Raw genomic sequence first — 57,671 nt, 5'->3', positions numbered from 1 at the left:
TTTCCCGCTGTTTAGGACCTGATAAAAAACATAATACTGATTACAGCCATGTCGCTTCAGCGTGAGTCCACAACCGTTTGGCCAGATCCCGGCCTATGAAGACGGCGACATATCATTGTTCGAATCCGGCGCAATTGTCCTCCACATTGCCGAGCGACATGGAAGCCTGCTTCCAACGAACGAAATTGCGCGTGCAAAGGCCTTAAGTTGGATATTTGCGGCCCTCAACACGGTAGAACCACCAATCGTGGAACGCGAATATGTGAAATACCTTGAAGCAGAGAAGAGCTGGCAGACAGAGCGGTTCGCGACTGTTGATAAGCGGATCAGAACCTAACTCGACCAATTCGCAGCCAACTTCGGGGACCGTAAATGGCTTCTGGGTAGGTTTGTGCAGCGGACATTCCAATGGTTCATGCCATTCGCAGACTGGAAGGCACAGGAATACTCAAAGACTATCCCGTGTTCATGGATTATATCAACAGAGCGGCGGAACGACCCGCTTACAAGCGTGCGTTTGAGGCGCAGTACAAAGCTTTTTGCGACATTGCGAATAGCTGAAACTGCACGCACTATTTCCCTGCATTAACAACATACCGACTAAACGCGATTTTTCCTTACTTGCAGTCACCCGCAGCCCAGGCGCGCAGGTTCAGTTTGAACTCCCCGCCAAACGGATGCTGTTTGGAAACCGCATGGTCATCGGCCGCAGCGACATAGGTCTTGCCCTGGGTACACAGCGCCTCTTTGGTCCACTGGTGACAATTCGAACAGGTTTGACCCTTCCAAAGCTCCTCCGGGATGCCTTCAATCGGGGCAAAGATCGGTGAGGTCTGCACCAGTTCTTCGATACTCTTGCCCTTGATCGCGGCATTCCCGCCGGTAAATGGCATCACGAAGGTCAGCTCTGGGCCCATCGGGACTGCTGCCGCACGCGACGCGGTGACAATCTGCGCCTCTGACTGCTCCTGCGTGGCGAGGCGTTCCGCCTTTTCCGCAAGAATTTTCAGTTCAAAAGTAGCGAACTCTGCGTAAATGCCATCAGGATAGGCCCGTAAATAGGCCTCATAATCTTGCGCCGCACCCGAAGACTGCGCTGCAGCGATCATGCGTTCCTGTTCCGCTGTGTCGTCGACTGGTTCCACCGTCGCAACCGCCGGGGCACGTTCTGCATCGACGATCCTGTTCAACAAGGCACGGGCCTCGTCGATATGAACACTGTCAGGATAGCTGCGCATGAACAGGACCACCGGCACGGGATCGGTGCTGTTCTTGACGGTTTGCCACAATTGAACATCTTCGCCGACAGGCTGTCCGGCAGCGAAAAAAAAGTCATCCGTCAACGACGACGTATCCCATGGGGTTTGCTGCCCGTTGGTTTGTTCGATCACTTCGACGCGCACATTCTTGAACATCTGTTCGATCGGCACTCCCGCAACGGGGATCTGGCCTGCCAGTGCTTTGGTAAAGGGGCTGTTGCCACCGACCCCATCCAGCGCCACCGCACCCGGAGCTGTCGAATAGGCCAGAAAGGTGCCCGTGGGCGATTTCATTTCCGCAAGACCATTGTCATTCAAATCGGGGATCGCCTCGAACGGGTTGTTCCGGCAGGCATCCAGTATCACGATATTGGTCCGGTTCTTTGCGGAAAACATCTGTCGCAACACCGCCTGGGCGGGCACCCCGACAAGGCTGAGGTCAGCGGCATTGTTCAGGCTGGCATCCGTCGGCAACAGATAGTTCGCCCCAAAAGATTGCACCGCATGACCAGCATAATAAAACAGCCCCGTCGCATCCTTGCCACCTGTGCGCAAGTCACGGCCGAACTGCGAAATCGCGCGGTTCAAGGTCACTTGGTCGGCATCCAGCAACATTGTCACCTCGAAACCATGTGCCTCAAGTGTCCGTGCCATCAGTTCTGCGTCAGGCACCGGATTGTCCAACGGCGCTACGGATCCGTAGCTGCCATTCCCAACGATAAGGGCAATGCGTGGATCGGTATCCTGCGCCGCGGCAATCCCCGCAAGGCACAGCCCGAGCAAGACGACCATACGGCCAATAAAACTGGTCATTTTCATACGCTCTTTTGGCATTAGTTGCTCAACACCTTGAATTCGATCCGCCGGTTGGCCCAACGTCCCTTCCTGGTCTCGTTGGTGGCAATCGGGCTGCTTTCGCCATAACCCTTGCTAACCAGAACAGTCGGGTCCAGATCGCGTGAAATCAAATACCGTTTCACCGATTCCGCACGCTTTTCAGACAGGCTCTGGTTTGTGGCTTCACTGCCGACTGAATCGGTATGTCCGCCCACTTCGATAACCATATTGGGACAACGTGCGATGATCCCGGCAAGACTGTTGAGCAGTGGTTCGCTTTTGGCATCATGACGGGCACTCCCCGAGGGAAAGTATATATTTCCGGTGCGCGACAGGATTTCGAACCGACCCTTGCAAGCCTCACGGTCAAAATCCCCTTCAACCTCAAGCGCAACAGATTCGGGTTTGGCCGCCGGCGCCGGCGTTGCGGAGGCCAGCGTGCTGTTGCGGGCAAATACAAAATCGAACGACACTGTAGCCGACGGGATGATCGTGACGTTTGCCGCATCCTGCAGCTTGCCCAGCCCTTCCAACAAATCAAAATCACTCACGCTCACCGAAATCGGTGTTGTGCTGGCCACCGAAACAAGGTCTTCGCTCAGCAGGGTCACCGCGACCTCGGCGTCAAATGATTTTGTCACGCCATGCAGCTCCATCGTGTAACGCACCGGCACCGTCTTGCGCCGTTTGTCGCGCAGATCATTCAAAAGGCCTGCATCCATCTCTGTCGTGATGGTTGCCGAGGGAAACTTGAACGTTTCGAAAAAGAGGAACCGCATGCGGACGTTGCGCAGGTCGATCTTGGTATCAACCGAATCCAGCAAGACCGACACTTTGGTTGTACCATCCTCTGCGATCGTTCCTTCAAGCGTGGCAAAGCTACTGTTCTCAACCACAGTCTGTTTTTTGACGGATTGGAAATTCAACGCCGACATGGCAGGCTGCAATGTCCAACCACCGGCAAAGGGATTTTGCTGCGCTTCCGCCCGCAGGGTCAATGTGGCGAGGGTCAGCACAGCCGCCAACAGAACAGCGGTGGCCTTGCTATAAAAAGATGTCAAATAATTCATCGCGGTCTCCTGATTGCTTAATAATTCGCGCAGGGGTGTAACGTCGTAAATAGGCCCATAGTGTTACACGTCATTAGGTCGCAAACCACATATTTTTACCGAAACAGTTCCCAGAGCGCTCAACAGGGCTTCCCACGATCATTTTCACGGCATATGCGCGAAAAACGCACAGGCTAACGACCTGATGCAACAAACCTTTCAGCCCGCGCCAAATCCTGCGGTGTGGTGATCTTGAAATTCGCGGGATCGCCGGTGACAATTTTGACGGCGATGCCCATCGCACGGGCAATTTCAACATCATCCGCAGCCTCACCGTCATAATCAAGATGCGCCCGCCGCAATACCTCGAACCGGAACCCCTGTGGCGTCTGTGCCCGCCACAACCCGCTCCTTGCCACAGGTGTCAGGGCCTGATCACCCTCACCCCGCCAAAGCGCATCAACCACCGGCAATGCCGCGAAAGCCGCGTCGCCCTGATCAAGCGCCGCCAGAACATCAATTACAATTTCCCGTGTCACAAAAGCACGGGCGGCATCATGTACCAAAACAACATCGGGCGCTTGATCCGTCAGCGCGTCAAGTCCGTTCATCACCGATTGAACCCGCGTGTTCCCACCAAAGGTAGGAGGACAAAGCCTATCATCATCCAAACCGGCCAAAACCGTTGCATAGCGGTCCTTGTCATCAGGATGGATGACGGTTTGAATTGCAGCGATCTCTGGCATCCCCAGAAATGTCTCTAAACAACGGCGAAATGCGCAGAGTCCATCAATCGGCACATATTGCTTTGGCACCTCGCTGCCAAAACGCCGGCCGCGTCCAGCCGCGACAATCAACACCGCTGCACGTGTTTTAGGGTTTGTGGATGACTCGCTCATGATGTGCGCAATCTACCGCGGTTCCAAAAATAAGACACCCTATGTCTCAAACGAAACTACGTACGGTATCAAGCGCACCATCCAGCGCCTTGCCCTCAGGGTCCTGCAAGGCCGCCTCGCGCAGGCGGCGCATCCAGTCCGCCGCATCCCGACGCCCGCGCAACATTTCAACAGCACCTGACACCTTGGCAAACTTGCTCAGTCCTCTTGCATGCGTATCGGAATACCCTTTGATCAACCGCCGATTTTTCAGCATCTCGACCGCCAACCCGTAATCTTCCTTTGTTAGCGCCAGACTGTCAGTCAGCCAGCGTTCCAGATGCGCCAGTTCGACGGCGTGTCGTCGCGTTTTCATGCGAAAGCCTTTTAGGCTGCTCAGAAAATACAGGACCAGAAAGGAAGGCAAGGTATGGCTGCGCAACCGACGACCCTTTTTAAACATCCGGTTCAACAGGGCCATACGCTTGGGCGATGCTTCCCACCGGGCACCCATTCGGGCTGGCATCAGACTGGCAATCTCTTCCGCGCGCGGATGGAAAAATTCAGTCAATTCGACGAGGTTCGTGTCTTTTGCTCCCATCTCTTCGCGAATACGCTTCAGACGCGGCGCGCGGGTCTTGAGGTCCGCAACGCGTATGATGTCATCATAGGTCATCGCGCGGGCAATATATTTTGCGCCGGCAATACCCAGGGACCAATTCTGCGTTGCTGTGTCCCTTGCGACCACCTTTTCCAACCGCTCCAGGTATTGCGCACCATAGGCGCAATCCTGAAAATCAACCACTTTGACCAATCCCGGCAGGGCCATCTGCTGAACCGGTTCAGGCAATTCTTTCACCCGCATCTGCAAAGCAGTCCAAAGCGTCATTTGCGCCTGTGGACCCACAATCACCTGCGCCGGTGCTTCCGGAGCGGTGTCAGTCTCTGTTCCGCCCATTTCCGCCACATCATACCCAGCCGCAAAGGCCCGAAGTGAAGCCTCGACTCCTTTCCCGCCAGAACGGATCGCCTCCTCGAAAGCCCCACGGGAAAAGGGTAAGCCCCCCGAACCGGCAAGCGCCCCAAACAGGCTCGCCGAAATCACCGATCCATGAGCCGTCGCCAGACGATCCATATCTGCCAGAATGAAACGTTGGGCTGCGATCTCGGCTGCGGCGACCACTTCACCAGCATCGGCAATGCCATCGCCCGGAGCCGCCTTTTCAGAAACCGCCAGCGCGCGATGGCTCGACCCGATCAAAAGGGTACGATCCGGCGTTACAAATCCCCGCATGATGGCACGGCCGACTTCCATCATTTCGGCAGCGATCAGAATATCAACATCACCTGCCGACGGGGCCAAGGCAAATACCGGCTGTTTTTCCGCCGCCGCCATCATTTCGATGTAATAGATTGTCGCACCCGTGCGTTGTGAAACACCTGCCACACTGGTCGCCTGGCAGACAAAGCCCTGCGCCCGCGCCAGACTTTCAATCCAACCGATGAGCACGCCACCGCCCTGCCCGCCCACAGCCATGATGGCCAGTTTGATGATCTGCCGGTCGCGCAGTTCCGGTCCATTCCGTGACAAAGGGCAGTTCACGGCACCACATCCTCGAACTGCAGGCATCTGGCGCTACGTCTTGCCTGTAACCAAGTGATGATCCGGCTGCGCAATCCGGCCCGCCACGACTCAAAAGCACTGGGGTTATGTACCACATCCGCCCGATAGAACGACGGGCAGAGGACCGCCGCATCCGCGACCTCGCCACAGTTACCGCACCCAACACAAGTCTGGTCGATATAAGCGACCGGATCATCCCTCAGGGGATCATCAAGCCGTTTCAGCGACAGGGACGGGCATCCCGAAAGCCGGATACAGGCATGATCACCCGTACAAATGTCGGCATCTACCCCAAAGCGCGGGACATCCACCCGGCGCCCTTCCTTGATCATCTGTGTGCGGACCGGTTTTTCCCGACGTTGTTTGTTCAACATACATTCCGAAGAGGCGACAATCACTTTCGGTCCCTTGAACTCCGTTGTTAGAGCCTCATTCAAAGTATCGCGCACCTTGCTCACATCGTAAGTGTGGTCGATCTGGCGGATCCACTCCACGCCAACACCCTTCAATGCGGCCGAAATCGGGTTGCCCGTTGATTTGGTGCCATTTTCAGCCCGGCTCGAAAGAACATCCTGCCCGCCCGTCGCCGCCGAATAATAATTGTCGACAATCACCACCACGTTGTCGGATTTGTTAAACACCATATTCCCGATCGAAGAACTCAATCCATTGTGCCAGAAACCGCCATCCCCCAGCATCGAAATTGCCCGGCGGTCGCCACCACCGTCAAAGGCGGCATTGGCAGCTGGACCCAGCCCATAACCCATCGTGGCACCGCCAATCTCAAAAGGTGGCAAAGCTCCGAAAAGATGGCACCCGATGTCTCCTGTGATCTGATGTTTGCCCAACTCCTGCTCGACCAGCTTCATCCCGGCAAAGATCGGCCTTTCAGGGCAACCTGTGCAAAATCCCGGTGGCCTGACCGGCACGGTCTTGCTCAGGTCCGGGATTTGTGAGGCCTCTCTGTTCGGCGCACGGACCTGCCCGGGCAACAGATCCGGTGCCGCCTGTTTCAAAAACGCCGTGACCCCATCCAGCATCACCTGGCCAGTATATTCACCCGCCATCGGCAATACGTCCTTACCATACAGCGTCAACTGGCGGCCCGCCTTGAACAGAAAGGCACCCAACTGCTGTTCGATATGATCCGGCTGACCTTCTTCGACGACCATGACGTGGTCCTTGCCCTCGCAAAACCGGTCAAATTCGTCCCTAATAATGGGATATGTCACGTTCAAACAATAGATCGGCACTTCTGTCTCGCCAAAGTCATCAGCCAACCCAAGACGTTGCAGGGCACGGATCAGGCCATTGTACATCCCTCCTTGCACGACGATGCCCAACTTGGCCTTTTCTGGTCCGAAGATCTCGTTCAGACTGTTTTCTACAATGAACTTCTCGGCCGCGGGCCAACGGTTCTTCACCTTGTCCTGCTCGTGCACATAGCTCATCGGCGGCAAAACCACACGATTGAAATCCGATTCCGGATTCGCGATCGCATCTTTTACCGTCAAAGGCGGGACCAGATTATCCCGGGTCGTAAAACTCCCCGTCACATGGCACGACCGAATGCGTACCATCAGCATCACAGGTGTATTACTCGCTTCACTCAACTCAAAACCATCCTGCACGGCTTTGGTTATGCTCGGCAGGTTGGGGCGCGGATCAAGCAACCAGAATTGCGATTTCATCGCAAATGCATGACTACGCTCCTGCATAATCGATGAACCTTCACCATAGTCTTCACCGACGATGATCAAGGCTCCACCCTTTACCCCGCTTGAACACAGGTTGGCCAAAGCATCCGACGCCACATTGACCCCGACCGGCCCTTTGAAGGTAACTGCACCGCGAATTGGATAATGAACCGAAGCCGCTAACATCGCTGCCGCCGCTGCTTCGGAGGCATTCGCCTCAAAGCGGACGCCCAACTCAGCCATCAATTCCTCAGCGTCCGAAAGCACATCCATCAAATGCGAAATCGGGGCACCCTGATAGCCACCAACATAGCCGACACCGTTTTCCAGCAACGCCTTGGTAATCGCGAGGATCCCTTCACCGGTAAAGACATCACCCGCACCTTTGCGCAGATGCTCTACCTCAGCCTTGAATGAACGTTCGGCCATCTCAATCCTTCAAAAATTATGCTTGCGAATATTGCGCAGCATCTTTTGTAACGTAGCGACAAATACCTGTTTTTCGGACTCACCAACGCCCTTGAACATAGCCTCATAGGCGGCTGACATATGCGGCCATAGCCTGTCATAGGTTTCGCGTCCCGCCTCTGTAATAAAAACCCGCGTTGCACGACTGTCTTGTAAATCATTCTCGCGCCGCACCATGTCATTCTGTTCAAGCGTGTCCAACGCCCGACTTAGGGTCGATTGCTGCACCACCGCATAGACAGCCAAATCGCGGATCATGATGCCGTCTGTCACCGACAGGATCGCAAGGGACCGCATCTGGGATGTGGTCAGCCCAAGACCGAGCATCTCAGCCTGCAAAGCCTTGTTATAACGCCCGATGATCCGGTTCATCAGATAGGGCGCAAAATTGTCCAACCCCATCTCTTTCAGGTGTTCAGCACTTTTTAAGGTCATATCCCCTGTCCATTCTTGCGCGCTGCCCTGCCCCTGTCGCGAAAGAACCTGCCTGCACAAACGGGCTTCCCGGCTAAGGCTATGCTAAGGGAAACTACATGCATTTGCAACTATTTTGCATTTTTGCACCGCGCAGCAAATCAAAGGGATAGATCAAATGCGCGTTTTTCGACCTGCACACAACCTGCGCGCCATCGTGCTGTTGCATAACTAGCGCAAACTCGGTTCAACAACTTAAATAACGGTGCCACCACTGTAACGGCTGCACCGCGTTCCGCTATGGTGTCCAAAAATACAGGAATCCTCGGTTAGTCATGCGTCGTCATACATCAGCCTTTTTCATTTTCGCCTTTGGCACCGCCTCAGCCTTGGCACTGACCAACGCATCGGCGCAATCAGACCGCACCACCCTGTCGACCTATGGCACACCTGGTTTGATCGAAACACCGACAGCCCGCAGCCTGAATGACGGTGAACTCGCTTTCACCTCCAGTCTGGTTGGACCGACCATGCGCAATACGGTCACTTTCCAGATTCTGCCGGGCGTATCCGGTAGTTTTCGCTACACCCGAATTGATGGTGGCCAGGCCGATGGCTCGGCAAATTTCGATCGTAGCTTCGACATCAGTTTCCAACTCCTTGATGAAACCGATCTGCGCCCTGCCGTAGCGCTCGGTCTCAGAGATTTCCTTGGCACTGGTCTTTACAGCGGTGAATACCTTGTAGCGACGAAACAGATAGGGTCAAAACTTGAAGTCACCGGCGGGATAGGTTGGGGTCGCTTTGCCGGGCGCGACAGCTTTACCAATCCGCTTGGAATAATAGACGACCGATTTGAAACACGACCAACCGGAACGGGTGGACGCGGCGGCAAAGTCGAAGCCGGGGAATGGTTTCGCGGACCTGCCTCGATTTTTGGCGGTCTCGCTTACCACCTCAATGATCAAACAACACTTTTTGCCGAATATTCAACCGACACCTATGATCGTGAAAGCAATCAGGGCCTTATCGATATTTCATCTCCTCTGAATGTGGGCGTTCAGTACCGCTTCAAAAACGGTGTGGACCTCAAGGCATTTGTCGTAGGCGGCAATGAGATCGGGGCGCAGGTGACCTATGTGCTCGACCCCGCCAAACGTGCAAACCCGGGAGGCCGTGAAACCGCGCCCCGCCCGATTGGATCTCGCCGTGATCTGGCGCTTGCCGATTGGAACAATTCAGCCCGTGGTGGCGGCAAGGACGCTGCGCAAAAGGTTCTTGATGCCCGCCTCGCCGAAGACGGGCTGATCTTGCAGGGTTTTGAACTGTCGCGCACCCGCGCAACCGTCCGTATCGAAAACACGCGCTTCGGAGCAGGGGCTCAGGCGGCTGGACGCGCCGCGCGCGCCATGGCGACAACTTTGCCCCCCGACGTCGAAGAACTCACCGTTATTTTCCAGAACAAGGGCGTCCCGATCAGCCGCATTGTCACCAAACGCTCTGATTTGGAGGACCTGCAATACGATTATGACGGATCCTGGCGGTCCTACTCCCGCGCCAGCATCGAAGACGCCTTCGATGCTGATCGATCCGGCGAGGTTGTCGACCTCTATCCTGTTTTTGACTATGGCCTTTCTCCCTATGCATCGTTTTCATACTTTGACCCTGACGAACCCGTTCGCGTCGAAGCTGGTGCACAGTTCAAGGCATTCTATCGGCCAATGCCCGGTCTGACCTTTGCCGGCCAATTGCGTTACCCTCTCGCAGGTAACGTCGAAGACAGCGACCGGGTCTCGGATTCACTGATCGAACCTGTGCGTACCAACGCCGTGCGATATGCACGCGAGTCCGATCTCGAAATCAACAAACTGACGGCGGAATACCAATTCCGACCAGGCAAAGACCTGTTCGGCCGCGTCACTGCTGGTTATCTTGAAAACATGTTTGGCGGCGTTTCAGCAGAACTGCTGTGGTATCCCACCGGCAGCCGTCTGGCCCTGGGTGCCGAGATCAACTATGCAAAGCAGCGCGACTTTGACATGCTCTTCGGCTTTCAGGACTATGATGTCGTGACCGGTCATGCCTCTGCCTATTATGACTTTGGAAATGGCTTTTTGGGTCAGATCGACGCCGGTCGTTATCTTGCCGGTGATTGGGGCGCAACTGTCGCCCTTGACCGTGAATTCAACAATGGGTTCCGCGTTGGTGCCTTCTTTACCCTGACCGACGTGTCCTCTACGGATTTTGGCGAAGGGTCATTTGACAAGGGCATCCGCTTTGAAGTGCCCCTCAGTTTCCTGACAGGCAAACCGTCCAAAACGATATTGAACCAGACAATTCGCCCTGTTCAACGTGATGGTGGTGCGCGTCTGAATGTGGACAACCGTTTGCACAGGCAGGTCCGCGATGCACGTGGCAAGGAACTGCGTGATGGATGGGGGCGTTACCTGCGATGAAGTGGAAATTTGGCATATTGGCGGGCGCCGCTTTTTCGCTTGCAGCCTGCGGAAATCAAAGTTTTCAGGACCGCGCCATCGGTCTGATGCTTGAGGAACCGAATTTAGCACACGCCGCGGGGCAGTTTCCGCGCTTTGCACCACTCCTGGCCGCCAAGCGCGGCCCCGCCCTGGACGTTCAGATCGTCCAGAGCGGTCTGCGCGGTGGTTTCCTGCGCGAATCCACCCAGGGCACGATCGAAAGCTGGCTCGGCAATGATGGTGTCGCGCTGATTTTTGATCGTGGTGTTTTACATGGCACACGCGGTTTGGGTGCTGGCATGTTGGCTTCTGACGTTTCTGCCTCGGCCAATGCGATCCTCGCTGGCCGCTCAGGTGAGGTTGATCGCATTCATACCTTCCTGAACGGAAACGACATTGCCGTGATCCGAGCCTATAAATGCACCATCGTCAACGAAGGATCAGAGACAATCCAACTCGACAGCGGTGCAACGTCGACCCGCCGTATGGTCGAGACCTGTTTCAGCCTCGATCAATCGTTCAAGAATATATATTGGGTAGACACCAGCCGCGGCCGCATTGTGCAGTCACGTCAATGGAGCGGTGAATTCGTCGGCCAATTGGCAATTCAAACGGTCTATAACTTCTAACACCTGACCTGGTTTTAACTGTGTTAGCGCCCTGCACCGGCAGTGGGCTGACCCTGCCTGTGCATCCTTTCATGCGCCGGGATGCGAACCACCCTACTCAAACACCAAACGCAGGCAGGGTCCCCCCCGCAAGCGTCGTTTTGTTTTATCCTGGCGCGCCAGGATCAGTTTGTCGCAGCATTGGCTGTGCTGATGATCGATGGGAAGATCTGTTTTAATGCGCGATTCCAGCGGGTGATCGGCTGTTCTGCGATAAACACGATGTCGTTCGGCTGCATCTTGAAACGTGTCGCCAACGAAAGATTGGCTGCGTTTTTGGTATCCAGATGCCAGGCAGTCACAGCCCCAAGGTCCGCAGGGTTCGATGATCCACGCAAGACGTAAATCTGGCTCGGGTTGCCTGTCTCGCTAGAAAAGCCACCCTCGGAATAAAGCGCATCCGCCAAAGTTGCCTGTCGCCCGAATGGCATGGTAAACCGGCCTGGTTTGCTGACTTCACCGGTCAGATAGACAAAATCGCGGTCCACAGCGTCAAATTCAACACGGTCGCGGAAGTTTGTCCGCGCTTCGGTCAAGGAGGCGCGACGCAGGTTCACCTCTGCGTTCAGTTCGGCCAATGCCTGAACCCGACCCTGCTGGCGGAATTGTGCCAGTGTGATCTGCTCCTGGAAATAGGCCTGGGCTTTGTCCAACTCAAACTCAGTATCGACAAAAACACTGTCGCCATCAACCAGCCGCACCTTTTGAAGATCGCCACGGCGCAGATATTCCTCCAACGGGATCTGGTACAACGTGCCATCGCGATAGATTCGGATCGATGCAAAATCCAGATCGCTTGAGGCAACACCGCCTGCGGCGGCCAACGCCTCATCCAGATACAATGGTGTGAGTCGGATCGGTGCTACCGTCGGGTTTGCAACGGCACCACCCAGCGATACGCGCTTGGAATTGAATTCAGCAATCTCAAGGCTGAAGGTCGGGTCGATCTGCGCCTGGACGAGGCTCTGGAACAATTGCGCTTCGGCTTCTTCCAATGTCAGCCCGTTCAATTGAACGCGGCCCACTCCGGGAACCGCAATCGCACCATCATCCTGAACAGTGTATCCTTGGCGTGAATTCTGCGCCGCCAGCAAGCCGCTCAGTTCTTCGACGGTAGTGCCGCCGGATTTTGTCGCCAGCAACAGAACATCACCCACACCTATACGATATGGACCTGGATTGGCATTTGGTGGCACCCGCAATGTCATCGCTGCGGGGCGCCGCTGTTCATTCAGGCTTGTCGTGGGTGCCAAACCCGCCCCGCGTGCGGCCCCTGCCCCGCCTGCGTTCTGAAAAAAGACAGCCGGCAATTGTTTGGGATTATACTTCGCACGGTTTGCGACCAGCACAGTTTCAGCATTCACTGGCAACACACGTACCTTTCCGTCACGGGCATCTACCTTGGGCGACACATAGACAGTTCCGCAACTCGCAAGGAAAAGGACCAGCGCGGCCGTGAATGGAAATTTCAGCATGGATGACCCCTTGAACATATTTGTGCTGCTTGTTTCGCAAAAAGCCCCCCATTTCAAGTTTCAGTTGCTCAAATTTTTGATAAGCAAGTGATTGTCGCAGGATTGCCGCAGGTTGTTTCCAATTTGTAACCAATCCACCGGTACAAACTGCAATCAGAAAAATGTGCAAACCCCCGGTTCTATCAATGCCAGCGTCAATTTACCCGAATGATAAGCGCCGGTATCAATTGAAATCCGCGATTTGCTGATCCGTGGTTCCTTGACGATCGTATGACCATGAACAACCCAAAGATCGTCATCACGCGGTGTCGTCATAAATTCATTGTGGCCCCACATCAGAGTTTGGGTGGATTGATCTTCGGGGGACAGATGCGGGTCCATTGCCGCATGGGCAACACAAACATTGCCGCTTTTGAATTTCTTGGGCAATTGACGCAGCCATTCCAACTGCCCTTCGGGCATCGCCGCTTCCAGTTTCATGCTTGCCTCGGTCAACTCCTCTACGTTGGAACGTTCACGCACACCACCGATCTTGTAACTGGCCAATGTCTGCAAACCGCCATTTCGCAACCATCTCGCGCCCCGGCCCGCAGGATCATCCAGAAAATCCAACATCATCCGTTCATGATTACCCATCAGACATTCAACATCATAGGGCAGGCTCTTTTGAAGATTGTGAAGCCAGTTCAGGGTTTGCGCTGATTGTTCGCCACGATCTACATAATCCCCGACGAAAACCAGTTTGGAGCGTAGATCATCCCAATCTTCGACAGTCTCGATATGGGCTTCCAGCCGTTTGATCGTATCCAGCAAGAGGTTCAGGCATCCATGGACATCGCCCACAACCAACAACCTTTGGTCCGGAGCGATCTGTGCCAGATCAACTGCCCTTTCAACCTTGCCCGTTGAACTTTTGGACAGCAGTGACTTCAATTGGTTGAACAAGATTTACCAGCCTTACATCGATCATTACACCGCAAGGACGTATAGTCAGCAGCAGAAAATGTCGACTGACAACTTCTGGCAGGTCAGTCTCTGGTGCGACCAGAGAAAATCACCGCCCCATCCCCGGTCGTTACTCGGCAGGAACTTCTTCACTCTGAACATGGAAACCTTCGACGCGGGCCATGATCAGCTTGCGCAACCGGTCGGCGTCACTTGCAACGATTGCGGCCTGTAATTCACGCAGCATCGCAGCCACTTCGATCTGACTGAGCATCCCTTCTTGAGCGCGCAGAATTTTCGGGTGAGGTGTCGGCAACAAGTTGTCATCATCAATCAGCAGTTCTTCATACAATTTTTCGCCGGGCCGGAGGCCTGTGATCTCGATTGCAATGTCGCCAACACCGGTTTCGCTGTCCTTGACCTTGCGACCTGAGAGCGCAACCATCTGATGAGCAATATCAATTATCTTTTTGGGTGTCCCCATATCAAGAACGAAGACATCACCATCCTTGGCAAATGCACCCGCCAGCAATACCAATCGCGCCGCTTCGGGAATGGTCATGAAAAAGCGCGTGACATCCTTGTGGGTCACCGTGATCGGCCCGCCCTTCGCAATCTGCGACTGAAACAACGGAATCACAGACCCCGAAGACCCCAACACATTGCCGAAACGCACCATCGAGAACTTGGTCGCGGTGCTGCGCGTCTGCAGGTCCTGAATAACCAGTTCGGCCATGCGTTTGGTGGCACCCATGATGTTTGTAGGGCGCACAGCCTTGTCAGTCGAAACAAGAATGAAACGTTCAACCTTCGCTTCGGCAGCAGCCGTGGCAACGATTTGCGTACCCATCACATTGTTGCGAGCACCTTCAAGTTCGTTTTCCTCGACCAAAGGTACATGTTTGTACGCCGCCGCGTGCAAAATGATTTCGACGCCTTCACGTGCGATCACCCCCGACACGCGTGCCTTGTTGGTGACCGAACCCAAACGCGCAGTCACCTCGATACCGGCCGTGTTCGCAAGGGTCTTGAGTTCCTGATCAATGGTATAAAGCTGGTATTCGCTTTGTTCAAAAAGGATAATCCGGGTGGGGTTACAACTGAGCAATTGGCGACAAAGCTCTGATCCGATGGACCCCCCTGCCCCGGTAACCATTACCACCCTGCCCGCATAAGCCTTTGCAATCTCGGGTGTATCAAGCGCGACGTTCTCTCGTCCCAGCAATTGGTCCGGCGAGACCGGACGCAGACTGTCGGCAAATGCATTACCGGTCATCAATTCAATATAGGACGGCAACACCTTGACTTCGGCATCATAGGTTTTGAGTTTCTCGATTATCTCGGTCCGGCGACTCTTGCTCAGGGATGGCACCGCCAACAGGATCTGCGAAATATCCTGCCTGCTCAGCTGCGCTTCCAGAACGCTGGGGCTATAGACCTGCAAGCCTGAAATCATCAGTCCGTTCAAGCTGGGGTTGTCATCGACAAAGAACATCGGGCGCGCTTCCTGGGCCTGACGCAAGGCAGAAGCAAGTTGTATGCCAGCCGCCCCTGCCCCATAGATGGCCACGCGTTTTTGATTAACATCGCGGTGAGCCGCCCACCTGAGCACCGACAAAGCCGCAAGCCGCGTTACAACCGCCAGACAAAAGAAAATGATCCCAAAAATCAGCGGGACAGAACGCGGCCCATCCAACCCAAGCAAATAGCTGAAAATAATTGCACTGACTGAAAGCACCACAGATGCCACACCGATGCGCGAAACAGCGTTTGTTTCAAAGGCATGCAACTTGATCCGGTCCAATTTGAGCACATAAGCCGCGACAACACCGATCCCCGTCATCAACGGGAAAAGCAACAGGCTGGACGACAGGAACTCCCACGGTCTTGCAGAGCCATAGCGCAATGCGAAACCAGCATAGAGGCTGATCGGAACCAACAGACAGTCCATCAACAAGAAAACGATCCGTTTTTCGCGCCGAGACAACCGTTCTGGCTCTAACAAAATCATTGCGACTGAATTCCTGTCAATTTTTCACTTCACTATCAGCAACTACGACTTGCATGCAATAACATGCATTTATTGCAAGGGTTGCGCAGTTCGCTTTGGCAACTTTCCGCCAGACTGTCGAAGGCAGGGAAACAATATGGCAGTTATTATTGCAACATTGCCTTTATTTGCAACCTGTGGGAAGCAGGCGCCGACAGTTTTAGCTAATGAGTAAACTTGTGAACCCTGTAAATCCGACGAATCAAGCGATGATCCCAAATATACACTCAACTGATAACGATGAAATTGATCTCAACCAGTTAGCGCGTACGGTCTGGCGCGGTAAATTCTGGATCATGCTGACAGCATTAATCGGTGTCTTGATCGGTGGGTGGTACGCCTATGTCATGGCGGTCCCGGTATACACCTCAAAATCAACAGTCACTCTGGAAAGCAGACAAGATCAAACGGTCGACATTGAAAGCGTTGTCACTGGGCTTTCCGGCGATCAAGCAACGATCAACACGGAGGTCGAAGTGATACGATCTCGAGGGTTGCTTGAGAAACTGGTCTATCGGCTGAATTTACTCGAAGACCCTGAGTTCAATGGAAGATTACGTCCTAAACCAAAGGTCTCGGTCTCATCCCTTGTGGCGTTTATCAAATCAAAAATCCTGACCGATCAGCTTCCACAAAGCCCGCCCTCAGATCGCAAGGTGCTCGATTCTGTAATCGATGCCGTGTTTTCCTCGATAAGCGTCTCAAATATAAGACAAAGTTATGTTTTCACAATTACCGTGACAACCCAGCAAGCTGAAAAATCCGCCGCAATGGCAAATGCCCTCGCGGAACTCTACATCCTTGAACAACTCGAAACAAAGTTCAACGCCACTGAACAGGCCACAACATGGCTGACCCAACGGGTATCAGAGCTACAGGTCCAGCTTGAAGAGGCCGAAGCCAAGGTTAAAGACTTTAATGCAAGCGCCCAATTGGTCAGCCCCGAAGCCCTGGTCGGGCTGAACCGTCAGATCAAAGAGCTTCGAGATCGTCTGAAAGAGACCATAACAAACAAGGCAGTGTCTGTTACGCGCCTTCAAGAGCTGGAGCAAGCAAAGGCATCCAATGATCTTGCTGAAATGGCCCGAGTTGTAAACGATCCAACACTCAATCGCGTCTTGCAAATCATGCAAGACAGTGGCGATGCCAACCCCGATACAACCGCTTTTGAAGCTCGCTTCGACCAAATTCTTACGCGTGCGCAGGTTGACGTTTCTCGCGCCGATCAACAGATCGAAGCGTTGGAAGCCACTGTAAAAGGACAGGAGCAACAAATCAGCGATCAGTCCTCCGATCTTGTCCAGTTGCAGCAACTTCAGCGCGAAGCTGAGGCAAGCCGCTTGATCTATGAGTTCTTCCTGGGCCGCCTGAAGGAAACCAGCGTCCAGCAAGGCATTCAACAGGCCGACAGCCGCATGCTTTCTCGCGCAGTTGTGCCCCATAGCCCTTCGGCCCCGCGCAAATCAAGGATCCTCGCACTGTCCCTCGTTTTGGGCGCAATGCTAGGTGCCGGCCTCGTCCTTGGCAAAGAGCTTGCGCAGACAACCTTCCGGGATGTTGCTGAACTTGAAAACCATACCGGGTATACGGTTATCGGCCAGATCCCTGCCATTCCGGCACGCCGTCGCAAGAACGTGCTGAAATATCTCACGGACAAACCAACCTCTGCAGCGGCAGAAGCAATCCGCAACATGCGCACTTCGATCCTATTATCCAATCTTGATCACCCGCCGCAAATCATCATGTCCACTTCTTCCATTCCTCAGGAAGGCAAGACAACACAATCGCTTGCTCTGACACAGAACCTTACCGGCCTGGGCAAACGTGTCCTGCTGATCGAAGGCGATATCCGGCGGCGCGTGTTCGGTCAGTATTTTGATGTAACGGATCAACCCGGCCTTCTCTCTGTCCTGTCGGGAGATCTTTCCCTGGCCGATGCAACGATCGAAATCCCTGAACTCGGGGCGGATATTCTTGTCGGTGAAAAGGCCACAACCAATGCCGCTGATATTTTCTCATCCCGGCGTTTTGCCAATCTACTTGACGAAGCACGCTTGCAATATGATTACATCATCGTTGACACACCACCGGTACTCGCCGTGCCGGATGCGCGGATCATTGGACAGGTTGTCGATGCCATCATTTATACCGTCAAATGGGACAGCACCTCACACCGTCAGGTCCGTGAAGGGCTGAAATCACTAGAAGATGTCAACATCAAGGTCTCCGGACTGGTACTTAGTCAGATCAATGCACGCCAGATGAAGCGGTATGGCTATGGCGACAGCTATGCGGCATATAGTGCCTATTACGACAATTAGAGCCTGTTTGAACACGCGATCATTCTGACAACAGGTCTGCTATCTGGGCCGCGAGCCACTTCTGATCCACCTCTTTGCCGGTCTTTACCGCGACAGACAGCCCGCCACTGGCGGGTTTGATTGTCACTTTCAATCCCGCACGGTTCACCTCAACCACTTCTGGTTTGGACTTTGGTTTGGATGCCGGTTTCTTTTCCTTTGCCCGCAACTGCGGAATGATCTTGCGAAACTCTCGTTTGGGGGTCGTGGCAATGTCCACTTCCGCCACAATCCGGTCATGCATCTCGGCGCAGGCCCGGCCAAGCGACACATCACCCTGGGCGACTCCCAGACGTGCTGCGACCTCTTCCTGGGTCAGATCTGTCAAAGCGTCAGCCAGCACCCCGATCGAAAGCAATTCCTCAAACCCGCTGAGATTCTTGCGCATCGTGTTTTCGTGAAAACGTTCCTCAAGGTCGGCAAGCGCACGATCACCGCTTTCCGTAGCGACCACGGCCTTGACCTTGATCCCCAATGCCTCACAGGCCGCCAATCGACGGCGCCCCGATTGGATCACAAAGGTATCAGCAGACTGCAACGGGTAATCCAGTTGCGGTTTCCAGTCCTTCTTGAGCGGGCGCACACGGATCGGCTGCACCTGCCCGCGTCGTTTGATATTCTCAACCAAAGCCAGAAACTCGGCGTCCTTTTTCCAGTCTCCCAATCGATCGGTACCTGCATGGTCAAGGATCTGTCGGGTCTTCAACTCAAGCGCCAAAGTACCGTTCACCACACCCTTGGCAATGCTCTCGCGGGTATCGGACAGACGTTGTTTGAGCATGTTCATGGCTGAACCGCCCCACATGCCACCCATCGCGGGGGCGTCCGCCTGAGGCGGCTCAACAGCAGGTGTTACCGCGGCTCCTTCCAGTTTACGTTTGCGTGCCATCAGTTCCACCTTTCATCAATAAATGTCTGCGCAAACCCCCGTGGCGGCAAATGCGGCAGGCATCGTGTGACCAACATATCGTTCACGGCATTGGCATTTGTCATAAAGGCCTTGGCGCTGGTCCGTCGGCTGCGCGGAGGCAGATACTCATAAATGCTTTTGTATTCCTCGGCCGCATTTGCAATCGCGTCTGACCGGCTGTACCAAACCTGGCTGATCTCACGCGGGGAACGTTTGTACAGATCGAGTATTTGGTCCGTATCCTGATTATTTTGTTCCTGTACAATGGTCGGCAAAACAATGTGTTCCCCTGCGCCAACCTCCAGATCACTTTCGAAACTCATGATAAAGTCCAGATATTCACCGATATTCCCGACATAAGTTGCCAACGTCGCCAGATCAAAACCCTTCATCGTTTGTGGAATGACCACAGAATCCGCCGCGACCAATCCATTCAATTGCATCAGTGTAAGAGAAGGTTGTTGATCAATCACGATCACATCGAGCGTTTCGTTAAGAGCGCTGTCAAACTTAGCGGCATCAAAGGCCCCGTCTGCATCCCGCAGGTCAGCAGCGCGAAGGGACGGGGGATTGGCATCAACCCAGCGTGCAATTGCATCGCGCAGTACCCGATAGACCGGCACGCGCGCCCCTTGCGACAAGAAGAACAGACTGATGTCACCATTCTGGATATTCGCACCACCTGGAATCAACCGCGTGCCGGGCCACGGGGTAGGGCGCCAGATCGCGTCAATCTCGGCGTCGGAACGCTGGCTCAATTCTGTGCTGCCCGGATCATCCACACCCATGAACTCGGCCAAGGTCGCGGTGTCCGGTGAGAACAGCGGCAATTCGGCATCAGCAAAGTAGAGGCTGGCGGTCGCCTGGGGGTCCGCATCGATTATACCCACCCGCAAACCGTAAAAAAGCGAAAGGTATTGGGCGAAATGTGCCGCAGTCAACGACTTGCCGGTTCCGCCCTTCTGTGCACCAAAGGTGATTACCTTTATCGGATCCCCTGCCTGACGCCAGTATAGATGCTCTCGCCGCGCGCCTGGACGGCTGGCAAGGATCCCCCTGATCTGCATGATTTCCGACGGGGAAAAGCTGCGCTCGCGTCCGGACCGCTTTCCTTCGGGGAACGAGGGTTCGTCCTTGTCGATGCGGGTGAGATAGGTTGCATCAACAGCCAGAAACTCCGCCACTTCCGTCATCGAAAAACGGCGGGAAACGCGGCTACGCATCGTCAAATCACGCTGCAGCTTTGTGTTTACCTGGCTCATTACGCGGCCAAGATTGCGGATAAACTGTTCGAATTGCCCGTATGCCATCAGATTAATACGCCATGTTTATATCCGCGGATATATTGCTTTTGTTATGCTGCCACCTTGGCCGCAGAGGGCCGGGAGGACAAGCTCGAAGAATATGTTTTCCAGCGCTTCAGGTAAGAAGCAAGAAGTTTGCACTCGGCCTCAGGTCCGTTTCTGGCAGGCAGTTCCTTGAGAATTCTCTGCAATTGAGTGGCCGATGGCGGTTTTGCCCAATGGGGCTTCCATAGATTGTTCATTATGGAAATGAAATGCGTTACCTGATGTTCATAAATCAAACCGCTTCGCAAGGTTCTGCGTGCTTCAATGCAAAGACTTTGGGGCTTTATTCCTTTTTCATGCAGAAATGCCTCGAAAGCTGGGATTATATCCGCGGATATATCCGTCTTTCCTGTCGCTACCCGATCTCGTGTTGTTGCCAGCAGGGTTTCGCTGGGCCATCTTTCGAAGCTTGGATAGGGAGCACGTCCAACAAGGTCTTTCCAGGACGGGACCAATTCCCCAGAAATCTCATCTACAGGACTCTGATTTTTATGACTCTGATTTTTAGTTCTTAACGGGCGTTCAACAGGTTTAACACTGCGTTCAGAAGATTGGCTCAGTTGTTTGCGCCAGGACTTCCAGAAGATGACGCAATAGCGCAGCCTGTAATTGTACCCATTCGCCATTTTCTGGGTCTCTGTTTCAATCAATGAGGCATCACGCAATTCCGCGATGTAGCCGGACACTGCGGCGCGGGAACGGCCAAGCCGCTTTCCCAGCTGCGCAAGTGAGGGCCAGCATTGTCCCTCAAGGTTTGCCATCCGGCACAGTTCGGCAAGTGTTCGAAAGGCACCCGGAGACAGATCAAGGTCAAAGACCGAAGCGGGCAGGGCGACAAACCCTTTCTTAGGGTCTGTTTCTAGAATATCAGGCACAAAACCTCCTCTCCTGCGAAGCAAGGCTTGCAGTGATTCGATGGCTTTGGTACTGTCGAAGATGAAAAGACGGACAGTAGCAAAGCTGACGTTTTACATGAGGGCTCGTGTGGTTGCCGCCGCGCGGGCCCTTTGATTTATAGCATTGGGATAACTGCTGCCGTGGATGCGCCTCCTGTTTCTTGCAAATCCCGACCGTCCACAAAAGTTTGTGCCGGGAATCGTTACACTGCCTCATTGGAGGTTTTGACCCCCTTAAGCCGACAAATAGACTTCATTTGGTGCAAAATGCAATGACTAATGTGTTTTAGTCCTGTATCAGGCCCGACATCCCTGTACTGATACCCTGGAACAACCCAGACTGACAGGTGATCCAGATCAAATACAAAGGTCTGACTTTCCATTTAAACTTTTGAAAGCCGACGTTAGGCAGGAATTGAAGCAGACTGAGAAAAGTTCATCATGACAAAAAACCTTGAAACCGAAAAAAGCCAAGCCTCACACTGGTTTCGTCAATTGCGCGACGAAATTGTCGGGGCATTTCACGCATTGGAAGATCGCCACGATAGCAGCGCACCTGCCGGGCGGTTCGAGGTTCGCAAAACCACCCGCGGTTCTGATGACGGCACCGATGCAGGCGGCGGTGAGATGAGCGTGATGCGTGGTGGCCGCGTCTTTGAAAAGGTCGGGGTCAATATCTCTACCGTCTACGGCACCCTGGGGGAACGCGCGCAATCCGCGATGGCCGCCCGCAAGGGAATCCCAGGTATGCAGAATGATCCCAGGTTCTGGGCATCGGGCATTTCACTGGTGGCGCATATGCAGAACCCGCACGCCCCGGCGGTTCACATGAACACGCGCATGTTCTGGACGCCGCATGCCTGGTGGTTCGGTGGCGGGGCCGATTTGAACCCCTGTATCGAATATGAGGAAGACACGGCACATTTTCATGCTGCGATGAAAGGGGCCTGTGACCCGCATGGCGCCACCCTGTATGACGAGCTGAAGGCCTGGGCGGATGAGTATTTTTACATCCCGCATCGCAAGCGGGCGCGTGGGGTAGGGGGCATTTTCTATGATGATCGGAACACCGGCGATTGGGATGCTGATTTCAAACTGACGCAAGATGTCGGTGCTGCGTTCCTGCCGGCATTTGTCCCGGTTGTCGACAAACGCCGGATCCAGGCCTGGAGCGATGCGGATAGGGACACCCAGTTACAGCATCGCGGGCTATATGCGGAATATAACCTTGTCTATGACCGCGGGACAAAATTTGGCCTGGAAACAGGGCACGATCCCGAGGCGGTTCTGATGAGTTTGCCCCCGGTCGCAAAGTGGTATTAGATTCTTGATCGGCTTATCCTGAGGGGTTCGATCGCGGCGCATATCCCGGTCAGGGCGCGCCGCGTTGCGATGGGCGGGTCCATTCCAATGACGCCCGGCATCGGCGGCAGAGTGGTGTTTTCAGGTATTTTTCCCGAATCGCAGCAGGTTTTACCCCATTTTCAGGGGTAAAATTGGCCGCTATAAGTTGAAATCTTTAAAAGTGACATGAATTAGACACAATTATCGCGAAAATGCTCTCCTAACTTAACCAGGCAAAGTAGGGGTCTCAAATGGTACGTTATGTGGTTTCCGGTTTCTTCCTCGTTTTTGGTGTGGCAGCACTGAAAACATCATTCGTAGTCAGCTACTTTCTGGACCCGCTCAGCACCGGCATTGCAACGATATTGGGTTTGTTCGCCTTGTTCTTCGCGCTGACCAGCGGCGTCGCCTATTTTTGTTTCAAGCAGATGAAATCCTATATTGAAGGTGAACGCATTCAACGGCTCGCACCGGGTGAAGGGACACCAGCCGCCAAGGAAAGCGTCATCGCACGCAATGCACGTGACTGGGGATTGTCAAAAGCAGAAGCGGATGTTGCCATTTTTGTCGCCAAAGGGTTTTCTAACAGTGAGGTTGCAGAAATGCGCGGATGTGCCATTGCGACGGTCAAATCGCAACTTGGCAGCATTTATCAGAAATCGGGGCTGGGTTCGCGGTATCAGTTGATTGCATTTGTGACCGATGAGGTCTGCGCCATGGCGAATGCTTCGAATGAAGAACAAATGGGCAAGAAGGAACCGTTTTTCACACGCAACATCTTGCCGCTTGTTGGTCGTACTAAATTCGTTGATTTTGTAAAACTGAAAGCCTGAGCGACCCTTTTCAAAAAGCGTGCCGAGTCTGGCACGCTTTTTTTGCGTCTGCTGTTTGCCTATACTCACTGTACCAACCTCACCAATTCGCAGTGATGGCCGGTCAGTTCCAACTCTCCTTCGCCCAGCCGGATCCCCAGGCTGTTCAATGCGGAATCGACCACGGTATCAAGTGGCCCCGCGAGCGTTGTCAGCAACTGGCCGGGCAACACGGCAAGAAGCGTTGTCACCAATGGTGCCGCCAAACCCGAGATCAATCCTTCTTGTCCCGGCTTCACGCGCAGTTCTGTGTTGGCCGGTGACAGCAGGCTTGAAATTCCCGAAGATAGCAAATCACCCGAACCGAAGTATTTGGTCGTATTGCCCGCCTTCACCTCTGCACGGGTAAAGGTGATTTCCTCTGTTTGCGATTGGCCCAGGGCGACGTTGGAACGGGCCTGAATGGTGACACCGGCGATCACGATGTCCGGCAACAAGGGCAGTTCGATGCGAAGCGTCACATCCAAGATGTCGGCAAAATCCACCGAAGAGGGGGCGATTGGGCCGCTGTTGAACATGTCTTCATTGATTGCGCCCAGATAGAGTGCCGCGACAGAGGTGCCATTCTCCGGGCTTAGTGGCGTTGAATCGGTCGTGAAACGCGTGGCAACCGCCTCTGTCTCTGGGGAAGCACAGTTGATTTCATCCAGGGTTGCGGTTGCTCCGGCTACCTCTACGTAGAGCGGGACGTTCAAACGGGTTGCGGAGATGCCGACGCCAAGATCGCCCAGAAGGTCAGGCACCAAATCGATATTGGTTTCCAATCGTACAGCCGCACGATGCAATTGCACGTCTTCCTCACCAAGAGCGACCCATCCGGATCTGGCAGGTGGTTCACCTGCCGCAAGACGGGTGGTGACCGAAGTGACGCCAGGTACGGACACATCGGCCGAAAGCCCCATTTCAAGTTGGTAGGCTTTGGAACTGGCAACCGCTTGTACAATATCAAGAGCGGATAATTCGATTTCGGAGGCAAATTCGATCGCCGTCAGGCCAAGTTCGGTATCGATCCCGCCGATGATCGCCTCAATCGGAAGCCCAAATGACGCCCCTCCGGATGCGATTTCACCAATCAGGCCTGCCACACTGGAAGGCAGCAGGCTTTGCAATGATGCCAGGACCTGCCCGGCATTGGTCTGTGCATCCAGAATTGCCGCCGGATTGCGTGCGGCATTGCCGATGCGTTGATCCAGATCATTAAGGAGATCTCCGATGTTGACCTCGGCATCTGCCAACATCTCGATTTCTCCTGCGGTGAGCGAAACCTCTGCACCCAGAGTCTCGGACAGCAGTGAATTCAGCCCGCCTTCGTCCAGACGGATGATGTTGCTGTTCAAGGAGAAACTAGCCGCGCCGGTCCGTATCGCTGTCGAACTGCGAGTCAGCTGCAAGGTATCTTCGTCGGTGAAAATCTTGGCAAAGTGCAGGGGTGCATCATCCTGCAGGGTGAGAAATACAGAGTTGATGCCCGGGCTACCGGCAGGAAGCGGCGTAAACCGGTCTTCTCGTGCCACTTCGGGATTGCGCAGAAAACGTCCCGTCTGAAGCGTGTTCAGTGTCTCGCTGCCCCGGTCGTTTTGGCCAAGCGCATGTATCGCGCGGGCATTGGCTGAATCCGTATCTATGACACTGCTCATCGCGGCCAGATCACCGTCTGACTGTAGTTTGGCGCGTTCGCGGTACAGTGCTGCAACATCGACACCGAGGGCCACGAAACCGATCAGCACAGTCAGCAGCAAGGATACGATCACCGCAACGGCGCCGCTTTCCTCGCGGGCAAAGGACGTCCACAGGTTTGGCTTAATAGGCAAGGAAGGAACTCCCCTTGATATCTGCAATGTTGAGTCCCAGAAAGCTGTTTGCAATGGCCAGTACGGATCCGTCGATTTCGTAGGTGACATTGACGGTCATGCTGGGGGGATTCGCATCGCTGGTGATAATCTGTGGGCTGACCGACTCCTGTATCAACAGTGGATATTTGAGGCTGGCATCTGCCAGATAGGCGGCAGCCAATTCGGTACGTTCCTGCATGTCTAGTCCCGCCACGGATGCGCGCACTGCGTCAGTAGCAAGTTGCGCGACAGAGTGGCTGACGCCGATGAAGTATCCGATAACTATGATGCCGAACACCAGCCCGAACAGCAAAGGCGCAATCAGAACGAATTCGATGGCAACGGCACCGGATTGGTCCCGGCGGAAGGTGTTGAGAAACGAGATCGGGTTATAGGTCATTTTATGTCTCATCTACCCGCAATGATGTTGTCAAAAACGCTTAATCCGGCCGGACCTACAAGAACGACAAAGACCGCCGGCATGATGCAGAAGATCAACGGCAGGGTCATGAGAACCGGTAGCCGCGCGGCCTTTTCCTCAACCGCCATCAACCGATTGCTACGTTGTTCTGTGATCAATGTGCGCATCGCCCGTGCGAAGGGTGTGCCATACCGGTCCGATTGATCCAGGGTCTGGGTAAATACGCCGATTTCCGGCAGGGGTACACGTTGGTTCAGCTTTTCATATGCGCTGCGATAGTCATTGGTCATCGCCATCTCTGACACCATTTGCAAGACTTCCTGTGCCAGTTCGGGGTGGGACAGGGACAACTCATGTGCGACGCGGTGCAGGGCAGGCTGTGGACCAAGACCGGCTTCGGATGTAATGACAATCAACTCAAGCATATCCGGAAAGCTGTTGCGAATACTGTCAAGGCGCCTCTTGCGGCGGAAGTCGACAAAGAGATCAACGCCCTTTGACAGGGCCAGGGCAGAGCCAATGACAATTGCGACAGGCATCAGCATGTCGATGTCAAAATCCTTTGTTGCGGCGACCCAGATCAGACCGCCCACCAGGGCACCAAGGGGTAGAACAGTCTTGAGGAAAGCATAGATCAGCAATGCATCGCGGCTGCGATACCCGGCCGAGGAAAGTTCTGCCGCGGTTTCACGCGCCTCACCGCCCAGCACCACGGCAAGACGTTCGCCCACCGTGACAATGACATGACGCAGCCGGGCGGTGAAGCTGTTGAACAATTTGTCAGAACCTTGCGACCTTGCACCACTGCGCGCCTGTTCAGATCCGTTCGCACGGCGCAGGCGTGCTGCGCGAAGGCTTCTCTGACGTTCGGAATAATATAATGCCGCCAATGCAAGCATTGCCGATGTGAGACCAGTGAAGGCCATCCAGAAAACCTGTAACAATGAGTCAGACATTGAGCTTCCCCATCCGCAACATGATAAAGACACCAAGACCAACACTTGTGATCGCGGCAAGTGACATAACCTGTCCTCTGGGATCTGCGTAAAGCGGTTCAAGGTAGCTGCCGTTCAACACCGCCAGTACCAGGGCAACGGCAAAAGGCAGTGCGGCGAGGATCGTTGCGCTCGCCCGGGCTTCTGATGACAGGGCGCGGGCCTTTTTGCGCAATTGCCGGCGGTTACGCAGTTGGGAAGCCAGGTTCTCCATCGTTTCGATGAGGTTGCCACCTGTTTCCGCCTGCAACGAGGTTGAAACCGCAAAGAATGTCACTTCGGGCAAAGGCAATCGCAGGCTTAACCGGTCAAGGCTTTCTGGCAGGGAGGTGCCCATGCGCACTTCATCATGACAGCGGGTGAATTCGTGCAGGATCGGCCCCTTGGAGTTATCGACGACTATGGCCATCGAATCCATAACCGGACGCCCCGCACGCAGGCCCCGTGCAAAAATATCAAGCGCTTCAGGGAGATCGGCGGCAAATGCCTTTTTGTAACGGGTCTGGGCAATGTTCAGCACGGACATCAGCACACCAAGGACGACGCAAGCCGCAACAGGCAGCGCAAGCAGGGGATGGATACCGACCACCAAAACGGTCAACGCATAAACACCTAGCAAGCCGAGGCCGAGTTGAATCAACAACTCCGACACGCTCAGGCTGAGGCTGGTCTGGTCGAGCTGGCGTTCGATGAAAGCAATGATGCGTTCGACACGATTGGTGGGCCGTGTCTTTGGACGTTTCTTACCCATCAATTTTACGGACTCGGCGGTGACTTCACCCTGTGCGGCGCGGTTCAATCTGGCAAGATGGCGACGGCGCTGGCGATCGGCAAGAATGAAACCGAACAGCAACAAGGCCGCGTTCAGGATAAAACCGACGATAAGGGAGATGGTCATGACAGACATCTTCAGTTCCCCAGGATTGCATCAAGTTCGTCAGCGACACCGTAGTCGGCGGCGCGGCTGGCAAAGTTTGGCCGATAGCCGGAATAGATATGTTCACCGGTCACCTTGACTCGCGTGCTTGCCGGATCGGTGCGGAAGGTAAACAATTCCTGTAGAGTGATGACATCGCCTGAGATGCCGGCAACTTCGGAAATCGAGGTGACGCGCCGCTTGCCGTCGCGCATTCGCGAAACCTGCACAATCAGATGTACGGCATCAGCAAGCTGTCGGCGCACGACACCGTCACCGGGTGCAAAGCCTGCCAGTGCTGCCATGCTTTCAACGCGGGTCAGCGCTTCGGCGGGAGAGTTGGCGTGCAGCGTGCTCATGGATCCGTCATGGCCGGTGTTCATCGCCTGCAACAGGTCCAGGACTTCATCGCCGCGTACCTCGCCGATGATGATGCGGTCAGGGCGCATGCGCAGTGCGTTGCGTACCAGTGTGCGCATCGTGATCTCGCCAACCCCTTCGACGTTGGGGGGGCGGGTTTCAAAGCGCACGACATGGCTTTGCTGAAAGCGCAGTTCGGCGGCGTCCTCGATGGTCACGATCCGCTCGCCTTCGGGAATAAAGCCGGACATGGCGTTCATCAGGGTGGTTTTGCCAGACCCGGTGCCACCTGACACAAGAACATTCAGGCGCAGATAAGCCGCCAGGGACAGAAAGCGGCCCATTTGCGATGTGAGGCTGCCCCCTTCAATGAGATCGTCGAGTTTCACGGGCGCCGAGGGGAATTTACGGATGGTGATTGTCGGTCCGTCGATGGCCAGTGGTGGCACGGCAATGTTCACGCGACTGCCATCGGCAAGGCGCGCATCGACCATTGGCTGGGATTCATCAATCCGCCGCCCGATGGCCGAAACAATCCGGCTTGCCACGGCAAAAACATGGGCGTTGTCGCGGAAACGAATGTCTGTCAGCTCAAGCTTGCCACCGCGTTCGACATAGATCTTGTCGGGACCGTTTACCATGATGTCGGTGATCCGGTCGTCCGCAAGCAGGGCTTCGAGGGGACCAAGGCCCAGCATGTCTGCCAGTACGGCAGAAACAAGTTCCGAAACCTCGCGTCCGTTCAGATGCAGTTTGTTCTTGGCTGACAAGGCTTCGATACCGGAACGGATCAGGCTTTCTTGTTCTTCGCGCGGTTTGGAAGCCAATTCAGTGAAGTCCAGGAACTCAAGCAGCGAATGCACGACCTCGTTGGCAAGCGTCAGCAATTTCATTGAAGGTGTAGCGGCGGGCGCAGGCCGGGCCGGCGCCGTTTGCCGTGGCGAAGGTGCGGCCTGATGAACAGGGGGCTGCTCGGGGACCTGCATCTGCGTTGTCAGCTCAAGAGGCGCGGCAGCGGGTACAGGTCTTGGCGCATCAGGTTCAAGCATGGAGATGGCTTCGGCCAGAATCTGACGTTGCAGGGCGAGAGGCCAGTGGAATTCGCCCTGTTCAACGACAAAAGACACGGCAGAATTTGCCCGGTCTTCAGCGCTAAAGCCGTCTGCGTTGATTTGTTTGGCGATTTCAACGACTTGCGCAACAGCGTCGCGCATAGAAGGTTGATTCACATGCAATGTCATGCGGGGGCTCTCTGAAAGAACCCAGCGCGGGCGCTACGCTGTTGAGGTTTTTCTTCTTTTTTGACGGGTGCGACAGCCAGGTTCCAAAGGCTGCGGGTTGCCTTTGCATGTGGGCTGCGCGGTTGCATCTCTACCAGTGGTTTGGCGGCACGATGTGCCTTGCGGATCGCGGCCTCACTATTGGGAATGATGGCGGCCATGTCATGGCCGATCGCCTTTTCGATGTCCCCACGCGACAGCTTTGCATCCTGACGGAATTCCGACAGGACAGGAAGAATTTTCAGGTTGGGCGCCTGGGATTTCAGAAGCGTGATCATCCAGCTTGCGACATTCACGCCGGCATATCCCGCCGGCATCACAAGAACCAAGGTATCAAATACCGTGGCATAATCGCTCTGCTGAAGCAGGGCGGCGCGTGGTACATCCACAACTACCGCCTCGAAATTCGATTTCAGGGCATCAATCAGATGAGGAAATGCAACGTTCAATTTTTCTGTACTTTGGCTTGGATGGACCTGTTGCGCATAGAGCGCCAGCCGGTCGTTCAACTGTTCCATCGTTGCCCCGAGGAAAGTCGGGTCGATCCGATCGGGTGTTGACAGGGCCTCTTGCAAACCGCGCGTGTCCTTGCAATCCAGATCTATTGCCTGTGTTCCAAACCTCAGATCTGCGTCGATCAGGGCTGTTCGCAGGTTTGGTCCTTTTGCTGCTGAAGCATGAAAGGCAAGGCTTTGTGCCAAGAGGCTGGCGCCTACACCGCCATTGCATCCCACGACACCGATACTTGTTCCCAGTCGGGTTTCAACAGCGGGTGCCGGATCCTGGATGCGCGGTGCAGCCCGGCTGTTCGCGGCCATGATTTCTTCTGGTGATACGGGAAAGGCAAAATATTCGGTAGCGCCCGCATTGAGCAGGGCGCGGTAGGTACCAAGGTCCGACCGGTCGCCCAGAACGACCACATTGGCGCCTGTCTGGCAGATTTCGCTCACGCTTTCACAGGCGGCGTCCAGTGACATGTTGCCCATTTCGGTGATAATGGTTTTTGCTATCTGTGCGCCGGTACAAAGGCGCGCAGCGCCCCCAAGGCCACCACCATGCATCGCGCTTTGATCACAGGCGGCCAGATCAACAACGGCGCGGGCAACCTCGGCACCTTGGTCGGTACAGACATATGCGGCCAGAGTTGCGGTTGCTGCATTTTGTGAGGATGAATGGGTCATCAAATCTCGCCTCGGGCAAAGTAACAAAAGCTGGAGTAACGGTGCGCATGCGGACTCGTCGGCCGCATGCGCAAACCATCTGGTTTACCGCTTTGATTAATCGCTTGTGCCTGTAATGCCGGCATCTGTCAGTGCGGAACTCATGGTGCTGAAGCCTTCGTCACTTTGTTTGCCCAACAGTGCAACGGAGGTTACGATCACGGCACCCACAAGGGCGGCAAACAGGCCGTATTCAATGGCGGTTGCACCGTCTTCATCTGTTACAAATGTGCGAACGGCTTTGTTCAGTGCTTTGCGTGTAAGGGTCATGTCGCGTTCTCTTTTCGGTTTGAAGGGATCGGGAGTGATCCGGGATGAGGTAAAGACTGACGCGGTCTGAAAAGGAGCGGTATCCCCCTTGTGGGTGAAAGCAACGCCATCATCCCAAGGTATGATGTCTTTCATACCATAGGATGATAGAGTTCTGGCCTGTTTGGGGCGGCTGCCGGGCACCGATATGGCGGCATTGTGGCGGCTGAATTTTCCGGAAAAACAATGGAAAAATCCCAGTAAATCCAAGTGCTGAATTCTCGGTGATTCGCATTGATGGCCGGAAAATGCCGGCTCATTCCGGCGATGATTCTGTCGCATTGTCATCGCGTTTGTTGCGGGGTGCTGACGTCCGGTTCGAAACTTTGTATGACTGAGCCGTGCAACGATGGCTCGCGCCGCGAGGGAGGTGCGCAGAGAGATGCAGGGTAGGGGCACAACGGGGCAGAGCCAGGGCCCGCAACGGCGTTTGCATCGGCCTGGTTGCTTGTTACCAAACCCGTCCTTCGCGCATTACTGCGCGAACTTGTTTTGAAGGTAGTCCAGATAGGGTTTTGTATTTGTTGCAGACAGCCCCAGGTTTTCCAAAAGTTCAGCCCGCGATCTGGAGCGGCCATGCTGCCAAACGGACTCGGACAGTTCGGCCCGAAGAGGGGCGGTATCCGCACGGATCAAGGCCTTGCGTATCTCCGGTTGGGCGGTCTCAAAATGCGCCATGAGGAGTGCCGCTGTGGCATTGCCAATGGAATAGGTTGGAAAGGACCCGATGTAACCTGAAGACCAATGCACGTCCTGCAGGCATCCATTGGCGTCATCTGCGATCTCGACACCGAGATCATTGCGCATGGCTTCGCGCCATACAGCAGGCAGGTCAGCCACAGCAAGGGATCCGTCCATCAATGCCATTTCCAGCCGGACCCGGAGCATGATGTGCAGATCATAAGTCAACTCGTCTGCCTCTACACGGATCGGTCCCGGTTCAACCCGGTTAATGGCCGCGACAAACTCTGTTTCGCTCACATCGGCCAATTGGTCGGGGAAGGTATCGCGCAGGCGGGGATAATGTGCCGCCCAAAAGGCGGGGCTGCGCCCGACGTGATTTTCAAGCAATCGCGACTGGCTTTCGTGCATGCCAAAGCTGGTGCCGCCGACAGCATAAAGACCGATCATGTCGGTCGCGAATACGCCACGCGTATGGATCGGTGCGACGCCTTGCTCATAAAGGGCATGGCCCACCTCATGGATTGATCCAAAAATCGACATGGGCAGATAGTTTCGCGGCCAGCGCGAGGTGATGCGCACGTCGTTTCTGGTAAAGCTGATCTCGAAAGGGTGCACCGCGGTATCCAGGCGGCCACGGTCGAAATCATACCCGAGCGCGCGTGCGGTTTCGGCGGCAAATTTCTGCTGCAGTTCAGGCGGGTATTCACGATAGAGGAAATCGGTCCTGGGGCGCGGGCGTCCTTTGGCCTTGTCCAGAACCGGCAGGATGCCCTCACGCAGTTCATCAAAGAAAGTAGCAAGGCGGGCGGCCGTTTCACCGGGTTCGAAAATTTGCACCATCGGGTCATAGGGGTGGGCGTCATAGCCAAGCGCCGCGGCCTTTTCGCGGGCCAGGGCGACGACCTTTTCGAGATGAGGCTGAAATATGGAAAAGTCAGAAGCGTGTCGCGCTTGTGCCCATGCGGTGCCGGCAAGGGTGGCTTGTTCCGCCTGTGCTTGCAACAGGCCGGCGGGCAGTCGGGCGTGATGTTTGATTGCAGCATTCACCGCAGCGGCGGCAGCAGGATCGTCTGTGGCGTCAACCGCCTCTTGCATTGCGGGTTCAAGCAACATCTCACGGGCGATCCCCATCAGTGTCGCCACCTGTTGTCCGCGCGTTTCGGCCCCCATCGCGGGCATCTGTGTGCGGGCATCCCAATTAAGTGTGTTGACGGCACAAAGCACATCGTTGAGCCGACCGATGCGGGTATTGAGATCCGTGCTCATGCTGCAGCCCTCAGCGGTTTGCCGACACCGCCATCATTGAGATGGCAGGCGACGGTTCGGTTCGTGCCTGCGTCGCTCAGTTGTGGTGCCTCGACGCTGCACCGCTGACCGGCCAGAGGGCAGCGCGGATGAAAGGCGCAGCCCGAGGGCGGGTTGATCGGGGAGGGGATTTCACCCTTGATGGCTTCAAAGCGACGCTTGCCCGTCCCGACTGTGGGCACAGAGGCAAAGAGCGCCGAAGTATAGGGGTGTTTGGGCTCCAGGTAGAGTTCATCCGCCGGCGCGAGTTCGACCAGGCGGCCCAGATACATAATTGCAACCCGATCACAGACATGTCGCACAACCGATAGGTCATGACTGATAAACAGCGCGGTCAGCCCCAGGTCACGCCGTAGTTCCATAAACAGATTCAGAACCTGTGCCTGAATCGAAACATCGAGCGATGCCACCGCTTCGTCCAGCACCAGAACCTCGGGTTCCATTGCCAGGGCGCGGGCGATGGCCACACGCTGTCTTTGACCGCCGGAAAACTGGTGTGGCAGGCGATCGGCATAGGCACCTTCCAGCCCCACCTTTTCGAGCAATTCCCGCATGCGCTGCTGTACATTCCTGGCTGGAATGATCTTGTGATAGCGCGGCCCTTCCGAGAGCGTTTCACCAACTTTCATTCGTGGATTGAGCGAGGCAAAGGGATCCTGATGGATCATTTGTACCTGCGTTGTAAGTTTGTCCACATTACCGCCCTGTGCGCGGGCGATGGGTTTATCATAAAGGGTCACGCGCCCGTCACTGGGTGCATAGATACCGGACACAACCCGACCCAGCGTAGACTTTCCACAGCCGGATTCACCGACGATCCCAAGGACTTCGCCCTGCATGACGGACAGGGAAACGTCAGTCAGGGCATGAACCGTTACGGGTTTACCGCCGCCAAGAACCTTGCCGACCAATCGTTCTGCCAAACCCGGCATACGGGTGAATCTTTTGGATACGTTTTCGATTTTGAGAATTGGGTCGGTCATGATCGCTCCAATGGGTGGTGGCACAGGACGGTCTGGTTGTCTTTGGTGTCTTCCGGCGGTGTGACGGTGCAGGCGTCGCTTGCACGGGGGCAACGAGGCCGGAAAGGACAACCCTGCGGCAGTCTGGAAAGCTGCGGCGTTGATCCGGGGATCTGGGGCAACGGCGTGCCCGGCGTATGGCGTGCGGGTATCGAATCCAGCAGGCCCTGAGTATAGGGGTGGCGCGGATGTTCGATAACCTGTTGGGCGGAGCCCCGTTCGACGATGCGACCGGCATACATGACGCAGATGTCGTCCGCGAGACTTGAAACCACGGCAAGATCATGACTGATCCAGACGATAGCAGTGCCCATCTGATCCGCCAGATCGCGCACTTCGGCAAGGATCTGTCCCTGGATCGACACGTCGAGCGCTGTTGTCGCTTCATCAGCAATGATGACCGAGGGGCTGTGCAGCAATGCCATGGCGATGGCGACACGCTGGCGCATACCACCTGACAACTGATGCGGGTAAGCTTGCAGACGCTCACCCGGTGACGGGATGCCCACAGCTTCAAGGGCCTGGCGCGCCTGTTCCAGCGCGTCGGTTTTTGACAGTTTGCGATGCACACGCACGGCCATTGCCATCTGATCACCGATCCGCAACACCGGGTTGAGGGTCATCATCGGATCCTGAAACACCATGGCAACCTTGTTGCCGCGCATCTTGCGCATGCCCTCATCGTTCAGGCTGCGCAGATCCACTCCGTCAACAAGAACCCGGCCCGCTGATATGTTGCCGGGTGCATCAATCAGTCCCATGATGGAGAAGCCCGTGACGCTCTTGCCAGAGCCGCTTTCTCCGACGAGGCCAAGGATGCGTCCCTTTTCAACCGAAAAACTGACGTCATTGACAGCGGTGACAGCATCGCCGCGTGTCGCGAAGCGGGTGGTCAGGTTTTGAACGTCTAATGCAGCGGTCATCGGCTGTTCCTTGGGTCAATGACGGTCCTGACTTGATCTCCGACAAGATTGATTGCGACAACTGTGATCATGAGAAAGATACCGGGATAGATCGAAAGCCAGTAACGTCCGGCATGGATGTATTTGAACCCGTTCGAGATCAACGACCCCAACGACGGTTCGGTGAGCGGCAGGCCGACCCCGAGAAAGGACAGGGTCGCCTCTAACGAGATGGCGCTTGCGACCTGGACAGTGGCCACGACGATCAGAGGCGGTAATACGTTGGGCAGGAGATGCTTGAACATGACGCGCCAGGTGGGCAGGGGGGTTGAACGGGCGGCCTCGATATAATCCTTGCGTCTTTCGACGGAGGCCGCGCCATGTGTGGTGCGCGCGAAATAGGCGTATTGCGCGACAACAAGGGCAAATATGATCTGGGGAATGCCCTGACCCAGCATGGCAACCATGACAAGCGCCAGAAGAATTGCAGGCATGGAAAGCTGCAAATCGACGATCCGCATAAGAAGCGCTTCTATTCTGCCACCAAAATAAGCTGCAGTCAGGCCGACCGTGATACCGGCCGCCAGTGCAAAGACACCGGCCGAAATGCCGATCATGAAGCTGGTGCGCAATCCATAAAGGATCGCTGACAGCATGTCGCGCCCTGCATTGTCGGTGCCAAGCAGGTGGGCATAACCACCGGATCCGACCGTCCCGGGGGGAAGAAAGGCATCCAGCCAGTCGAGATTGGCAAGGTCATAGGGATCTTGCGGTACGAAATAGGGCGCGCCGAATGCGCCGACCAAAAGCATGATGAAAACGATCAAGGCGCCGATGGCGACCCAGGACTGGCGGTAGTCCGACCAGAAGTTGTGCAAACGCATGGCCCGTGTTTCGGCAGGTGGTGCGGAAGGCAGCGCTGATAAATCGGCCGCCGGTGTCAGACTATCAGGCATTATGAACCTCCTTTCAGGCGGACCCGCGGATCAAGCCTTGCATAGATCAAATCGACGATAAGATTGATGAGAACGAAGAGGATGACGACCATCACCAGATAGGACACCATGACGGGGCGATCGAGCTGGAGAATGCTGTCAATGATCAGTTTCCCGACGCCGGGCCAGTTGAACACGGTTTCAGTCACAACAGCAAAGGCAAGGGTCGAACCCAGTTCCAGTCCGAATACTGTTACCACGGGGATGGAGATATTGCGCAGGATGTGGCTGAACACGATCTGCCGGTCCGGCAGGCCTTGCGCCCGAGCAAACCGCACATATTCCGCGCCCATGGCTTCGACCATGCCGGCCCGGGTAAGACGGATCAGCAGGCCCATCTTGAACAGGGACAGGTTCACTGCGGGCATGATGATGTGTGACCAACCGTTTGATGTTGCGAGAGAGGTTTTGAACCACAGGAATTCCGCAACTTCGCCGCGCCCGCCCGAGGGGAGCCAGCCCAATTCGACTGCAAAGGCCATGATCAACAACATGCCGATCCAGAATGTCGGGACGGAAAAGCCAAGAACAGAAAGGGCCATGATCAGTTTGGCCCCGATGCTGTTGGGGCGGTAACCGGCATAAAGCCCCGCAGGGATGCCGATGCAGGCCGCGATTGTCACGGACACCAGCACAAGTTCGAGAGTGGCGGGGAGGCGTGAAAAGACCAGGGATGTCACTGAGATGTTGTAGACCATCGACCGGCCCAGATCACCCTGGAACACATTGCCGACAAAGGTGAAATACTGCCGCCATAACGGTTGATCCAGACCGTATTGGCGGATCAGGTTTTCGCGGATTTCCTGCGTGGCACCGGGATCGATCATCACGTCAATCGGATTGCCGATGGCGTAAACGCCAACAAAGACGATAACCGACATGGCGAATACGACAACAACTGCCTGCGAAAGCCGCGCGACGAGATAACCAAACATCACAACCTCATGTTTTGCCCTTATCATAAAGGCTTTTGCCGGATCAGCCGGTCATCAGATAGACGCTGGTGCACAGGGATTTGTTGCGCACCAGCAGGGAGTTTACCCAGTTTATTCCGGGGTAATCTCGTAGGCGCGGGTTTCCTGGTCGACGCGTGGGTTCATATCCAGAACACCGGATTTGGCGGCCCAGACAGTCTGGAGGATCACGGTCGGGATCAAGGCGCGGTCTTCCATCGCGATAAAGGAGGCTTCCTCGTATAGGGCGCGACGTGCGTCCGGATCAAGGGTTTGGCTGCCTTCACCAAAGACCCGGTCGAATTCGGGGTTTGAATAACCCGAGCGGTTGAAGTTGCCAAAACCCTTTTCCGCGTCCTTGGTGTGGGTCAAGGCACCGTATGTATAGGCGGCTTCACCGGTCAGCGTTCCCCATGCCGACATGGTCATGGTGAATTCTTCACGCGCAGCAGCGGGGAAGTAAACGGTGCCGTTCAGTGCCTGTGCATTCACGGTCAATCCAAGGCGTGACCACATCTGGGCAAGTGCTTCACAGACGACTGCATCACCGGGTACACGGTTGTTCGTGCAGGTGAAATCAATTTCGAAACCGTCGGGATAGCCGGCCTCTGCCAGCAGTTTCTTGGCCTGCTCGATGTCATATTCGCGTTTGCCCAGCTTGTCAGTATATCCAAAGAACCCTTCAGGCATGAGTTGCGTTGCCGGTTTGCCCAGACCTTCCAGAACGACGTTGACCAGCACATCGCGGTTGATTGCCAGATCCAGGGCTTTGCGGACTCTGAGATCCTGAAGCGGATTACCCTCGACCTCCTTGCCGTTGACCTTGATCGGCTGCGGTTCCTCATCCTTTACCGACGGGGCGATGTTCAGAATATAGACTGAATCCGATACAAAGGTTTCGAGGTTGTTGTCACCTTTCATGGAAAGATAGTCAGTTGCGGGAACATAGTTGATCAGGTCGACCTGACCGGATTTCAATGCTGCAACCCGGGCGGCGTCATCCGGAATTTCCTTGCGTGTCACCTTTTCCCAGGCAGGCGCGCCGCCCCAGTAACCGTCGAACCGTTCAAGTACCAGATCGCCTTTTGGCTGCCAGCTTACGAATGTGTAGGGGCCGGTGCCGATTGCTTTTTCACCGGAGTTGAACTCTTCGTTGCCGACGTCTTTGCCGGTCTCGGTTGGCACGACGAACAAACGCGTGAAATCGTTTGGCAGGGACGGAGCCATGCCCTTGGTCTTGATCCGCAGCGTGGTCGGATCGATCACTTCAACGCTGTCCACGTATTTTGTGTAAAGCGTCATAGGCATCGGGCCGGTGACTTCGGGAATGCGTTCGATCGAGAATTTGACATCCTCGGCGTCGAAATCGGAACCATCGTGGAATTTCACGCCCTCGCGCATCTTGAATTCCCAGGTTGTGTCGTCGATCGCCTCCCAGCTGACCGCCAGGCCCGGTTTGAGCTGCAATTTGTCATCCACATCGACGAGCGTATCAAAAACATGGCGCAGCGCCTCTGCCTGACTGCCCAGTGTTGACCAGTGCGGATCGATAGAATCGGGTCCGGCGCGAAGACCGATTGTCAGGTCTTGCGCCATTACGGCAGGCGCAGCCGCAAGAATAGCAAGCGTGGCAAGGCCTGACCTCAGGGTATTTCTTAGCATTTTGTCCTCCATCTGTTATGGTGTGCTGTAACACTACGCATTCTATAATTTTAACGTCAAGAAAATATGCCTGTTTGACACAATTAAATTTGCAAATGCATGGAAGCTGCGTAATAATTGGTGTGAAATCGGGTAGAAAGAATGCTTGATTGCGTAATTGTTATATGTGACTGGTACACTATGGATTCCGTTGAAACAGGTGAAATCGATCCGGCCTTGGAGCGGCTGACGGCGGCAATAGATCCGTCATCGTCAGTGCCGGTGTCTGTGCAATTGCGGGGTGCCCTGGAATATGGAATCGCCGCTGGCGACATTCCTGCAAACACTCGGCTTCCCTCTGTGCGTCGTCTTGCTGCGATTCTGAAACTGTCGCCTGTCACGGTCAGCGGCGTCTATGCCGCGCTTCAGGAGCGCGGGCATGTGGCCGGTCGCATCGGATCGGGCACTTTTGTCGCGGATCGGGCGCGCCCCCCCGCCACGCAGGCACGCAAACTGGAAGATTTTCAACGTCAGGTTTCGGACCTGATCCAGTTGGGTCTTGAGCTGGGCCTGTCCCGTCAGGACATTGCATTTCGTGTCTCGATGGCACCGGAGGCGGCGGTCAGGCCCATGCGCATCCTGATGCTGGGTACTTTCCCGGATGCTACGACCGCCTATGCGGCGGATCTGGCCTCATATCTGAATGATCGTGACAGCATCAGCGCGGCAAGCCTTGCCGATATTGAGAAAGGGCAGGTTGTCGCTGCTGATTTGGTTGTGTGCCCGCACACGTTGACCGCCGACGCGGCGCGCCTGTTCCCGGATATTGCGGTTTTTGGGATCACGTTGATACCGAATGAGCAAACGCGCATCGCGCTGGCGGGTATCCCCCCCGAAGCGAAGGTTGGCGTTGTCTCCTACTTTGATGATTTTCTGCCGACGCTGAAAAGCGGTGTAAACCGGTTTGCCCCGCATCTGGGCCGTGTCACCGCAGTGCCGCGCGGATATGACGGATTGCCGGATCTCTTAAGTGAGGTGGACACTTTGATCTATTCCACGGGCGCAGGTTATCTGCGTGAAGGTTTGCGCCCCAAACAGAGCGCAATTGAATACCGTCACACGCCCGATAGCCATGATGTCAGGTCCAAGCTGTTGCCTGCGATCGAAACCATACGGGTCAATATCACCACAAAGGAAACGCAAGATGAAGATAAGTGAGAGCAATTGGTTCGAGGTCGAGGCCTATCTCAAGTCTGATGACCGCTGCGTCCTGCCGCTTGGCAGTACTGAACAGCATGCGCATCTCAGCTTGTCCGTGGATTCCATATTGTCGGGCAAGATTGCATCGGATGCGGCGGCGCCCTTGGGTGTGCCTGTTTTTCCTGCTGTGCCCTATGGGCTGACGCCTTATTTCATGGGCTTTCCCGGCACTGTGTCCTTGCGGTTGCGTACCTATGCTGCGCTGGTCCGTGACATTCTTGACAGTCTTTATGATACAGGTTTTCGGCGTGTTCTGATTGTCAATGGCCATGGTGGTAACAGCCCTGTTCAAACCGTCTGTGCGGAATGGATGCAGGATCGTGAAGGGGCCCGCTGTCGGTTTCATGATTGGTGGCGCGCGCCACAGACCTGGGCGGCGGTGCAAGCGCTTGACCCCATTGCCTCGCATGCCTCTTGGATGGAGAATTTTCCCTGGACGCGGCTAGAAGGTCGTCCTGTGCCGCCTGAACAAAAGCCATATGTGGATTTCGATCGTTTGCGTGATCGCAACGCGCTGGGGGTGCGCAAGCTGATCGGTGACGGCAATTACGGCGGTCACTATCAAAAGCCGGATGCCGATATGGAAAAGATCTGGGATATTGCGGTGGCAGAGACCCGTTCCCTGCTTGAGGGAGACTGGGAATGACCGACGATACGATCCTGATTTGGGGGGCTGGTGCGATCGGGGGTGTCCTTGGTGCCTATTTCGCCCGGGCGGGGCACGCGGTTCATATGGTCGATATTGTCGAGGAACATGTGCACGCCATCCGCGAAGGAGGTTTGAAAATCGAGGGTCCGGTTGACTCTTTTACCCAGGTACTGACCGCGGATACGCCTGATACGCTTGTCGGTAGGTTCCGTCGGGTGATCCTGGCGGTCAAGGCACATCATACGGAGCAGGCGCTTGAAATGCTCATGCCGCATCTTGCGTCGGATGGTTTTGTCGTATCGGCGCAGAACGGCCTGAACGAGCGGTTGATTGCATCGCGGATCGGAGAGGAGCGTACCCTTGGTTGTTTCGTCAATTTTGGTGCCGACTGGATTGAGCCGGGTCTGATTTTGTATGGAAACCGTGCGGCAGTAGCCTTGGGAGAGCTTGACGGCAGCGACAGTGCGCGGCTGCGCGACATGCATGGTTTGTTTGGTATTGTAGAGCCCGATGCAGTCAAAACGGAAAATATCTGGGGCTACTTATGGGGCAAGATGGGCTATGGGGCGTTGTTGTTTGCGACCGCGCTCACACCTGCATCGATGTCCGATGCGATGGACCGGGCACAAAGCCGCTGTGTTTTTGCCGAATTGGGTGCAGAAGTCATGACCCTTGCCGCGGCTGAGGGGGTTGTGCCTATCGGGTTCAACGGGTTTGATCCGACCGCCTTTCGCAACCGTGATGTAAAGGCCGTCGATGAAGCCATTGACAAGATGGTTGCCCACAACCGCAAGACAGCCAAGACACATTCAGGCATTTACCGTGATCTGGCGGTGCGCAAACGCAAGACCGAAGTGGATGCCCAGATCGGAATTTTGGTTGAAATCGGTAAAAGCCACGGCATTGCGACGCCCGTCCTTGCGATGCTGCATGGTTTGATCCGCGACATAGAAGACGGCAAACGCGCGCAATCCTGTGCGCTGCTTGATTTGATGGTACCGCTATGCAGTTGAACCTTGATGGAAAAGTGTTTGCGGTTACGGGCGCGGCACAGGGGATCGGCAGCGCAATTGTACATGGCTTGATCGAAGCGGGTGCAAGGGTCGCGGCATTGGATATTGATGAAAGCGGGTTGGCCAAATGCGCGGATCTGTCCGGTGCAACATGCTATGCGGGTGATCTTGGTAGTCAAAATTCAGCACAAGCCCTGTGTAACCGGGTCATCGCCGATCATGGCCAGGTCGATGGGTTGGTGACCGCAGCGGGTGGGGTGCGCGGCCAGATCGGCCACCCAATGGAGGAAATTGACGCTGCTGACTGGCATGCGATCTTTGCTGCCAATGTAGATGCTGCGATGTGGTGTGCTCAGGCCTTTGCGCCCGGTATGAAAACACGCGGTCAGGGAAGAATTGTCACGATAACTTCCGGTGCGGGCCTCAAGGCAAGTTTGACGGGGATTCAGGCCTATGCTGCTGCCAAACATGCAGCCGTCGGTTTGACCAAGCAGCTTGCGCTTGAGCTTGGCCCCTTTGGGATTACCGTCAATTCCGTTGCGCCGGGATTTGTCCTGTCGAATCCGGCCACAGAACGCCAATGGGAGGCTTTTGGTAAGGAACGGCAGCGCCAGATCATTGGCAATATCCATATGCGCCGTCTGGGACGCGCCGAGGATATTTCTGACGCTGTCACCTTTCTTTGTTCCGACAAGGCAAACTGGATCACTGGTCAGATCCTGCAGGTTGATGGAGGTCATGCATGACAGAACCGCATACATGGAGCGAAACCATCTGGCGCGGCAAGGTCGAAGCCGTGCGAGCGGGACAGTCGCTGCTGCCCAAGACATGGCCAGGCGGTGCGCGATGCGCTGTTGCCCTGTCGTTTGACAGTGACCACGAAACCAACGAATTGCGAGATGGTGGAAATTCTGTCGCACGCTTGAGCTGGGGTGAATATGGTGCGCGTCGCGGCATTCCACGCATCCGCAAGGTTCTGGACAGGTTCAGCGCAAAGGCCAGTTTTTTCGTCCCTGCGGTTTCTGCGCTTTTGCACTCCGAAGAACAACGCAGCCTGGTGGAAGAAGGGCATGAAATCGGCCTGCATGGGTGGATTCATGAACTTAACACCGGTCTGGGCGAAGATACCGAACGCGACCTGATGATGCGGGCAGCGGATGTATTGGAAAAAGTCAGCGGCATGCGCCCTGTTGGGATGCGCACCCCTTCTTGGGATTATAGCCCCAATACCCTGAGTATCGCGCGTGAGATGGGGCTATTGTATGACAGTTCCCTATTCTCGGATGATGATCCTTATGAGATTGTGCAGAACGGCGAGCCGACTGGATTGGTTGAATTGCCCGTGGAGTGGATTCGCGACGACGCGGTCTATTTCATGATGAACCGGTTTGGTGCGCAGCGCCCTTATACACCTCCGGCGGATGTTCTGGACATTTTTACGCGGGAATTCGAAGGGGCATATGCGGAGGGTGGCCTCTTTTTGCTCACGATGCATCCGCATGTCACAGGTTACCGGAGCCGAATTTTCATTCTTGAACAGCTATTGGAACGCATCACCGCCAAGGGTGATTGCTGGATCGCCACACATGCTCAGGTCGCACAGTATTGTGCGGGTCAGGCCGGGCTGACGACGAAAGGACCAAAATGACCAATTTTTCACTTGCGGTACACGGTGGGGCAGGCACGATCCTGAAATCAAAACTGACGGATGCGCTTGAATCGAAATATCACGCCGGTTTGCGCTGTGCGCTTGACGCGGGCTATGTGGTTCTTGCCGGGGGCGGTTCTGCCCTTGATGCAGTCGCGGCGGCGGTTTGTGCGCTTGAGGACGAACCCTTGTTCAACGCGGGCAGGGGGGCCGTTTTTACCTCAGAAGGCAAACAGGAAATGGACGCTGCCATCATGGATGGTGCAACCCGCGCGGCGGGGGCCGTTGGCGGCATTTTTGGCCCATGCAACCCTATCTTGGCTGCACGTGCGGTGATGGACAGGACCGACCATGTCATGTTGATCGGTCCCAATGCCCTGCAGGTTGCCCGTGACGCCGGAGTCGCATTTGCCGACACTGATTACTTCTTTACGCAGGCTCGTTGGGAGGCCCTGCAATCCACATTGCAAATGAGGGCCGGGGGAATCGAAGACGACGATCCCGCCCGTCGGCATGGCACGGTTGGCGCTGTGGCCTGTGATGGCAATGGCACTGTCGCTGCCGCTACCTCGACTGGCGGCATGACCGCGAAACTGCCCGGCCGCATCGGCGATACTCCGGTCATCGGCAGCGGTACATTCGCGGATAATGAAACCTGTGCGGTTTCAGGGACGGGTCATGGCGAAGTTTTCATCCGCTACACTGCTGCCGCTGAAATTGCCGCACGGATGCGCCATGCGGGTCAAACCCTGGAGGACGCCGCACATCATGTTGTAATGCATGATCTGGCAGAGAATGACGGATCCGGCGGATTGATCGCAGTAGACGCAAAAGGCACGATCACCATGCCTTTCAACTGTGAAGGTATGTACCGCGGTATGGTCACTCAGGATGGCGATTTCCAAACATTCATCTATCGGTAAAAACAAAAAGGAGGATGGGTTGCCCCATCCTCCTTTGGTCTGGCAAGCGACGGTACGAGGTATCAGACCGCCGCTGGCTTTCAGAAGCCCAGAACCAGAGACACACCCAGAGAGTTGTCGGTGGATTTCAGGCCGGCAGCCGGATCGGTGTTGTAGTCGGTCCGGTAGCTTACGCGGGTTGACAGGTTGTCAGATACCTTGAAATTCACACCCGCATCGTTGGAGATGATGGTGTTGATGTCGGAACCCAATACGTCAGTGTCCATCGTAAAGGAGACTGTGTCGCTGAACGCATAATAGTAACGAGATGAAGCAATGAAACCGACTTCGGTTTCTGATGTGCCTGTCACGTCTTCGAAGTACCGCACGCCGGGGCCCCCCTGAACACGCCAGGTGTGGTTTTCGGAGTTCAATACCCGGTAGCCGGGACCGAAACCCAGAAATGCGTCTGTTTCGTCGCCATCACGGAGGTTGCCATTGGCATCAACCAACGCACCGTCATACTGGACGCGGGCAATCCCGAAACCATAGACACGGTCGGTGAAATAGCGGCTACCTTCATAGGTCCCAAAGAGTTTTTCCTCGCTTTTGGTGCCATTGGCTTCGCCGTATTCGATTGCGAAACCGATCAGGTGGTTCCAGTCGCCAACGCCGTAGGTCACGCGGCCTGCGCCGGACAATTCACCGGTGTCGGTATTGCCAGATGTGCCTGAGGCGGACAGAGCGAAGGAACCACGCCAGCCTTGCGCAACCCCGTTCGGGCCATAACGCTCTGCGTCATTTGCGTTTGCCAGGTCATCTTTTACGTCGTCGGTAATGTCGTCGATCTGGTCATTCAGAGCTTCGATACCGGTGATTTTTTGCTGTGCAACTGCAGGCGTTGCAACCATCAGTGCCAGTGCGGAAACTGTGGCGAATTTTGAAAGAGTGTTCATGGGTCATTCCTTTCCCAACAAGGAGACCCGTCATCCGGCGTCAGCGCCGTAGATCGGGAGCATCTCTGCTGGGATTGGATTTAAGGGAAGTTCTGGAATGAGTAAAATTCGAATTGATCATGCATAAAACGAGAACTATGAATTTGAAATTTACCCTGGCTGACCAGTCAGCGGGGCGATCATTGTATCCAGATGCCCCACGACAGTTTCTTGTTCCTTTTCCGCATCTTGTACGATCCGGGCCAATGTGCGGCGGGCAAGGTTGACAAGGTCGTCGTCCAGATCGTCACGCCAAACCACCCATGAGGGATAAGGAAACCGTGGCGCCTCTGCCACAAGATGGAGTCTACCGTTGTCCAGATGCCGTTTTGCCGAGCGGGCAGGAAGGAATGCGGCCGCCCTTCGGTTGACGATATACTCCATCGCCAGCGCCCCAAGAGCCATCGACCGGCCAGAGTCGGTCAGATGAGGCAAGGCAATTGCAAGTGCATGGGTGAACTCGGGGCCCCAGTCGACCGTGACGAAATTCTTTTGCAGGTCGAGGCTGGCGTCGGGATAGGAGGCCACAAGGATCAGTTCATCATCAAGTGCGGGTTCGGCCACCAGGCCGGGGCGCAGCTGTGGCGTGTAAAGCAAGGCGGCCTGTACGACACCTTCCATCAGATAACGGGTGATGCGGTCTGCCATTCCCAGTTCAGCATGCACACTGAGTTCGGGCATCTCGGCTTGTAATGCGTCAATCCAGCGAAAGCCGAGACCGGGCCAGAGCGAATATTGCGCCCCGATGCTGATGGCGCGGGAAAACCCTTCGGGAATGGCAATCTGCTGGCGCGCCTCTTCCCATAATTTCAATATGCTGAGGGCATAACGTTCGAATTGCTTTCCTTCCGGAGTCAGGATGGCACCCGCCTTGGACCGCGTGAACAACGGATGACCGAGGCTTTCTTCCAGACGTTGGATGCGCAGGCTGACGGCAGATTGCGTCACAAAAAGCCGATCACAGGCGGCGACAAAGGATCCCGTGTTGGAAACCTCCAGAAAAGTCTTGATGAGTGTAATATCCATGATTCAACCATGAGGAAAAGACGTTTCAAATACTAGAAATATTCGTTATTCCTGCGGTGCGGTTAACGGCTATATGTGCTTAGCGAAATCGAGCCGGCATCGTTCATCACGATTGCACCATATGATGGTAGCATGTCGCTCCCAACGCCGCATGCCCCATCGGCTCGATCTCGCAACTCATCTTTTGAAGGATGGCAGAATCCGTCGTGCTATACCCGATCCTTCCTATATTGGTTGGGATAGAGGCATGTTGCAGATTGAAATAGGTTCTGCGAATATTTTCAACTGCTTGGGGGTAAGGCCGCAACGGGTTTTATAATCCCCAGATCATTGTTAGAACTTCGCTTATTGATTGTAGGCATTGGATTCGACGGTGAATACTAAGTTTAGTCAGCAGGGTCGTCAGGGGCGTCTTTCAACCGTACTTGGGCCCGATACGCTTGTGCTATTGCGGATGGATGGGTCCGAGGAACTGTCAGGAGATTTCGAATGGCGCGTCGAGGGGTTATCGACGTCTCCGGGTCTCGACCTTGAGGCCATGCTGGGCACCCATGCCACCGTCGAAATTGATCATGCACAGGGCAGCCGTGCCTTTGATGGAATCGTCTGCGAGGCACGCCACGTCGGCGCTGTCGAAAATGGCTGGCGCTATGATCTAGTCTTGCGGCCCTGGTTACATGTCGCCGGTTTGCGTCGGAACATGCGGATCTTTCACAACAAAACTGTTATCGAAATTGTTCAGGAGGTTCTGGCGGCCTATTCCGGGCTGGGCAATCCACATCTGGATGTTCAGGTTTCGGGCGATTATCCGGTGTTGGAATATACTGTTCAATACAGTGAAAGCGATGCGGATTTTGTGCGCCGTCAGTTGGAACGGTTCGGCATCACCTGGTCATGGTGCCATGTTTCAGGATCACATACCTTGCTTCTTGCAGACGCGGAGTTTGCGCTACCTGCTGTTCCGGGAAGAACGCGGCCCTATTACGGTGTCGACGGCTTTCACCAGGCGGGTGAAGAACATTTCCGGTTGTGGTCTTCGGCACGTCGGATGACGACAGGTGCCGTCCGGTTGACGGAATATAACTTCAAGTCACCGAACACGGCGCAGGAGGTCGACAAGACCGGCGAAACCGCGCATCTGCACGGCGACATCGAAAGCTATGACTGGCCCGGCGATTATCTGCATCAGGGTGAGGGCCGCGGCGTAGTCAGTCGCCGGCTGGATGAAGAGCGGGGTCAGGCCCCACGTCATCGCGCTGAGGGTGACGTTGTTTCGCTAGGTGCCGGTTGGCGCGTGACCTTGACCGGTGATGAAGTGGCGGGTGCCACGGGGCGCAGCTTTGTTTGTCTCAAGGCGCAACACCGGTTCCGCGCCCTGGCCTATGGTTCGGGAAAATCCGGCAATGACGAAACACCCTATGACGGTGTTTATGTCCTGATGCCCGATGATACGCCGTTGCGCCCCGAACGGCGTACCTTGCGCCCGCGTGTGCAGGGGCCGGAAACGGCTGTGGTTGTGGGCGACGGCGAAATCGACTGCGATGAGCACGGGAGAATTCTTGTGCGGTATCACTGGGACCTTGAGGGTGCCGATACCATGCGGGTGCGGGTCAGCCAGAATTGGGCCAGCAAGGGCTGGGGCGGCATGGTAATCCCGCGTATCGGCATGGAGGTCATTGTTGAACACCTGCGCGGAGACCCGGACAAACCTATTGTAACGGGCTGTGTTTATAACGGAGCGAACCGGCCGCCTGTGGACCTGCCGGCGAAAAAATCGCAATCCGTTTTCAAGACCAGTTCGCATCAGGGCGAAGGATTTAACGAGCTGACCTTTGAAGATCAATCGGGCGAGGAATTCATCTATCTGCATGCGCAAAAAAACCTTGAGATGCATGTATTGAATTCGGCCAAGCGACGTGTCGAATTCGACGACAACGTTTCAGTAGGCAATGCATCGAATCTTGATGTCGCGGCAGACCGAACAGAAACCGTCGAAGGTAAGCTTGACGTAAAAGTAACCGGCCCGATTGCGGAAAAGACAGAGGCTGACAGGGGGGCCGATGTTGCGGGCAGTTATGCGATCCGCACGGGCGCGGATCTCACGATCAAGGCGGCAGGCGAAATCGTATTGGACGCTTCCAAGATCACATTGGTTTCAGGTGGCGCCGCCCTGGTCGTGCAAGGCGGCGCGGTGAATGTTGCCCCCGTCCTGAATGTAGGGTCAGCCTCGCCCGGTGCCGCAGCCATTCCAGCGATTCCAGCGGTGCTGTTGGCAGCAGCCGGGGCCGGTTCCCCCTTTGTGTCGCATTGCCCGATGAAGGATGACGGATGAGCGACGTTTGGATAGGGACCTGTGTCCTGTCTTCAAAAGACCCTGTCGGGCGGTTCTGGGAAGGGGGGGGCGAACGTGTCTCTCTGCGTCTGTTGATGCGTGCCGAGACTGCTGAAACCTTCGAAGCTGCCTTGCGGCGTTCCGTCATGGCCGGAGGTGCGTTGTTGGAAAAGATAACGCAGGTTCAAACCATCGCTGAGCGTTATGCCGGTCGGCGGCTTTCGCCGGCGATGCAGGATGCGGTGGCGCGTGCGGACAGTATCACGCCGCTGATGGTCTCTGCACCAAAGATCATTCATGCCACTTATCAAATTCAGGAAATCACCTGGACGGCGTTGGCACCGGCTAACGATCTTTGGGCTCTGCTGGATGGTGTGCAATGGCCCGGTCTGCCGCAAGTGTTGGCGACTTCGGGGGCGGAACATATCTGCCTCTACACCACCACCAATGCGCAAAGCCTTGCAGCGGCACCTTGGCTGGTTCGGCTGGATGATGCGGGTGGCAACTTTCTCGGCCTGTTGCAGAAGCGCCCTTGTGACAGCCATAGCGGCATATTGTTCAAGGCCGACTCCACATTGCAGCACATGCACAAGCATTTGCGTTACTACACGATGATGCCAACACCCATAGGCGGAGAGGTGCCCCAGTATTTCCGCTTTTATGATCCGCGCGTGATGTTGGATGCCCTGAGCGCGCTTGACTCACATCTTCTGGCGCAACTCCTGCGGCCTCTGACGGCGCTGATACTACCGCTAAGCCCGCAAAGCCTGCTGCCGGCAGATGCCCAGATCACCGATCCGCCCACTGTTTTCGACTTGGCAGAGGATTGTCGGGACCGTTTGGCACTGGCCACATGGCTCCCGGACACGGGGACCCGGGCCGCGCGGCGTGTGGCCATCGACCAAACCAGTTTTGACAGGTTCGGGATGCTGCAAAAACGGCGCGCGATCGGGATACTGGCCAGACAGTTACATGATGAATTTGGCGATACCTTCAGTACCGGGCAATGCTTGTGCGCGGCGGAAGATGCTCCTGTTGCCGCCGGGAAATTCGGCATGAACAGTCTTAAACAGGTGACGGCAATGGCCCGTGCCCTGCTGCACCATGGTCCCGCCTTTTGGGAGCATGAACGCGAGGCCCATGACCTGTTGCACCGCACCGGCCGTCTGCCATGGCAGCGCAAGGAAGATCTGCTGTCGTGGCTGGCTCGAATGGAAAACACCCGCTTGCCAATGAAGGGAAACCACGGATGAAACCGACTGCCCGACTTGGTGATACCCACCTGTGCCCCGCGCATGGGCCAAATCCGATTGTAGAAGTCGCTTCAAAGTCAACCTGTGACGGGATTCCCGTTGCAACTGTTGGTGACAAATCTGCCTGTGGTGCTGTTATTCTGACCGGAAGCGCGCAATGCAAAACTGACGGCAAGCCGACGGCACGCATCGGGTCCCGCACCAGTCACGGGGGCGAGATTATTACCGGTTCTCCGTCGCAGATGATCCCGTGATGAAATCGAAAATTTCTCATTCAAAAGGCATTCAAACATGACAGTTTATGAGCCGACCGCAGCCGATTATGCTTTTCAGCTTGAGCACGCTCCGGGATCGTTCCGGGATGAAGGAGCTGCGCGAACGGTGCTGCGTCAGCTCAACGGTGGTTCGTCTGATGGCCATAACGAACATCGCCTGAATGCGCTCGCCAACAATTACGTCGGGGCTCCGATGACATCCAGCCCGATCCCGGCCGAACCTGACGCAGACGGGGATGGAGAGCTTGACCCGGAGTTTGCCGCGATCTGCGTGGAATGCCAGCCGAACCAGCCTTGTTGTATGAAGTCAGGCAAGGTTGCTGACGGGGCTGATGCCTCTCGCAAGATCGAATGGCCGCCTGTGGATGACCAGACAAAGATGCTGACCGTTGCCAAGGATATGGAAGGGAACAATCTGGTGTCCAAACTGGATGTGTCCTGGGGCGGAAGCCAATGTCAGGTCGGCCATCCAGAACGGCCCCATATTGCCACAACCGGTCTGGTAGAACGATTGAGCCGGATTACAGAGAAAAGCGCGTCGGTTTCCGTCGGCTATCCCCAGATGCCGAATATGGTGTTGATGCTGCGAAAATATGTGCCCGAACAGGTGATCTATGCCTTGCTGGCCTTTGACATGGTGATGGCAATGCAAACCACCCGCAGCGGGGTAAGTGTGGCATCCTTCACGCCCAGGCAGTGTCTGACTGACGGGCCAATGGGTGCGGCCTTGACGGTCATTCCACTGCCTTATGTCAAGCTGGACGGCAAGGTGGAAATGGCGACACGGATCATGTTCACCACTGGTGGTGTCAGCGGCAGTGCGGAGGCCAAAGGTTCCCTCACAGGGCAATACGGATCAATGGAGATTGTGGCCAAAGGGAAAGCCGGTGGCAGATCCAGCAGCGGCAACGCCGTCAACAGAGAGCAAAAGCCGCCCGGGTTGCTTGGCAGTCTTGCCGATGTAATCGGGACCATGGACAGATATTGCGCCAGTGGAAACACCCAGCCGCCGCGCCCTCTTGATCTGACGGAATATGCTTCGGGTGTTACCTTGTCCAAGTCTTTGACCTTCGAGCCGGTCGGCTTTGAACTGGTTGGCAAAAGTGGCAGTCCCGATCTTGAGTTGAAGATCGGGACTATGACCTCGACCCTTGCCATCGGCATATCCGGACGTTTGGATTTCATCGACGCATTGGCGATGGCGTTCAGTGGTCCCGGTGCTGCGGCAATTCGTGAGGCGCGGGCGCGCATGGCCTCGGGCAAGGCTGTGAATGCGAGGCTCGATGCCTATCTGGAGGTCGGTGCCGAAGGGACCCTCACCCATACCATCGACAGCGGAGCAACGGTGACGATCCCAGCCAATGGGGATGCCGCTGCCGCTTTTGCCGGGCTTTCTCAGACCTTTGGCGGAGAGATGAAGATCAGGGGCGAGGCTTCTATCGGCATCAGGGTCGAGGCAAAGGTCTGGGTATTTTCCGCCAAGGCCGGGGCAAGCGGAACCGTTCACACGTCCTGGACTTGGGAGATGCGGCTACAGGAGGGCAAACGTCAGAAACGCTATGTCTTTGAAGGTGTCGTTGTCGGGTTTACCGCATATGCAGAAGCTGGCATTGCCTCAAATGACGGGCCGTTTTCTCAGGACATCATCAACCTTGGCGGCGAGTTTGCCCCTGAGGGGAACGCTGCTGATCTCTACCAACAGGTCGCTGATGGTATTTCCCGCTCGCGCAGTGACGCCGATCGCATCTCTCAGGCAGGCAATGCGCAGCCCGCTGGGGGCGAAACCTATGTCACGATCTTTCATCCGGAGACAACAGAATGGGCAGACTACTGACCACCCTCCTTATCGCAATTTTCCTAACTCTCACGCTATTGAAGGGACCGACCATGGCCCAGAACCTCGACCACGGTTATTCAGCCAAGATTTCTACAAGAGGGGTGGTTTGGTCCCTCCGGGTGAACGATCTGTTTGTACGCGAGAATGTTGATGTCCCCTATGCGACTTCCATTGGTGACATCGGCGTTGAGATGCAGCCAGGGCGTAACACGCTGTCGCTGGATTTCTCCCCGGTAACCGGACGTGATCCTGCCACTGGAAAGTATGTCTATGCATTGCGTGACGGTGTCAAAATTTCCATCGTCCTGGAGCGGCGGGATTATGCGAGCCAGCAGAGCATCGAAATTCATCCTGTTGATCTTGAATACAGCGACGAGAAAAAGAGTTTTGTTCCGGTCGCGCCCAAGCCGGATGCGCCCGAACGTGTTCTCCAAAACGGTGCGTTGCAAAGCACTGGCCAATACCGGATCACTGAAATCAGCGATCGGCCCATGGTGCTGAAATCAGGGCAGGAAATTGGTGGCTACCGGCTGGAACTGGAATTTCAGGTAGATGACGAAGCCCTTCCGGCCTTCCATTGGGCGGGCAATGCCGTTGCGTTGACGGACGGTCCCGAACTGCGCGAGTCATTGCTGAATGCCTATCAAAATCTGCACGGGCTGATCTCAAAAGGTGACGCCGAAACAATTTTCCGGATGGCGGAGCCTGTCTGGGCACGGACAGCGGCCATCCTGACCTCTGAGCCATCCGCACGGGCGTTCATTGAGCATTCGGATTTCGGTCTTGCAGACCGCTACTCAGCGGTGCGCAGTGACGGGGCGGTTCTGCAGCCGCTGGGCTTCTGGGGTGATCATCAAGAGGCTGCAATACAATTCATGGCGGATCAGCGTCTTGTTCGGTTCAGGCCTGATCCGATTTTCTGGGAAACACCCCCCGCAGGCAGCGGCAATCGCACCTCTTTTCCGGTTGTTTTTTACCAAACGGGTGATGGCAGTTGGCATCTGGGTTTGATCGCAATCGGGATGTGAGTGGGCATCCGGCCGGCAAGGTCTGTCTGTTCGCATTGAAGCGGCATCTGTGCCAAGTGTACATCGTCGCCAGGGGTTGTTTGGGGATGTCTGCCAAAGTGCCCTTGGCCTGGTTCGGAACTTGTGCGCAGACTAACCCCATGGCGGGATTGATGAGTTGAGGTGCCTGGTTGGATAGGGGCATGCGGTTTCTTTACCGACAAATATGGGAGGATAGAAAAGTGAACAAGGTTGCAGTGGTAACAGGCGCGGCGGGCGGTATGGGCCGCGCGATTGTGGCGCGCCTATTGGCGGACGGTTTCGCGGTGGTCGGTTTTGACGTGGATCAGAACGGCCTGGCTGAAATGGCATGTGACGGTTTTGCGGGCATGGTTGTCGATCTGATGGATGCGCAGGCGATCAAGATCGCTTTTGGTGAAATCGAGGCGATGCTCGGCGGTGTGGATGTTTTGGTGAACAATGCCGGCACTTGTTTCATGTCCGAATTCCCCGACATTCCAGCGGATGAATTCGAACGGCAAATGGCGCTGAATTTCTCGGCTGCGTTTCACTGTTGTCAAGCTGGGATCAAGCTGATGTCTGGACGTGACGGAGTGCGCAAGATCGTCAACATCTCATCAAATGGCGCGTATAATTTCGATGTATTCGATCCGCCGCATTACCGTGCGTCCAAGGCGGCGCTGGATAATCTTACCAAAGATCTGGCGCGGCGCTACGCCACTGACAAAATTGCAGTAAATTCGATTGCCCCCGCAATGACAGAGACACCGTTGTTTAACGTTTTGACAGAAGACGTTCTGGCCAAGGCAGTGGCACAGATGCCCCATGGCCGCGCAATGCGGCCAGATGAAATTGCGGCCTGGGTCGGTTTTCTGGCCTCTCCCGCAGGGGATATTTCAAGTGGCAATGTGATCATTCTGAATCAGGGGCGTGACGTTCGCTAAAACGCCGGTGCCCGGTTTTCAGAAATCGGCAACATATCCGTCAAGGGAACGTTGTTGTAACAGGATGCGACTATATTCGGACGCTGCCATCTGTTTGCCGCCCATTGTGTGGCTTCGGGCCTAGTCGAACCATTCTGGGGCTTTCTTGAGCGATGGCCATTGTTCGGGGCTGTGGCCATAGATCACAAAAGCGTCCCGTTCTGCGGCCAGTGTCAGCAGGCGGTCACCGTGATGAATCGCCTGCGCCACATCCCATGATCCCACAAATTTCTCATCGATTTCGGAAGCGCGGCTGATGGCGTCCGAGGTCAGCAGAACCCAACCGGTTTGCGGCAGACAAACCATAAATGCCAATTGGCCGGGGGCATGACCGGGGCATAGCAGAACCTCGAACCCATCGCCCAGTGTAAAATCTTCTGTAACCAAAAGGTATTCTCTGTCAGGCCATTCCATCGCCTGTTTGCCGGACCAATATAGCGGGCGGGGCAGAGCGCGTTCGGCTGCTGAAATCAGGATCGGCGCATGAGGAAACCCTGCCATATCGCCAAGATGGTCAATATGAGTATGACTTTGGATCATCAGTGTCACATCGGATTTTGCCAGCCCCAGCTTGGCCAATTGCGGCCCGGGCATGTTTTCAGGTTCTACCGACAGGACCCGCCCGAAACTGCCCAATTCATCCTCATGTGTTGCGGCCTGTGCATCCTCCGCGTATTTTTCGGGAAATCCGGTATCGATCAGGACGATTTCATCCGCATCGGTCCGAATTACAAATCCACAGATGCCGATTGTACGCGGTCCTGCATGCACCTCGAACAGGCCATAATCCAGAACAGCCAGTTGTTTGGGTTTGCCCTTTAATTTGAAAGCGGTACTCATGGGGGCATTGGGCGGGAGGACACCATGAAAGTCAAGATACACACCTTGTTTCAGTATTTGTTGGAGACGACTGATGCGGCACCTGAGGCGATTGTCGGGTTTTCCCTGTCAGGCGCGCCTGTTCTGGGCGATTATCTGGCAGATCTCGACCCTGAGCTGTCGCTGGACTGGAATAATCGCGGCTTTCGCGACCTGCCTGAATTGCGTGACCATGTATTGGCACAGGCGGGATTGACCGATCTTTGCCAGCGCGAGGATGTACTGATCACCGCGGGCGCGGCCGAGGCGAATTATCTGAGCATTATGCAGTTGCTGCAGCCCGGTGATGAGATCGTGATCGAGACCCCCGGCTGGCCGCAGGCCGAGGTTCTGGCCCGTGCCGTGGGTGCCCGGATCAAACGCGTCACGCGCCGGGAAAGTGAAGGTTGGCGCCTGCCACTGGACCAGGTCGCCGATGCTGTGACCTCTAGAACCAGAATGATTTTTATCAGCAACCCGAACAACCCGACCGGGGATCTTCTGGGGCAGGATGAACTGGAAGAACTGGTGCAGATCGCGGCGGCGGCCGACGCGTGGCTGCTGGTGGATGAGGTCTATGCAGGGCTTGAATGGGACGCGCCGCGCAGCCCGTCAATTGCCGGAATGTATCGGCGTGGGATCACGACAGGATCGGTGAGCAAGGCATTGGGATTGCAGGGTCTGCGCACCGGTTGGCTGATTTGTCAGGATGCGGATTTGGTGATGGATGCGGTGATCTTGCGGGAAAATTCGTCAGAGATCATGAACATCATGGGCGAAATGATTGCCGAGATTGCCCTGCGTCCTGAACGCTATGGATCAGCGATGGAAAAGGCGCGCCGCGAAGGTGCCGCAAACCTCGCGGAAATGAACGAATGGGTCGCTGCACAGGACGGGTTAACCTGGCATCCGCCCCGCGCCGGGTTGATTGGATTGGGTCGGTTGCCACATGGGATCGACAGTGATGCCTTTGCACGGCGCCTGCTGGCTGATCCTTACCGGACTTTCCTGTTGCCCGGCAGCGCATATGACCAACCTGGCCATATCCGGCTGGGTGTCGGTGGCGGCGCCTCGGTCAATTTGGCAAAGGGGTTGGGCCGTGTCTCACAGGCGCTTGCCGATTGGCAATTCTAACGCTGATCGCAGAAACGCAACCCCGCATGCGGGATCTTGACCTCGGGCAGCGGACACCTTGACAGCAAAGAGGTTCGCGTTCCCTTATGGACCAAACCATTTCATTTTTCCGGAGCTATATTCATGTCCTTTTTAAAACCCTTGTGTGTCGCCGCCCTGTTTGCCTTGCCCTTGTCCGCATCGGCCCAGACCGATACCGGCACGGATCAGGCGGCCGCGGCGACCGTTACAAATGGCCAGAAATTCGGGGCATGGACCGTTGCTTGTGTTGCGGTGGCAGTAGGAAAAACGAACTGCACGCTCACACAGCGGATCCTGCGGGCAACAGACAGTGCTTTTGTCGCGGATATTATCGCAACGCGCAATGACAAGGATGAGACCTATCTGATTGCCCGTGTGCCCGTCGGGGTTTTCTTGCCGAATGGTTTCGCCATGCGTGAAGCGGAAAACCAGGACGAAAAGGCCGTCATGTCGTTCACCTGGCAAGCCTGCAACCGTGATTTCTGCGAGGCGCTTTTGCAAGTGGATACAGAGAAGGCCACGGCGCTTTCGGCGCAGGATAACGAGATGGTTGCGGCCTTCCGACCTAATGCCCAGTCAGATCCGTTTTTGTTCAAACTTTCGTTGAATGGCATGGCGTCGGGTCTGGACGCGATCCGTCCCTGACCAGCCGGGATGTGCCTCGCCCGAGTGATCAATCGCTTGGGGATTCGCATGTTTGTTTCGCATATCCGACATAATCCTGCTCTGCTCCCGGAAAAATCGCTTTGAGCGATTTAGCGTCAATTTATCCCGGTTTAGCCCTATTGCCCGCTGTCTGGATCAAGTGAATGCGTTCTGTTATTGAATGGGCATGATCGAAAAGTGTTGTTTCACGCTCAAGGCGCGCCTTGAGCACATCCGGCGCGAAACGACGATTTTCTAGAAAAAATCAATTTGATTCAAGTTCTTACAATACCTATGCACCCTGTCTGCGATTGTACTGATACCCGGAAGGCGATACTGGTCTGCATGTCTGGTACAGGCTGTCCGGCCGTCAATGGTGTCAGGCGGGGAAAAATACCTGAAAAATCCTGCGAACTGGCAGGCACCGATGCGCCGCCCCCAGAGCCACGACAGGATGTCAAAATGATTGACCTTGTTGATTACACAGGCCTCTATGTTCTAATTGAATGGGTTACGGGAACGGATTGGGAAAAATCATGCCATTTTTTGCGGCGCGGGGGACTGGCACGAAAACCAGTAGCTTCTTTTTAACAACAGCATTGATTTCGGGCCTTATTGCAGTGCCCGGCCAAGGTATTTCAGCAGATCTCGAGTGGAACGCTGGAGGGGTTGTTGATACCTTGCCAGCGGTCGGCGGCGTCGGAGACTGGGATCAGGGCTTATCGCTGAACTGGTTAAACGCAGCGCTGAGTGTCGGTTTCGGTGTTGGCGACAATGCGCTGTTTGGCGCGCCCGGTGGCTATACCGTCACAGCAGTCGATACGATCAGTGTTGGTGATATCACATTTAGCGAAACCGGTATTGCCATTGTCGGGTCAGACCTGACCGTGGCCGGAACGATCTCCGTAACAACGGCCGGCGATAGCGCGAGCATCGGAAATGATATTACCGCGAATGCAAATGTGGGCGGCGCAGGTGATCTCAATCTGACGGGTGAAGTTGCCGGTTCAGTGGTCATGGACGGCAGCGGGACACTATCGGTTTCCAACACGATTAACGCGCTCGATCACAATACAGGAACGACAAACTTAGGTGGCGGGAGTGTTGTTACAACAACGACAACTGTCGATGACGGGACTGTTGTCGTGGATGGCGGCACTCTGACCGGTGATACAACGATTTCCGGCACCGGTACGCTGGATGTTGACACAGGTATTGTCGGAAACGTCATCGCCAACAGCGGAACCCTTGATGCAGATGGCGGTACCATAGGTTCGCTGGATCTGGACGGCGGTGCGGGACATACGATTGCGGATACCGCCATGGTCACCGGGGCGACGACGATTGATAATGCGACGCTGACCCAGACGGGAGGCGCGCTGACCACGGTCACGCTGGGTGCGAA

49 protein-coding genes are annotated in these 57,671 nt (G+C 55.5%); 21 read left to right on the top strand and 28 right to left on the bottom strand.

All coding sequences use genetic code 11. The annotated features are described in order from the left end of the window. Positions 1–61 precede the first annotated feature (61 nt). On the top strand, positions 62–337 hold the full coding sequence (locus tag OS190_RS20615; RefSeq protein WP_416237426.1) for a glutathione S-transferase family protein: 276 nt from the start codon (positions 62–64) through the stop codon (positions 335–337). 280 nt (positions 338–617) lie between these two features. On the opposite strand, the gene OS190_RS18840 is transcribed toward OS190_RS20615, so the two are convergent. From OS190_RS18840 to OS190_RS18815, 6 genes are all read right to left on the bottom strand, one after another. Further along, positions 618–2,072, bottom strand: coding sequence for a caspase family protein (locus OS190_RS18840; protein WP_267160252.1), 1,455 nt, complete (start codon positions 2,070–2,072; stop codon positions 618–620). A 20-nt stretch (positions 2,073–2,092) separates the two neighbouring features. After that, entirely contained in the window at positions 2,093–3,166 is a 1,074-nt protein-coding gene (locus tag OS190_RS18835) for an OmpA family protein (RefSeq protein ID WP_267160251.1), read from the bottom strand. 173 nt (positions 3,167–3,339) lie between these two features. Continuing rightward, on the bottom strand, positions 3,340–4,044 hold the full coding sequence (gene ispD, locus OS190_RS18830; protein WP_267160250.1) for a 2-C-methyl-D-erythritol 4-phosphate cytidylyltransferase: 705 nt from the start codon (positions 4,042–4,044) through the stop codon (positions 3,340–3,342). A 46-nt stretch (positions 4,045–4,090) separates the two neighbouring features. After that, positions 4,091–5,626, bottom strand: a complete 1,536-nt coding sequence (locus OS190_RS18825) for an indolepyruvate oxidoreductase subunit beta family protein (RefSeq protein ID WP_267160249.1) — start codon at positions 5,624–5,626, stop codon at positions 4,091–4,093. Further along, positions 5,623–7,773, bottom strand: a complete 2,151-nt coding sequence (locus OS190_RS18820) for a thiamine pyrophosphate-dependent enzyme (protein WP_267160248.1) — start codon at positions 7,771–7,773, stop codon at positions 5,623–5,625. Before OS190_RS18820 ends, OS190_RS18825 begins: the two co-directional genes overlap by 4 nt. A gap of 9 nt (positions 7,774–7,782) precedes the next feature. Then, complete coding sequence (locus OS190_RS18815) at positions 7,783–8,247, bottom strand: MarR family winged helix-turn-helix transcriptional regulator (protein ID WP_267160247.1); 465 nt, start codon at positions 8,245–8,247, stop codon at positions 7,783–7,785. Positions 8,248–8,561: 314 nt separating this feature from the next. Between OS190_RS18815 and OS190_RS18810 the strand changes: the two genes are divergently transcribed. Both OS190_RS18810 and OS190_RS18805 read left to right on the top strand, forming a co-directional pair. Next, complete coding sequence (locus tag OS190_RS18810) at positions 8,562–10,682, top strand: YjbH domain-containing protein (RefSeq protein ID WP_267160246.1); 2,121 nt, start codon at positions 8,562–8,564, stop codon at positions 10,680–10,682. Beyond that, positions 10,679–11,332, top strand: a complete 654-nt coding sequence (locus OS190_RS18805; protein ID WP_267160245.1) for a YjbF family lipoprotein — start codon at positions 10,679–10,681, stop codon at positions 11,330–11,332. The genes OS190_RS18810 and OS190_RS18805 overlap by 4 nt, the downstream gene beginning before the upstream one ends. A 164-nt stretch (positions 11,333–11,496) precedes the next feature. Here the strand turns inward: OS190_RS18805 and OS190_RS18800 are convergent, their stop codons facing one another. From OS190_RS18800 to OS190_RS18790, 3 genes are all read right to left on the bottom strand, one after another. Continuing rightward, complete coding sequence (locus OS190_RS18800) at positions 11,497–12,846, bottom strand: polysaccharide biosynthesis/export family protein (protein WP_267160244.1); 1,350 nt, start codon at positions 12,844–12,846, stop codon at positions 11,497–11,499. A 153-nt stretch (positions 12,847–12,999) separates the two neighbouring features. Further along, positions 13,000–13,791, bottom strand: coding sequence for a metallophosphoesterase (locus OS190_RS18795; protein ID WP_267160243.1), 792 nt, complete (start codon positions 13,789–13,791; stop codon positions 13,000–13,002). Between the two features lie 130 nt (positions 13,792–13,921). Next, entirely contained in the window at positions 13,922–15,802 is a 1,881-nt protein-coding gene (locus OS190_RS18790; protein WP_267160242.1) for a polysaccharide biosynthesis protein, read from the bottom strand. 248 nt (positions 15,803–16,050) lie between these two features. Here OS190_RS18790 and OS190_RS18785 point away from each other — a divergent pair, with 248 nt between their 5' ends. Next, entirely contained in the window at positions 16,051–18,162 is a 2,112-nt protein-coding gene (locus OS190_RS18785) for a GumC family protein (RefSeq protein ID WP_267160241.1), read from the top strand. Positions 18,163–18,181: 19 nt separating this feature from the next. Here the strand turns inward: OS190_RS18785 and OS190_RS18780 are convergent, their stop codons facing one another. Genes OS190_RS18780 through OS190_RS18770 form a run of 3 tightly spaced genes read right to left on the bottom strand, consistent with a single transcriptional unit; the run spans position 18,182 to position 21,335 of the window. Further along, positions 18,182–19,090 (bottom strand): ParB/RepB/Spo0J family partition protein, encoded by a 909-nt coding sequence (locus OS190_RS18780; protein WP_267160240.1) that lies wholly within the window; start codon positions 19,088–19,090, stop codon positions 18,182–18,184. Further along, positions 19,090–20,421, bottom strand: a complete 1,332-nt coding sequence (locus OS190_RS18775; protein WP_267160239.1) for an AAA family ATPase — start codon at positions 20,419–20,421, stop codon at positions 19,090–19,092. Before OS190_RS18775 ends, OS190_RS18780 begins: the two co-directional genes overlap by 1 nt. Before the next feature lie 44 nt (positions 20,422–20,465). Beyond that, positions 20,466–21,335 (bottom strand): helix-turn-helix domain-containing protein, encoded by an 870-nt coding sequence (locus tag OS190_RS18770; protein ID WP_267160238.1) that lies wholly within the window; start codon positions 21,333–21,335, stop codon positions 20,466–20,468. 462 nt (positions 21,336–21,797) lie between these two features. On the opposite strand from OS190_RS18770, the gene hemF reads away from it, so the two are divergent. Both hemF and OS190_RS18760 read left to right on the top strand, forming a co-directional pair. After that, the gene (gene hemF, locus OS190_RS18765) at positions 21,798–22,679 is read left to right on the top strand and encodes an oxygen-dependent coproporphyrinogen oxidase (protein WP_267160237.1); all 882 of its coding nucleotides are present in this window, start codon (positions 21,798–21,800) and stop codon (positions 22,677–22,679) included. 272 nt (positions 22,680–22,951) lie between these two features. Then, positions 22,952–23,533: a helix-turn-helix transcriptional regulator gene (locus OS190_RS18760; protein ID WP_267160236.1), complete on the top strand. Its 582-nt coding sequence runs from the start codon at positions 22,952–22,954 to the stop codon at positions 23,531–23,533. A gap of 65 nt (positions 23,534–23,598) precedes the next feature. Here the strand turns inward: OS190_RS18760 and OS190_RS18755 are convergent, their stop codons facing one another. The 13 genes from OS190_RS18755 to OS190_RS18695 form a co-directional block, all read right to left on the bottom strand. Next, positions 23,599–25,383, bottom strand: coding sequence for a pilus assembly protein TadG-related protein (locus OS190_RS18755; RefSeq protein WP_267160235.1), 1,785 nt, complete (start codon positions 25,381–25,383; stop codon positions 23,599–23,601). Beyond that, positions 25,373–25,804 (bottom strand): TadE/TadG family type IV pilus assembly protein, encoded by a 432-nt coding sequence (locus OS190_RS18750; protein WP_267160234.1) that lies wholly within the window; start codon positions 25,802–25,804, stop codon positions 25,373–25,375. The genes OS190_RS18755 and OS190_RS18750 overlap by 11 nt, the downstream gene beginning before the upstream one ends. Before the next feature lie 8 nt (positions 25,805–25,812). After that, positions 25,813–26,781 carry a type II secretion system F family protein gene (locus tag OS190_RS18745; protein ID WP_267160233.1) on the bottom strand — a complete coding sequence of 323 codons (969 nt, stop codon included), beginning with the start codon at positions 26,779–26,781 and terminating at the stop codon, positions 25,813–25,815. Beyond that, complete coding sequence (locus OS190_RS18740) at positions 26,774–27,718, bottom strand: type II secretion system F family protein (RefSeq protein ID WP_267160232.1); 945 nt, start codon at positions 27,716–27,718, stop codon at positions 26,774–26,776. Before OS190_RS18740 ends, OS190_RS18745 begins: the two co-directional genes overlap by 8 nt. A gap of 11 nt (positions 27,719–27,729) precedes the next feature. Continuing rightward, the gene (locus OS190_RS18735) at positions 27,730–29,337 is read right to left on the bottom strand and encodes a TadA family conjugal transfer-associated ATPase (protein ID WP_267160231.1); all 1,608 of its coding nucleotides are present in this window, start codon (positions 29,335–29,337) and stop codon (positions 27,730–27,732) included. Then, positions 29,334–30,557 (bottom strand): CpaE/TadZ family protein, encoded by a 1,224-nt coding sequence (locus OS190_RS18730; protein ID WP_267160230.1) that lies wholly within the window; start codon positions 30,555–30,557, stop codon positions 29,334–29,336. Before OS190_RS18730 ends, OS190_RS18735 begins: the two co-directional genes overlap by 4 nt. Positions 30,558–30,653: 96 nt before the next feature. Beyond that, positions 30,654–30,866: a Flp family type IVb pilin gene (locus OS190_RS18725; protein ID WP_267160229.1), complete on the bottom strand. Its 213-nt coding sequence runs from the start codon at positions 30,864–30,866 to the stop codon at positions 30,654–30,656. Between the two features lie 513 nt (positions 30,867–31,379). Next, complete coding sequence (locus OS190_RS18720; protein ID WP_267160228.1) at positions 31,380–32,855, bottom strand: carboxypeptidase M32; 1,476 nt, start codon at positions 32,853–32,855, stop codon at positions 31,380–31,382. Beyond that, positions 32,852–33,877, bottom strand: coding sequence for an ABC transporter ATP-binding protein (locus OS190_RS18715; protein WP_267160227.1), 1,026 nt, complete (start codon positions 33,875–33,877; stop codon positions 32,852–32,854). The genes OS190_RS18720 and OS190_RS18715 overlap by 4 nt, the downstream gene beginning before the upstream one ends. Continuing rightward, a complete protein-coding gene (locus OS190_RS18710; protein ID WP_267160226.1) occupies positions 33,874–34,839 on the bottom strand; it encodes an ABC transporter ATP-binding protein in 966 nt (321 codons plus the stop codon). The genes OS190_RS18715 and OS190_RS18710 overlap by 4 nt, the downstream gene beginning before the upstream one ends. Further along, positions 34,836–35,774, bottom strand: coding sequence for an ABC transporter permease (locus OS190_RS18705; RefSeq protein WP_267160225.1), 939 nt, complete (start codon positions 35,772–35,774; stop codon positions 34,836–34,838). Before OS190_RS18705 ends, OS190_RS18710 begins: the two co-directional genes overlap by 4 nt. Next, positions 35,774–36,748, bottom strand: coding sequence for an ABC transporter permease (locus OS190_RS18700; protein ID WP_267160224.1), 975 nt, complete (start codon positions 36,746–36,748; stop codon positions 35,774–35,776). Before OS190_RS18700 ends, OS190_RS18705 begins: the two co-directional genes overlap by 1 nt. 111 nt (positions 36,749–36,859) lie before the next feature. Beyond that, a complete protein-coding gene (locus tag OS190_RS18695) occupies positions 36,860–38,428 on the bottom strand; it encodes an ABC transporter substrate-binding protein (RefSeq protein WP_267160223.1) in 1,569 nt (522 codons plus the stop codon). Between the two features lie 180 nt (positions 38,429–38,608). On the opposite strand from OS190_RS18695, the gene OS190_RS18690 reads away from it, so the two are divergent. From OS190_RS18690 to OS190_RS18665, 6 genes are read left to right on the top strand one after another with little or no spacing between them, the layout of a single operon-like run. Continuing rightward, entirely contained in the window at positions 38,609–39,625 is a 1,017-nt protein-coding gene (locus tag OS190_RS18690; protein ID WP_267160222.1) for a GntR family transcriptional regulator, read from the top strand. Then, positions 39,612–40,313: a creatininase family protein gene (locus OS190_RS18685; protein WP_267160221.1), complete on the top strand. Its 702-nt coding sequence runs from the start codon at positions 39,612–39,614 to the stop codon at positions 40,311–40,313. The genes OS190_RS18690 and OS190_RS18685 overlap by 14 nt, the downstream gene beginning before the upstream one ends. Then, a complete protein-coding gene (locus OS190_RS18680; RefSeq protein ID WP_267160220.1) occupies positions 40,310–41,329 on the top strand; it encodes a ketopantoate reductase family protein in 1,020 nt (339 codons plus the stop codon). The genes OS190_RS18685 and OS190_RS18680 overlap by 4 nt, the downstream gene beginning before the upstream one ends. Beyond that, positions 41,320–42,075 (top strand): SDR family NAD(P)-dependent oxidoreductase, encoded by a 756-nt coding sequence (locus OS190_RS18675; protein ID WP_267160219.1) that lies wholly within the window; start codon positions 41,320–41,322, stop codon positions 42,073–42,075. The genes OS190_RS18680 and OS190_RS18675 overlap by 10 nt, the downstream gene beginning before the upstream one ends. Beyond that, positions 42,072–42,977: a polysaccharide deacetylase family protein gene (locus OS190_RS18670; protein ID WP_267160218.1), complete on the top strand. Its 906-nt coding sequence runs from the start codon at positions 42,072–42,074 to the stop codon at positions 42,975–42,977. The genes OS190_RS18675 and OS190_RS18670 overlap by 4 nt, the downstream gene beginning before the upstream one ends. After that, positions 42,974–43,900 carry an isoaspartyl peptidase/L-asparaginase family protein gene (locus OS190_RS18665; protein WP_267160217.1) on the top strand — a complete coding sequence of 309 codons (927 nt, stop codon included), beginning with the start codon at positions 42,974–42,976 and terminating at the stop codon, positions 43,898–43,900. The genes OS190_RS18670 and OS190_RS18665 overlap by 4 nt, the downstream gene beginning before the upstream one ends. Positions 43,901–43,980: 80 nt before the next feature. Here OS190_RS18665 and OS190_RS18660 read toward each other — a convergent pair whose 3' ends face one another. Together OS190_RS18660 and OS190_RS18655 are read right to left on the bottom strand one after the other, a co-directional pair. Continuing rightward, entirely contained in the window at positions 43,981–44,835 is an 855-nt protein-coding gene (locus OS190_RS18660; protein WP_267160216.1) for a DUF481 domain-containing protein, read from the bottom strand. Positions 44,836–44,985: 150 nt separating this feature from the next. Continuing rightward, entirely contained in the window at positions 44,986–45,900 is a 915-nt protein-coding gene (locus OS190_RS18655) for a LysR family transcriptional regulator (RefSeq protein ID WP_267160215.1), read from the bottom strand. 373 nt (positions 45,901–46,273) lie between these two features. Here OS190_RS18655 and OS190_RS18650 point away from each other — a divergent pair, with 373 nt between their 5' ends. The 6 genes from OS190_RS18650 to OS190_RS18625 all read left to right on the top strand — a co-directional run bounded on the left by OS190_RS18650 (position 46,274) and on the right by OS190_RS18625 (position 53,569). Next, positions 46,274–48,232: a type VI secretion system Vgr family protein gene (locus OS190_RS18650; protein ID WP_267160214.1), complete on the top strand. Its 1,959-nt coding sequence runs from the start codon at positions 46,274–46,276 to the stop codon at positions 48,230–48,232. Next, the gene (locus OS190_RS18645; protein WP_267160213.1) at positions 48,229–49,485 is read left to right on the top strand and encodes a DUF4123 domain-containing protein; all 1,257 of its coding nucleotides are present in this window, start codon (positions 48,229–48,231) and stop codon (positions 49,483–49,485) included. Before OS190_RS18650 ends, OS190_RS18645 begins: the two co-directional genes overlap by 4 nt. Next, positions 49,482–49,739 (top strand): PAAR domain-containing protein, encoded by a 258-nt coding sequence (locus tag OS190_RS18640; protein ID WP_267160212.1) that lies wholly within the window; start codon positions 49,482–49,484, stop codon positions 49,737–49,739. Before OS190_RS18645 ends, OS190_RS18640 begins: the two co-directional genes overlap by 4 nt. Positions 49,740–49,776: 37 nt before the next feature. Further along, positions 49,777–51,594: a hypothetical protein gene (locus OS190_RS18635; protein WP_267160211.1), complete on the top strand. Its 1,818-nt coding sequence runs from the start codon at positions 49,777–49,779 to the stop codon at positions 51,592–51,594. A 53-nt stretch (positions 51,595–51,647) separates the two neighbouring features. Continuing rightward, positions 51,648–52,625 carry a hypothetical protein gene (locus tag OS190_RS18630; protein WP_267160210.1) on the top strand — a complete coding sequence of 326 codons (978 nt, stop codon included), beginning with the start codon at positions 51,648–51,650 and terminating at the stop codon, positions 52,623–52,625. A gap of 221 nt (positions 52,626–52,846) precedes the next feature. Beyond that, on the top strand, positions 52,847–53,569 hold the full coding sequence (locus OS190_RS18625; protein WP_267160209.1) for an SDR family NAD(P)-dependent oxidoreductase: 723 nt from the start codon (positions 52,847–52,849) through the stop codon (positions 53,567–53,569). Between the two features lie 120 nt (positions 53,570–53,689). Here OS190_RS18625 and OS190_RS18620 read toward each other — a convergent pair whose 3' ends face one another. After that, positions 53,690–54,448, bottom strand: coding sequence for an MBL fold metallo-hydrolase (locus tag OS190_RS18620; protein WP_267160208.1), 759 nt, complete (start codon positions 54,446–54,448; stop codon positions 53,690–53,692). A gap of 24 nt (positions 54,449–54,472) precedes the next feature. Here OS190_RS18620 and OS190_RS18615 point away from each other — a divergent pair, with 24 nt between their 5' ends. The 3 genes from OS190_RS18615 to OS190_RS18605 all read left to right on the top strand — a co-directional run. Beyond that, entirely contained in the window at positions 54,473–55,600 is a 1,128-nt protein-coding gene (locus OS190_RS18615) for an aminotransferase class I/II-fold pyridoxal phosphate-dependent enzyme (protein WP_267160207.1), read from the top strand. A 123-nt stretch (positions 55,601–55,723) separates the two neighbouring features. Continuing rightward, on the top strand, positions 55,724–56,266 hold the full coding sequence (locus OS190_RS18610; RefSeq protein WP_267160206.1) for an invasion associated locus B family protein: 543 nt from the start codon (positions 55,724–55,726) through the stop codon (positions 56,264–56,266). A 536-nt stretch (positions 56,267–56,802) separates the two neighbouring features. Further along, positions 56,803–57,671 (top strand): hypothetical protein (locus tag OS190_RS18605; protein WP_267160205.1); only part of this gene is annotated, 869 nt, incomplete at its 3' end.

Origin of the sequence: Sulfitobacter sp. F26204 (genome assembly GCF_026410305.1) — a bacterium.
Classification (GTDB): domain Bacteria; phylum Pseudomonadota; class Alphaproteobacteria; order Rhodobacterales; family Rhodobacteraceae; genus Sulfitobacter.
The sequence above is the reverse complement of the archived record's forward strand: the minus strand, read 5'-3'. Positions and strand labels throughout refer to the sequence as shown.

Excerpts from the sequence above, each read along its gene's own strand:
- OS190_RS18840 (WP_267160252.1), bottom strand. The coding sequence starts at position 2,072 with ATGACCAGTTTTATTGGCCGTATGGTCGTCTTGCTCGGGCTGTGCCTT.
- OS190_RS18835 (WP_267160251.1), bottom strand. The coding sequence starts at position 3,166 with ATGAATTATTTGACATCTTTTTATAGCAAGGCCACCGCTGTTCTGTTG.
- ispD (WP_267160250.1), bottom strand. The coding sequence starts at position 4,044 with ATGAGCGAGTCATCCACAAACCCTAAAACACGTGCAGCGGTGTTGATT.
- OS190_RS18820 (WP_267160248.1), bottom strand. The coding sequence starts at position 7,773 with ATGGCCGAACGTTCATTCAAGGCTGAGGTAGAGCATCTGCGCAAAGGT.
- OS190_RS18815 (WP_267160247.1), bottom strand. The coding sequence starts at position 8,247 with ATGACCTTAAAAAGTGCTGAACACCTGAAAGAGATGGGGTTGGACAAT.
- OS190_RS18810 (WP_267160246.1), top strand. The coding sequence starts at position 8,562 with ATGCGTCGTCATACATCAGCCTTTTTCATTTTCGCCTTTGGCACCGCC.
- OS190_RS18805 (WP_267160245.1), top strand. The coding sequence starts at position 10,679 with ATGAAGTGGAAATTTGGCATATTGGCGGGCGCCGCTTTTTCGCTTGCA.
- OS190_RS18800 (WP_267160244.1), bottom strand. The coding sequence starts at position 12,846 with ATGCTGAAATTTCCATTCACGGCCGCGCTGGTCCTTTTCCTTGCGAGT.
- OS190_RS18790 (WP_267160242.1), bottom strand. The coding sequence starts at position 15,802 with ATGATTTTGTTAGAGCCAGAACGGTTGTCTCGGCGCGAAAAACGGATC.
- OS190_RS18785 (WP_267160241.1), top strand. The coding sequence starts at position 16,051 with ATGATCCCAAATATACACTCAACTGATAACGATGAAATTGATCTCAAC.
- OS190_RS18780 (WP_267160240.1), bottom strand. The coding sequence starts at position 19,090 with ATGGCACGCAAACGTAAACTGGAAGGAGCCGCGGTAACACCTGCTGTT.
- OS190_RS18775 (WP_267160239.1), bottom strand. The coding sequence starts at position 20,421 with ATGGCATACGGGCAATTCGAACAGTTTATCCGCAATCTTGGCCGCGTA.
- hemF (WP_267160237.1), top strand. The coding sequence starts at position 21,798 with ATGACAAAAAACCTTGAAACCGAAAAAAGCCAAGCCTCACACTGGTTT.
- OS190_RS18760 (WP_267160236.1), top strand. The coding sequence starts at position 22,952 with ATGGTACGTTATGTGGTTTCCGGTTTCTTCCTCGTTTTTGGTGTGGCA.
- OS190_RS18750 (WP_267160234.1), bottom strand. The coding sequence starts at position 25,804 with ATGACCTATAACCCGATCTCGTTTCTCAACACCTTCCGCCGGGACCAA.
- OS190_RS18745 (WP_267160233.1), bottom strand. The coding sequence starts at position 26,781 with ATGTCTGACTCATTGTTACAGGTTTTCTGGATGGCCTTCACTGGTCTC.
- OS190_RS18740 (WP_267160232.1), bottom strand. The coding sequence starts at position 27,718 with ATGACCATCTCCCTTATCGTCGGTTTTATCCTGAACGCGGCCTTGTTG.
- OS190_RS18735 (WP_267160231.1), bottom strand. The coding sequence starts at position 29,337 with ATGACATTGCATGTGAATCAACCTTCTATGCGCGACGCTGTTGCGCAA.
- OS190_RS18730 (WP_267160230.1), bottom strand. The coding sequence starts at position 30,557 with ATGACCCATTCATCCTCACAAAATGCAGCAACCGCAACTCTGGCCGCA.
- OS190_RS18725 (WP_267160229.1), bottom strand. The coding sequence starts at position 30,866 with ATGACCCTTACACGCAAAGCACTGAACAAAGCCGTTCGCACATTTGTA.
- OS190_RS18720 (WP_267160228.1), bottom strand. The coding sequence starts at position 32,855 with ATGAGCACGGATCTCAATACCCGCATCGGTCGGCTCAACGATGTGCTT.
- OS190_RS18715 (WP_267160227.1), bottom strand. The coding sequence starts at position 33,877 with ATGACCGACCCAATTCTCAAAATCGAAAACGTATCCAAAAGATTCACC.
- OS190_RS18710 (WP_267160226.1), bottom strand. The coding sequence starts at position 34,839 with ATGACCGCTGCATTAGACGTTCAAAACCTGACCACCCGCTTCGCGACA.
- OS190_RS18705 (WP_267160225.1), bottom strand. The coding sequence starts at position 35,774 with ATGCCTGATAGTCTGACACCGGCGGCCGATTTATCAGCGCTGCCTTCC.
- OS190_RS18700 (WP_267160224.1), bottom strand. The coding sequence starts at position 36,748 with ATGTTTGGTTATCTCGTCGCGCGGCTTTCGCAGGCAGTTGTTGTCGTA.
- OS190_RS18695 (WP_267160223.1), bottom strand. The coding sequence starts at position 38,428 with ATGCTAAGAAATACCCTGAGGTCAGGCCTTGCCACGCTTGCTATTCTT.
- OS190_RS18690 (WP_267160222.1), top strand. The coding sequence starts at position 38,609 with ATGGATTCCGTTGAAACAGGTGAAATCGATCCGGCCTTGGAGCGGCTG.
- OS190_RS18685 (WP_267160221.1), top strand. The coding sequence starts at position 39,612 with ATGAAGATAAGTGAGAGCAATTGGTTCGAGGTCGAGGCCTATCTCAAG.
- OS190_RS18680 (WP_267160220.1), top strand. The coding sequence starts at position 40,310 with ATGACCGACGATACGATCCTGATTTGGGGGGCTGGTGCGATCGGGGGT.
- OS190_RS18675 (WP_267160219.1), top strand. The coding sequence starts at position 41,320 with ATGCAGTTGAACCTTGATGGAAAAGTGTTTGCGGTTACGGGCGCGGCA.
- OS190_RS18670 (WP_267160218.1), top strand. The coding sequence starts at position 42,072 with ATGACAGAACCGCATACATGGAGCGAAACCATCTGGCGCGGCAAGGTC.
- OS190_RS18665 (WP_267160217.1), top strand. The coding sequence starts at position 42,974 with ATGACCAATTTTTCACTTGCGGTACACGGTGGGGCAGGCACGATCCTG.
- OS190_RS18660 (WP_267160216.1), bottom strand. The coding sequence starts at position 44,835 with ATGAACACTCTTTCAAAATTCGCCACAGTTTCCGCACTGGCACTGATG.
- OS190_RS18655 (WP_267160215.1), bottom strand. The coding sequence starts at position 45,900 with ATGGATATTACACTCATCAAGACTTTTCTGGAGGTTTCCAACACGGGA.
- OS190_RS18645 (WP_267160213.1), top strand. The coding sequence starts at position 48,229 with ATGAGCGACGTTTGGATAGGGACCTGTGTCCTGTCTTCAAAAGACCCT.
- OS190_RS18640 (WP_267160212.1), top strand. The coding sequence starts at position 49,482 with ATGAAACCGACTGCCCGACTTGGTGATACCCACCTGTGCCCCGCGCAT.
- OS190_RS18635 (WP_267160211.1), top strand. The coding sequence starts at position 49,777 with ATGACAGTTTATGAGCCGACCGCAGCCGATTATGCTTTTCAGCTTGAG.
- OS190_RS18630 (WP_267160210.1), top strand. The coding sequence starts at position 51,648 with ATGGCCCAGAACCTCGACCACGGTTATTCAGCCAAGATTTCTACAAGA.
- OS190_RS18620 (WP_267160208.1), bottom strand. The coding sequence starts at position 54,448 with ATGAGTACCGCTTTCAAATTAAAGGGCAAACCCAAACAACTGGCTGTT.
- OS190_RS18615 (WP_267160207.1), top strand. The coding sequence starts at position 54,473 with ATGAAAGTCAAGATACACACCTTGTTTCAGTATTTGTTGGAGACGACT.
- OS190_RS18610 (WP_267160206.1), top strand. The coding sequence starts at position 55,724 with ATGTCCTTTTTAAAACCCTTGTGTGTCGCCGCCCTGTTTGCCTTGCCC.